This is a genomic window from Meiothermus rufus DSM 22234 (genome assembly GCF_000423425.1).
GTDB classification, from domain to species: Bacteria; Deinococcota; Deinococci; order Deinococcales; family Thermaceae; genus Meiothermus; species Meiothermus rufus.
Genome location: NZ_AUHY01000009.1, coordinates 1 through 55,471, shown reverse-complemented (window position 1 = coordinate 55,471; position 55,471 = coordinate 1). Strand labels below are relative to the sequence as shown.

Sequence of the window (55,471 nt, the reverse complement as noted above, 5' to 3'; positions counted from 1 at the left end):
GGCCTGGTGGTTTATCCGGGCCCGCTTCTGCGACCGCATGTTTGGCCGCGCTTTGGGGGTGGTGGCCCGCCCTGAGTCCAGCAGCCCGGCGGTGGGGGCCAAAAAGGTACATGACAAGGAGCAGCGGGCCTTGGTGGAAGAAGCCCTTGGCTTGTGATGCTACCCTACTGCGCTTTCGTTTCGATGGTGGTGAATTCGGCGTAAAAGGTAAGAGGGGTTCTGGCTAGATTGGGAACTTGAAGCAAAGCGCCCAAGTGGGGCAGCGGTGCTCGTAAGGCGAAGGAGAGCGAAGATGTTGGAACTCAAAATTCCCGCGGTTGGTGAGTCCATTACCGAGGTGGAGATCGGGCAGTGGCTCAAGAAAGAAGGCGACGTGGTGCGGCTGGATGAGCCTTTGGTGGAGCTGGTTACCGATAAGGCCACCCTCGAGCTACCCTCCCCGGTTTCGGGCCGCCTGAGCAAAATTCTCATTTCCACAGGAACGGCCAAGGTGGGTGAGGTGGTGGCCCTGCTCGAAGAGGGGGTAGCGGAAAGCGCCGCACCCCAAGCCGCCCCGGTGCCCCCGCCCGCAGTTAGCCAGGGGACTACACCCCCTCTGGAAAGCAAGGTCATGCCCGCGGCCCAGCGCCTGGCGGCCCAGGCCGGCCTCGAGCCCACCCAGCTGGTGGGTAGTGGCCCTGGTGGGCGGGTGCTTAAGGAGGACGTGCAACGGGCCATTGCGGCCCCTGCACCTGCCCCCCAGCCCCAATCCCAGCCTCCGGCAGCGCTGGCCCGGGGAGAACGGCGCGACGACGTGGTGCCCATGACCCCTTTGCGGCGGCGTATCGCCGAGCGCCTGCTTTCGGCCAAGCAGAATACCGCCATGCTCACCACCTTCAACGAGGTGGATATGGGTGCGGTGATGGAACTACGCAAGGAGTACGGCGAGGCCTTCCAGAAGAAATACGGGGTCAAACTGGGCTTTATGAGCTTTTTCGTTAAGGCGGTGACCCAGGCTTTGCAGGAGATTCCCCAGCTCAACGCGGAGATTCGCGGCACGGATATCGTTTACCACCGCTATTACGACATCGGTATCGCCGTAGGTGGGGGAGAGGGGCTGGTGGTGCCGGTGATCCGCAACACCGACCAGCTTTCTATGGCCCAGATCGAGGCCATCATCGCCGATTTTGGGGCCCGGGTGCGGGAAAAGAAGATCAAGCCCGAGGAGCTGATGGGGGGCACCTTCACCATCACCAACGGCGGCATCTATGGCTCCTTGAACTCCACGCCCATCCTCAACCCACCCCAGGTGGGCATCCTGGGGATGCACGCCATTCAGGAACGCCCCGTGGCTAAAAGCGGGCAGGTGGTCATCCGGCCCATGATGAACCTGGCCCTCTCCTACGACCACCGCATCGTGGACGGTCGGGAGGCGGTCACCTTCCTCAAGCGGGTGAAGGAGCTGGTGGAAAACCCGGTGCGCTTGGTGCTCGAGGTCTAAGCTATGAACAAACACCAACTGGTGGTTATCGGTGCGGGGCCAGGGGGGTATGTGGCGGCCATCCGGGCGGCCCAGCTAGGGCTGGACGTGGCCTGTATCGAGAAGGAACCGGCCTTGGGGGGCACCTGCTTGCGGGTGGGTTGCATTCCCTCCAAGGCCTTGCTCGAGGCCAGCGAGAAAATTCAGGCGGCCCGGGCAAACCATCTGATCGGCTTGAAGATCGGCCAGGCCGAGCTAGACCTGGCTGCCCTGATGGCCCACAAGGATAAGGTAGTCAAGGCCAACACCAGCGGCATCGAGTTTTTGTTCAAGAAGAACAAGGTCAAGCGCTACTTGGGGCATGGCCGCATCGTAGGGCCCACGCGGGTGGTGGTGGAGGGGCCCGAAGGCACCCAGGAGCTCGAGGCCGAGCGTATCCTGATTGCCACTGGCTCCAAAGTGGCCCCGCTCAAAGGGGTAGTGCTGGACTACGAGATCGTGGGTACTTCCGACCAGGCCATTGCCTATCCCAAGGTGCCGGAGTCGCTGGTGGTCATCGGCGGGGGGGTGATTGGCCTCGAGCTAGGCTCGGTTTGGAGCCGGCTGGGCTCTAAGGTGACGGTGCTGGAGTACCTACCTACCATTTTGGGCGGCATGGACGGGGAAATTGCCAAAGCCGCCGAGAAGGTCTTCCGCAAGCAGGGCCTGGATATTCGCACTGGGGTACGGGTGACCGCGGCCTACGCCAAGGAGGGCCGGGGCATTGTGGAGTACGAGGGCGGAGAGCCTTTGGTGGCCGAGCGGGTGCTGCTGGCGACGGGCCGGGTGCCCAACACCGACGGGCTGGGCCTGGAAAATGTGGGTCTACAAACCGACGAGCGGGGCCGGATTCCGGTGAACGCCCACTACCAGACCGCGGTGCCCAGCATCTACGCCATCGGGGATGTGATCGCCGGGCCCATGCTGGCCCATAAGGCCGAGGAGGAGGGCTACGCCGCGGTGGAGTACATGGTTAGCGGCTACGGCCACGTGGACTACAATGCTATTCCCAGCGTGGTCTATACCCACCCCGAGATCGCCTCGGTGGGTAAGACCGAAGAGGAGCTCAAAAGCCTGGGCATCCCCTACAAGAAAGGGAGTTTTCCCTTCTCGGCCAACGGACGGGCTCGAGCCATGAATGAGACCGAGGGCTTCGCCAAAATCCTGGCCCATGCCGAGACCGACCGTATTCTAGGGGTACACATCATCGGGCCCCGGGCGGGTGACCTGATCGCCGAGGCCGCGGTGGCCATAGCCTTCCACGCCTCGGCCGAGGACCTAGCCCGGGCCTCCCACGCCCACCCCACCCTGGCCGAGGTGCTCAAGGAGGCGGCCCTGGCCGCCTGGGACAGGCCCATCCACATTTAGCCCTACCGGGGGCCTCGAGCCAGTAGGTTGGCAAAACCTAAGGCCAGCACCGCCACCATGCCCAAGGCCCAGTAGGGCAGGGTGGCGGGAAGCCAGCCTTGTAGCTGGGCTAGATAGAGTAGGCCGCCGACCAACAGGGCAATAAGCCCCCACAGGGCAAAGCTTTTCAGGCCTTCCATGCGCTACTCCTTGTGGCGGTGGAGGTGGTAGTAGATTTCGTTGGGCACCCAGCCTAACGCGTTGGCAATGCGGTTGGTGAAGTTGAACATAGCGGCCACCTGGGCAGCTTCGAAGATGGCCTCGTCGGAAAGCCCGATGGCCCGCAGCATTTCAATGTCGGCAGCGCTCATCGAGGCGGAGTCGGTGGTGATCTGGTAGGCGAACTCCAGCAGGGCCTCTTCCCGGGGGCTTAGGTGGGCCCGGCGGAAGTTGGCCGCCAGCACATCGGGCAACACCGGATCGCCGGTAATCTCGCGTAGGTAGGCCGAGTGCGAGGCCAGGCAGTACTCGCAATGGTTGGCCGCCGAGACCACCACCGCAATCATCTCCCGCTCCTTGCGGCTCAAGAGGCCCGGTTCCTCGTTGCGCATCAGGTAGTCGTAGTAGCGGAACCAGCGCAGGAAGTGCTCGGGCATAAGGGCGAAGTTGCGGGCTACGTTGGGGACAAACCCGGTTTTCTCCCGGAATTTGTCGAACAGAGCCTTCACGTCCTCGCGCACTTCCGACTCCTCCGGCACCCGCACCCAGGCCGTGGGCGGGGTGGGAGATTTGACCTTAGAAAGGGGGCCTTTCTTGGGCATGGGGCCTCCTTAGCCCTGGGCAGCCCAGCGTGCGGGGGCCGCCTTGTGGAGAAAGTCCACGATGTCCTGGGTGCTGGTTCCCGGGCCGAAAACCTCGGCTACCCCCAGGGCCTTGAGGTGGGGTACGTCTTCGTCGGGGATGATACCCCCACCGAAGAGCAGGATGTCGCCCGCGCCCGCTTCGTCGAGCAGGCGCCGAACCTCGCTGAAGTAGTGCATGTGGGCTCCGGAGAGGATCGAGAGGCCGATGGCGTCTACGTCTTCTTGCAGGGCTGCTGAGACGATCATCTCGGGGGTCTGGCGCAGGCCGGTGTAGATGACCTCCATACCCGCATCGCGCAGGGCCCGGGCCACCACCTTGGCCCCCCGGTCGTGCCCGTCCAGCCCCGGCTTGGCAATGAGCACCCGTATTCTTCTGTCCATAGGCGTATCTTACGCCAGGCCCTAAAGGGCACACCAGGGGTGCGATACACTGGGAAGTCATGGATACGGTACACGTTATCGGGGCTGGGCTTGCCGGTTCGGAGGCAGCCTACACTGCGGCCCGGCTGGGTGTGCGGGTGCGCCTGTACGAGATGCGCCCCCAGCGCCTGACCCCGGCCCATCGCACCGGAGCGTTTGCTGAGTTGGTTTGCTCGAACAGCTTGGGCGGGGAAGGGGAGACCAACGCCAAAGGGCTATTGCAGGCCGAGCTACGCGCCGCGGGCTCGCTGGTGCTCAGGGCTGCCGACCGACACCGGGTGCCGGCGGGTGGGGCGTTGGCGGTAGAGCGGGAGGCTTTTTCCCAGGAAATTACCCAGGGGCTAAGCAGCCATCCGCAGGTGGAGGTGGTGCGGCAAGAGTTAACTGAACTGCCTTCGGAGGGGGTGGTGGTATTGGCCACAGGCCCCCTCACCTCCGAGGCCTTAGCCCAGCACCTGCAGGGCTTGCTGGGCCAGGAGTGGCTGGGCTTCTACGATGCGGCGGCCCCGGTGGTGCTGGGGGAGAGCATCAACCTCGAGGTGGCCTACCGGGCCGGGCGCTACGGCCAGAGCGCGGACTACCTGAACTGCCCTTTGAACGAGGAGGAGTACCGGCGCTTCTACGAGGTTTTGTCCCAGGCCCGCCGGCACACCCCACACGACTGGGAGAAGCTGGAGTTTTTCGAAGGCTGCATGCCCATCGAGGAGCTAGCCCGCCGCGGCTATGACACCCCCCGCTTTGGCCCGATGAAGCCGGTGGGCCTGCCCGATCCCCGCACCGGCCGGGAACCCTACGCGGTAGTACAGCTACGGGCCGAGGATCGGCGGGGCCAGATGTGGAGCCTGGTGGGCTTCCAGACCGGGCTTAAGTGGGGCGACCAGAAGCTGGTAGTGCAGAGCATCCCAGGCCTCGAGCGGGCCGAGATCGTGCGCTACGGGGTGATGCACCGCAACACCTATCTGTGCGCGCCGCGCCTTATTGCGCCTAGCCTGCGTTTCCGCGAACACCCCCGGCTTCTGGTCTGCGGGGTGCTCTGCGGGGTAGAGGGTTACCTTGAGTCGGCTGCGACCGGGTTGCTGGCGGGGCTCAACGCGGCCCGTTTGCTTCAGGGTAAGCCCCCGGTGGTGCCCCCCGAGGAGAGCATGCTGGGGGGGTTGGTGCGCTATTTGGCCAGCGCTAACCCGGAAAACTTCCAGCCTATGAACGCCAACTGGGGCTTGGTGCCTGCCGAGGCGGGTAGGGGCAGAAAGGCTGAGCGGCGCGCCCGCCTGTTCCAGCGTGGGCTATGGCGCTTTGCAGAATGGTGGGCTGAGACGCTGGGGCTGACCCCGGCCTGAAGGCTAGCGGGGAAAAAGGGGCAGCTCGAGGGCGGCCAGGCTGGCGTAGTCTACTTTCCACCCCTCCGGCCCAAAAACCAGCCGGGCGGTGCTGTTGCGCCTCAGGGTGGCCCCCTCGACCACGGCGGTAAGGCTGAAGCGAAGGGTGGCCTGGCTGCCCACCAGGGTGCTTTGCAACACCCGCAGCTCGAAGCCGCGCAGGCCACTCTGGCTTTGCCCAAAGCCAGGGGCAGGGTTCAGCAAGAAGCGCATACTCCAGGCGGGGTCGTTGCAGCGCAAGCCCTCGAAAACCTGCAACAGCGCGTTTTCCGCCAGCAGGAGGGAGGGCTGGGGGCGGGCTTGGGGGCCGGGTCGGGCAATGGCCTCTAAGGCGGGCCGGGCCCAGTGGCAGGGGGGCACGTCCACGAAGGGCGAGGTGCCCGGCTGGGCCAGGGCCAGGCCAAGGAAGAGGGGAAGGGATAGGGCGTATTTCATCCTTATCTACCCTGGCAAGGCGATGTTTTGGGCGCAAGCTGGCCCGACACATTGGGGTATCGGTATAAACTGTGCGAGATGGAGCGGAAATACTTCGGCACCGATGGCGTGCGGGGCGTGGCTGGCGAACCGCCCCTGACGCCAGAATTCGTTCTCAGGCTCGGTCAGGCTGCGGGGGCCTACTTTCGCAGCCAGGCCAGGCGCCCCGTTGTGCTTTTAGGCAAGGATACCCGCCAGTCCAGCGACCTGCTCGAGGCCGCTTTGGCTGCGGGCCTGATGTCGCAGGGGGTGCGGGTGGAGCACCTGGGGGTGCTGCCCACCCCAGGGGTGGCCTACCTGACCCGGACGTTGGGGGCTACCGCCGGGGTGATGATCTCGGCCAGCCACAACCCCTATCAGGACAACGGCATCAAGTTCTTTAGCGCCACGGGGGAAAAACTTCCCGACGAGGCCGAAGCCGAGATCGAAAGCCTGCTTTCCCGCGAGTTCAAGACCGATGGTATCGGTACGGTTTCCGACTTCCGCGAGGCCGAGCGCATGTACCTCGACTTCCTCGCTTCCAAAGGAAGCAACCTCGAGGGCCTTAAGATTGTGCTCGATACCGCCAACGGGGCCACCTACCGCCTGGCTCACCGGCTGTTCCAGCGCTTGGGGGCCGAGGTCTTCGTGATGTTCAACACCCCCGACGGGCGCAACATTAACCAAGGTTGCGGCTCCACCCACCCCGAGTTTTTGCGCCAACAGGTGGTGGAGATGGGTTTCGATCTGGGGGCTGCCTTTGACGGGGATGGCGACCGGGTCATCCTGGTCGATCGCTACGGACGGGAGTTTCACGGCGACCACATCCTTTACCTCAATGCCCTGGTGCGGCGGGAGCCCGGTGTGGTGGGTACCCTGATGAGCAACATGGGCCTCGAGGTCAAGCTGCGCGAGGCGGGAATCCACTTCTACCGTAGTGCGGTGGGCGACCGCTACGTCTACGAGAAGCTCAAGGCCAGTAGCCTGACCTTGGGCGGGGAGCAGAGCGGCCACGTGATCTTCCTCGAGCATGCGCCCACCGGGGATGGCCTGTTGACCGCCCTTCTGACCCTTGCGGCGATGCGCCAATCGGGGCGCGATTTGGCCGAGTGGTACGAGGCCTTGCCGATGTATCCCCAGCTTCTCAAGAATGTACGGGTACAGGATAAACACCGGCTGATGCAACACCCCGAGCTGCACCAAGCAGTTCAGGAGGCCGAGCGGGTTTTGCAAGGCCAGGGCCGGGTCAACGTGCGGCCTTCGGGCACCGAGCCCTTGGTACGGGTGATGGTGGAGGGGCCTGCCGAGCTGATCGAAGCGGTCTCCTCGACCCTGGTGGCCACGGTTGAGCGTCTGGATTCGCTGTCTTAGGTGGGGGCCGGTGATCGTTCGTCTGCCCATCACGGTGCGCTACGCCGAGACCGACGCCATGGGGGTGGTGCACCACAGCAGCTACGTGGTCTGGCTCGAGGCGGCCCGGGTGGAGTGGCTCAACCGGCTGGGCCTGCCCTACACCCAGATCGAGGCCCAGGGTCTGGCCTTCGCCGTAGTGGCCCTAGGTCTAACCTACCGGCAGCCGGCCCGCTTTGGCGATACCGTTGAGGTGGAGGTTTGCCTAACCGAGGCCACCTCCCGCACTTTGCGCTATGCGTATCGGGTCTGGCGGGGGGGTACGCTGCTGGCCGAAGGCTTTACCCGTCACCTCTGCCAAAGCCCCCAGGGCCGGGCCATGCGCATTCCCGAAGCCATACAGGCGCGCCTGGCAGCCCAGGTGCGCCCAGATGCGGGGGCGGGGCCGTGGTAAACTGGGGCCGACCATGACCCTTTTCGAGCTGTACGAGCGGCATATTAACCCTGGCTTGGCTGGTCTTTTGCGCTTTACCGGGCTGGACAAGGTAGAGTCCCACGCGGAAGGCGTATACGTCTGGGACACGGAAGGGAAGCGCTACCTAGACTTTTTGGGTCTATACGGTACCCTCTCGCTGGGCCATCGGCACCCCAGGGTGGTGGCTGCGGTTAAGGCCCAGCTCGAGCGGATGCCCATGTCGGTGCGGGTGCTGATCTCGGAGCCTACCACCCGGCTGGCTGCCCGGCTAGCGGAGCTGGCCCCCAGGGGGCTTTCCATGGTTTACTTTGGCAATTCCGGAGCCGAGGGAGTGGAGGCCGCGCTCAAGTTTGCCCGCTTCTACACCGGCAAGCCGGGCTTCATCACCACTGAAGGGGGCTACCATGGCAAGACCCTGGGGGCCCTCTCGGTTACCCCGCGCGAGCCCTACCAGCAACCCGCCCGCCCGTTGCTGCCAGGGGTAACGGTGGTGCCCTTTGGCGATGCCAAGGCCATTGAAGAGGCCATTGGCCCCGATACCGCTGCGGTGATCGTGGAGCCCATCCAGGGAGAGGGGGGCATCCGGGTGCCGCCCGAGGGGTATCTGCGCGAGGTGCGGCGGATCACCCAGGAAAAAGGGGTACTCCTGATTGCCGATGAGGTGCAGACCGGTCTGGGCCGCACCGGCCGGTTTTGGGCGGTGGATTGGGAAGGGGTGGAGCCCGACATTTTGGTCAGCGCCAAGGCCTTAGGGGGTGGAGTGATGCCTATCTCGGCTACCTTGTGCCGCCCGGAAATCCTCAGCATCTACAAAAGCGAGCCCCTCATCCACTCCAGCACTTTTGGCGGTAACCCCCTAGCGGCAGCCGCCGCGTTGGTCGCTTTGCAGGTGATCGAGGAGGAAAACCTGCCCCAGCGGGCCCTCGAGCAGGGCCAATACCTGCTGGCCGGGCTGGCCCAGGTTCAGCGGGCCTACCCTGAGTTCATCCAGGAGGTGCGGGGCCGGGGGCTGATGGTGGGCCTCGAGTTTAGCGACGCCGATATTGGGGCGGTGGTGGTGGCCGAGCTGGCCAGCCGGGGGGTACTGACCGCTTTTGGTCTCAACAACCCCAAGGTGGTGCGCCTGGAGCCTCCCCTAATCGTAGAAAAAAGCCACATCGACCAGGCTTTGGAGGCCCTAAGCGAGGCTCTTAAAGCCACCCAGTTGGCCTTCGAAGGCGTGTTGTAGCTAATAGGCCATGCTGTGGGTAAACCATGGAGATCCTTTTACGCCGAACCTTCAGGCGAGCAGGGGTCTCCTTGAGGATGCTGCCGGGGTGGGCATCCCAGCGGAGGGGCAGCGGGGTAGGCCAAGCCGGTTTCCCGTGGGCTATATATGATTGAGCAGCAGATTTACCAACACTTCAAGCAGCATCCCCAAAAGCCGTTTAGCCTGCGTGAGCTGGTGCGGATTTTGCGTTTAGACAAGGCGCAGGTTGAGGAGGCCCTAGACCTTTTGGTGGCCGAAGGAAAGGTTTCGCGGCTACGGCGTAAGCTCTATGGTCTGCCTGAGGCCCAGGCCCAAAAAGGGGTAGAGGGTCGTTTGCAAAGCCACCCTGCGGGCTTTGGTTTTGTGGTTCCAGCTAACCCGGATCTGCCCGATTTGTATATCCCCAAAGGGTATCTGGGCGGGGCCTGGCACGGTGACCGGGTGCGGGCCGAGCTTCGCCCGCCGGGCCGCGACGGCCGTCGGTGGGGGGTGGTGACCGAGGTGCTGGAGCGGGGCCATTCGCGGGTAGTGGGTCGGCTCTACTTCAAGCGAGGTTTTGCCTGGCTCAAGCCCGATGACGAGCGGCTGCCCCCGTTGAAGCTCAAGCCGGAGAGTCTCGAGGGCCTCGAGGGGGGAGCCCGGCTGGTGGTGCGCCCGGTTTTTCCCAGCGGTAAGGGGGCGGAACCCTATGGCGAGGTGGTGGCTTACCTGGGCCAGGGGGAAAGCCCAGAGGTGGAGACCGAGGCGGTCATCGCTAAGTACGAGCTACCCAGCGTATTTTCCCCCGAGGCACTGGCCCAAGCCGCCCAGGTGGCCCACTTAGACCCGGAGGAAATCCAGCGGCGGGAGGATTTTCGCGGGCTCAGGGTCTTTACCATTGACGGGCCCGACGCCAAGGACTTCGACGATGCTATTCACATCGAAACCCTGCCCAACGGCCACTACCGGGTGGGTATCCACATCGCCGATGTTTCGCACTATGTGCCTGAGTTCAGCCCCCTCGACCACGAGGCCTACGCTCGAGGAACCAGCGTCTATTTGCCAGGCCGGGTGTTGCCCATGCTGCCCGAGCAACTCTCCAACGGCATCTGCTCGCTCAAACCGGGAGAGGATCGGCTGGTGCTCTCGGTGCTGGTAGAGCTAACCCCTGCGGGCCGGGTTAAGGGCTACCGCTTTGCCGAAGGGGTTATCCGCAGCGTGGCCCGCCTGACCTACCCCGAGGTGGAGGTTTTTGCCCAGACCGGCCAGGCCCAGGAGGGCTGGAGCCCGGAGCTTCAGCGCGACCTAGCCTTACTGCTCGAGTTAACCCAGACCCTCAAAGAGCGGCGCTTGGCCCAGGGGGCGCTCGACTTCAACTTCACCGAGGTCAAGGTAGAGGTAGACGCAGGCGGCAACCTGCACCTTATTCCCCAGCGCGAGCCCCGCGCCCGTAGCCTGATCGAAGAGCTGATGCTGCTGGCCAACCGTACTGTGGCCAAGCACCTTTCCGAGCGCCAGATTCCCGCTTTGTTCCGCGTGCACGAAGACCCTAGCCAGGAGGCCTACAGCAAGCTAGTACGGGCTTTGGAGAAACTGGGCTACCGCCTGCCGGGAGGCGAACCAACCCCCAAAGCCCTCCAGAGCATTCTCAAGCAGGCCGAGAGCCGGCCCGAGGCCCCGGTGGTTTCCACCCTGCTTCTGCGCTCTTTGCGCCTGGCCCGCTATGCCGCAGAAAACCTGGGGCATTTTGGCTTGGCTGCCGAGCACTACCTGCACTTCACCAGCCCCATCCGCCGCTACCCCGACCTGGTGGTGCACCGGGTGCTGCGCCGGCTGCTTCGCCGCCGGGTTACCCAGGCCCTAAAGGAAGAGTGGGCCCGGCGTTTTCCTAAAATTGCTGAGCACACCTCGGAGCGGGAGCGGGCTGCCGAGAACGCCGAGCGGGAACTTTCCAAGTACTACCAGTGTCTATGGGCCCAGGCGCACAAGGGAGAGGTCTACCAGGGCACGGTCTCGGGTGTGACCGGATTTGGGGTGTTTGTGAGCCTGCCCAATGGGGTGGAGGGGATGATCCGCCTAGGGGCCCTAAGGGATGACCATTACCACTATCATGAAGACCTGCTGGCCCTCGAGGGCCTGCGCAGCAAACGACGGATTCGCATAGGAGACCCAATGGAAATCGAGATTGAAGGGGCCAATCCCTCGGCCCGCCAGATCGACTTTGCGCCCACAGAGCGCTTTTACAAGGAAAAACCCAACCAAGAAACCTCATCGCCAAAGCCGAAGGCTAAAAAAAATGCCGGGCAGCCCCAGCGCGCCCGCAAGGTGGTGGCCACCGAGCCCAAAGCACCTTCGGGCCACCCTCGAGCCCGCACGAAGCGGGTGGTGGGCCCCCCCGAGGAACGGAAGGGCTTTAGCAAGCCGGTCAAGGTGCGGCTGCAAAGGATTTACTTTGGCTCCTGGAGCCCGGAAAACGCTGAAAGCGAGGCTGCACCGAAGAAAAAGCGCCGTCGCAGACGCTAGTAGGGCTGGGCGACGACCAGCACCCAGTACGCCCCTCGCTGAACCATGCCCATATCCTGCAGGTGGGCGGCCATCAGGGTCTCGCAGTGGCCGCTGGTGCTTGCCAGCCAGGCCTGAACCGCGGCTTGAACAGTAGGGTAGCCCTGGGCCAGGTTTTCCCGGATTTCCCGGTAGCGATAGCCATTGTTCTGGGCCCGCACAGCGAAGGCGTTTGGGGTAGCGCCCTCGTCGTGGCTGAACTCGCCGGTTTGTTGGATGTGCTCGGCCCGCTGGCGGGCCACCTCGCCCAGTAGGCCGTTCCAGTGCAAGGGGCTGACCGGGTCGTGAGGGGTTCCGTTACAGGTTTGGCGCTGCCCTCGAGCGGTATTGACGGCAGCTACGGCCTCATTGCGCTCAGGGGGGTTGTACTCCACCCTGGTTGGGCTCGAGCAAGCTGCCAGCGGGGCCAGGCCGATCAGCAAAAACCGGGGCATACTTAGAGTCTACCCAGGGCTGCGCAGAAGGCACACCCCGGCGTTACATGAAGCGGGGTATGCTATGGCCGAATGCGACGGATTGGTCTTACGGGCAACATTGGCAGCGGCAAGAGCACGGTGGCGCAGTATCTGCGCCAATTGGGGGTTCGGGTGCTCGATGCCGACCAGTATGCCCGCGAAGGGGCCGAGGTGCTCAAGGCTCAGATCTGCCAGGCCTTCCCCGAGGCCTGTCGGGAGGGCCAGCTCGACCGCACGGCATTGGCCCGGCGGGTGTTTGCCGATAAGGAGGCCCGAAGGCGCCTCGAGGCCCTTTTGCACCCCTATGTGCGCCGCAGGATGCAGGAGGAAAGTGAGAAAGCCGAGCAGGAGGGCTGCCCTTTGCTGGTGTTGGAGATACCCCTCTTGTTCGAGACCGGGCGCGAGGCCACGTTGGACGGGGTGTTGGTGGTGGCGGCACCCCGTGCGCTACGCCAGCAGCGGGCGATGGCCCGCAGCGGGCTAAGCGAGGCCGAGTTTGCCGCACGCGATCAAAGCCAGCTCCCCCAGGAAGAGAAGATTCGCCGGGCTACCTGGGTCATCTGGAACGATGCCGACCTCGCCACCTTAAAGGCCCGGGTGGCGCACTGGTACCGGGAGGTGCAACGGTGAGGTTGGTGCACGACTGGTTGGGCCCCCTCGAGCTGCCCCTGGCCGCTAGGCGCATCGTCTCGCTGGCTCCCAACGCCACCGAGAGCCTCTTTGCCCTGGGTTTAGGCGAGCGGCTGGTGGGGCGTAGTGCGTTCTGCTACCGGCCCGCAGGAGCGCTGCGCTTGCCGGTGGTCTCGAGCTATACCCGGGTACGCTGGCCGCTTTTGGAAGCGCTTAGGCCCGATTTGGTTTTGGTAACCACAGGGGTACAGCGGGGCCTCTTGGAGGAGCTGCGCTGCCGGGGGCTGGCCTTTTTCCCCCTGCCCCTACCCCAAAGCCCCTATGGCATTTTGGAAAACCTGGTGCTTCTGGGGGCTTTGCTGGATGTGGCTGAGACGGCTACCCACCTAGCTGCCCGGCTGGCCCAGCGCTATGCTGCGTTGCACCAGGTCTTGCCACCCCGCAGGGTCTACCTCGAGTTCGACCTGGGCGGGCCTATCACCGTAGGCCGGGGCAGCTATGTGGGCGAGGCGTTGCGCCACCTGGGCCTACAAAACATCTTCGCTGACCAGCCACAGAGCTACTTTTCCCCCGACTTGGCCGAGGTGGTGCGCCGGAAGCCCCAGATTGTCATTTATGAGCCCAAGCCCCACCGCGCTAGAGCCAAAGAAAAGGCCCAGCGCCTGCTAGAGGAGCGGGGCTGGGCCTATCCGCTGGTGGTTACCGGAGGGGATGAGCTAGCCCATTACGGGCCACAGTTTTTCGCCTACCTCGAGGCCCTGGTAGCGCAGCTTTAGCGCGTCTAGGCCCCGGCCCCAGGCTGCTGCCTGCTCTCGCCCGGCTGTACGGTGGGGGGAATGGCCGGTTCGGGCAGCAGAAGGTAGCGCAATACATCGCCTACATTCTCCACTAGCTTGATCTCCAGGCCCTCCAGCACCTCCTTGGGCAGCTCCTCGAGCTGAGGCTCGTTGTCCTTGGGCAGCACCACTTTGTGGATGCCAGCCTGGTGGGCGGCCAGCAGCTTTTCCTTAACGCCACCAATGGGCATGACCTTACCCCGCAGGCTTAGCTCGCCGGTCATGGCGATATCCATCCGCACCGGGCGGCGGCTAAGGGCACTGGCGATGGCCGTAGCCATGGTGATTCCGGCGCTGGGGCCGTCTTTAGGCGTGGCCCCGTCGGGCACGTGAACGTGAAGGTCGTACTTGTTGTGGAAGTCCTCGGGCAAGCCCCATTCCGCAGCGTGGGCCCGCAGGTAGGTAAGGGCGGCCTGGGCCGACTCCTTCATCACCTCGCCGAGCTGGCCAGTGAGGGAGAGCTTGCCGCTGCCGGGTACCGCGGCGACTTCGATGGTGAGCAGGGTTCCCCCTACCGGTGTCCAGGCCAGGCCCTGGGCCGCGCCCACCTGGGGCTCGGTCTCAGCCTTATCCGGACGGAAGCGAGGAATGCCCAGGTACTGAGGCAGGTCGGCGGCGTCGACCAGGCGGGTGCCTTCCCAGGGTCCCTCCAGCCAGAGCTTGGCCCCTTTGCGTGCGATCTTGCCTAGCTCGCGCTCGAGGCCCCGCACCCCAGCCTCCCGGGTGTACTCGCTGATGACCCGTAGGATGGCGGCCTCGGTAACCTCCATCTTGCCCTCCATTCCGGCTTCCCGCACCTGCTTGGGCCAGAGGTATTGCCGGGCAATAGCCGACTTCTCAAAAGTGGTGTAGCCGGGAATTTCAATGACCTCCATCCGGTCTAAAAGGGGCCGGGGGATGGTCTGGAGGGTGTTAGCAGTGGTGATAAAGAAGACCTTAGAGAGGTCGTAGGGCACGTCCAGGTAGTGGTCGGTGAAGGTGTTGTTTTGCTCGGGGTCGAGCACCTCCAGCATGGCGCTGGCCGGGTCGCCGCGCCAGTCTGAGCTCATTTTGTCGATCTCGTCTAGCAGGATGACCGGGTTGATAACCCCCACCTGCTTCATGGCGTGGATGATCTTGCCCGGCATGGCCCCGATGTAGGTGCGGCGGTGGCCGCGAATCTCGGCCTCGTCGCGCACACCCCCTAGCGAGATGCGGTGAAACTTGCGGTTCATGCTGCGGGCGATGGAACGGCCCAGCGAGGTCTTGCCCACCCCCGGGGGCCCCACCAGCACCAGGATGGGGGCCTTACCCCGCACCTCGAGGTTCTGGGTCAACTGGCGTACCGCCAGGTACTCCAGAATGCGCTCCTTCACATCCTTCAGGCCGAAGTGGTCTTCGTCCAGGATTTTACGGGTATGGGCAATGTCCAGCACCTCGGGGTCGGCCTTGTTCCAGGGTACGTCGGTGAGCCACTCGAGGTAGGTGCGGGCCACGGTGGCCTCGGGGCTGCCCTGTTGCATGCGCTCCAGCCGGTCCAGCTCCTTGAGGGCCTTGGTGCGCACCACCTCGGGCATCCCGGCTTCTTCGATTTTCTTGCGCAGGGCCTCGAGGTCGTTGAACCCTTCCTCGCCCCCCAGCTCTTTCTGGATGGCCTTCATCTGCTCGCGCAGGTAGTACTCGCGCTGGTTGGTGTCCATCTGCTCTTTGACCCGCTGGGCCACCCGCTTGTCTAGCTCGAAGCGCTCGATGTCCCGGTTGAGCAGGGCTAGAACCCGTTTGAGCCGGGCTTCAATCTCGATGAGCTCGAGGATTTCCTGCTTTTCGGCCACCGTCCAGGTGGCGTGGTAGGCAATGCTATCGGCCAGTATGGCCGGGTCGGTGGTGCCCCGTAGGGCCTCGAGCTGGTAGCGATCCAGCCGCAACGACTTGTGGTTGGCCACGTACTTGTCGAAGGCATCCTTGATTTCCTCGACCAGCACTCGAGCCACGGCCTCGTCGGTGGGGGGGATTTCTGTGTAGACCTCGCCTCTGGCTCGCAGGAAAGACCCCACGATATAGTCCTTGACCTCTGCCCGGGCCCGGGCCTCCACCATTACCTGTAGGGTGCCATCGGGCAGGCGCATGGCCTGCTTGACCACAGCTTGAACCCCCCATGGGTAGAGGTCGGCAGGGCCGGGGTCGTCAACCTCCGGGTCGCGCTGGGCCACCAAGAAAATCAGCCGGTCGGCTCCCATAGCCTCCTCGACTGCACGCTTGCTTTTGACACGGCCTACGTCTACCGGTGTGGTGGTATGCGGCAGGATTACAGTGTTTCTGAGAGGAATGACCGGCAGTTCTAAACGCATATGGTCTGCATCTCCTATGTTCCGCCTAAGGCAGATCGCTCACGCGCCCGGCTGGGAGCGATAGGCAATTCTGATTCTATAGGTTATGGCTGCTGGGATAGGGTCAAATCTTACACTTAGGCTACTTGAGCCTAGCATGCTCAAGGGGCTTTGGCCATGCTCACTTCAAGGTGGCGGCAGGCTTGGGATTCGTTCGACCCGGTGGACGTTGCCCAGCACCAATGAGGCCCGCAGGTACTCGTCTACTCTAGGTTCGGGAAGTAATAAGGTACTGTGCTTGTACTCCTTCCAACTCTTTGCACATAGATATTGGGGCCTTTACGTGGGGAAATTTTAGGCTCCGGGAATCAGCAGGGTGAGGGCCACCAGCACAATGGCCGCCGCGGCACCGGTGACGACGTCCACTAGGAACTCTAGGATGGCTTTCTTGTAAGCTTTAGTTTTTTTGAGTGCCATGTAATACGTATATAGCATAAACCATTTTGAGTCAAGACGGAAAATGCCCCGCAATTTTCTTTTTTAGCAGAAAAACAAGTCTGCAACTTATTACAAAGCACTGTATAGCCCCAGGCCGCCTTAAGCGGCGATGTGCCCTTGACAAGGGGCAAACTAGCCCTGTATATTGCAAGCAGAAAGCCCGTTTTAGGGTTAAATCGGCTCCAGCGAGAGCGCGAACCCTCTTAGTGATTTCAACATCACCAAGAGGGTTCTTCGCTTTTATGCCCCCTGCCCGAAAGGAGGAAGCGTGCAGATTATCAAGCCAGAGGAAGTTCTTGCCGAGTACCTACCCCCTCTCACCGACCATGAGGCGTTGGTAGAGGCCCACCGCTGTCTGTACTGCTACGATGCCCCCTGTACCCACGCCTGTCCTACCCACATCGATATCCCCAAGTTCATCAAGAAGATCGCTAGCGGTAACCTGGTAGGTTCAGCCCGTACCATCCTCGAGGCTAACCTGATGGGCGCCACCTGTGCTCGGGTCTGCCCAGTGGAGGAGCTATGCGAGGGGGCCTGTGTGTTGGGTGCCGAACACCGGCCCATCGCCATCGGGCGCCTGCAGCGCTACGCCACGGATTACGTCTACGAACGGGGGATGGATGTTTTCAAGCCCGGCTCCCCCACGGGAAGGAAGGTTGCGGTCATTGGGGCGGGGCCAGCCGGCCTGACCTGTGCGGGTGAGCTGGCCAAGCTGGGCCACAGCGTGACCGTTTTTGAAAAGCGTGAACTGGCCGGGGGGCTTTCTACCTACGGCATCATCGGGCTGCGGGAGCCGGTGGGGGTGGCCTTGGCCGAGGTGGAGATGGTGCGGCGGCTGGGGGTGACGATCAAAACCCAGATGGAGCTGGGCCGCAACCTTTCCTGGGAGGAGGTGCGGGTACAGTTCGATGCGGTCTTTTTGAGCATCGGCCTGGGGGCAGTACCCGCGCTGGGGATTCCCGGGGAGGAGCAGGTAGTGGATGGCCTCGAGTTCATCGAAGCCGCCAAGCTGAACCCGTATCGGCTCTGGGTAGGGAGGCAAGTGGCGGTGATTGGCGCGGGCAATACTGCGATGGATTGCGCCACCATTGCCAAGCGGATGGGGGCCGAGCGGGTCACCGTGGTCTATCGGCGCAGCGAAAAGGAGATGACCGCCTACCCCCACGAGTACAGCTTTGTCAAGAACGAAGGGGTGGAGTTCCGCTTCCTGACCCAGCCGGTGGAGGTGCTCAGCGAGGGAGGGCAGGTGGTGGGCCTGCGCTGTGTGCGCATGGCGCTAGGCGAGCCCGACGCCTCGGGCCGCCCGGCCCCCAGGCCGGTGGCAGGGTCGGAGTTTGTGCTGCCCTGCGACCAGGTGGTCAAGGCCATCGGCCAGGAAAAGCCCACCCTAGCCCAGGTGCTGGGCTTGCAGACCGAGAAAGGCTACATCAAGGTCAACGACGATTTCGAGACCAGCCTGCCCAAGGTCTATGCCGGGGGCGACTGCGTGCGGGCCAAAGGTGCGGCCTCCACGGTGATGGCTGTGCAGGACGGCAAGATGGCGGCTTTCGCCATTCACCGCAGGCTCACCTCCAGTGTGGGTGCGGCGGCCGACTAGGCAGGTGATCCTCGGCCTAAGACCCAGGGCGAAAGGAGTGTCCATATGGCAGATCTTCGGATCAACTTCGCTGGCATTAAGTCCCCTAACCCCTTCTGGCTGGCCTCGGCCCCGCCCACCAACTCCGGGGCACAGGTGCACCGGGCTTTTGAGGCCGGCTGGGGAGGGGCGGTCTGGAAGACCATTGGGGCGCCGGTGCTCAACGTTTCCAACCGCTACGGGGCCTGGCACTACGGCGGCCAGAAGATGCTGGCCATCAACAATGTGGAGCTCATCTCCGACCGGCCCCTCGAGGTCAACCTGCGGGAAATCCGCGATGTGAAGCGGCACTGGCCCGACCGGGCGGTGATCGTCTCGGCCATGGTGGAGTCTACCCCCCAGGCCTGGCGGGACATCATCCTGAGAATCGAGGATACCGGGGCCGATGGCATTGAGCTCAACTACGGCTGCCCCCACGGGATGAGCGAGCGGGGGATGGGCAGCGCGGTGGGCCAGGTGCCCGAGTACTGCCAGCAGATCACCGGCTGGGTGATGGATGTGGCCAAAATCCCGGTCATCGTCAAGCTCACCCCCAACGTGGCCTCGGTGGTGCCGCCAGCGCGGGCAGCAATTGCTGCTGGGGCTAACGGCCTTAGCCTGATCAACACCATCAACTCCATCATTGGGGTCGACCTGGATACCTTTGAAATCGTGCCCAGCATCGGGGGTAAAGGAGGACACGGGGGGTATGCTGGGCCTGCCGTTAAGCCCATCGCCCTCAACCTGCTTTCCTCGCTAGGGGTGGACGAGGTGGTGCGGCGCTCGGGGGTGCCCATCTCCGGTATGGGCGGCATCTCCACCTGGAAGGATGCGGCTGAGTTTTTGCTTTTGGGCGCCTCGAGCCTCCAGGTTTGCACCGCGGTGATGCACTACGGTTTTCGCATCATCGAGGATCTGGTCGATGGCCTCAATGCCTGGATGGATGCCAAGGGCTTCAAGACCGTGGCCGAGGTGGTGGGCAAAAGCCTGCCACGCATCTCCGATTTCAAAGATTTCGACCTCTCCTTCCGCGCGGTGGCCCGCATCGACCCGGAGAAGTGCATCCAGTGCAACTTGTGCTACGTGGCCTGCAACGATACCGCCCACCAGTGCATCGACCTGGTGGACGCGGATGGTAACCGGGTACAGCCCTACGCCTACGACCTGCGCAGCAATGGCAAGCATCAAGCGGTGACCAACCGTCCGCAGCCTGTGGTGCGCGAGGAGGACTGCGTGGGCTGCCGGCTGTGCCACAACGTCTGCCCGGTGGAGGGCTGTATTCAGATGGTGGAGGTGCCCTCGGGCCGCGAAAGCATTACCTGGGATCAGCTCACCAAGGCCCGTCCCGAGGTGGGTACCGATTGGGAGGCCATGCAGCGCTACCGGGAGGAAGTGGGGATTGAGATTCACTAGACGGGCTTGCCCTACTAGGCGGTGTCTGTCTGGCCGGGAAGTCGCTTTGGGAGCGCTAGACTAGGTCTATGCTGAAGCCATTGCCCAGGTTCGTTACGGTTGCGGAGTACCTCCAAAGCGAGCGGTCTTCTCCGGTGCGCCGTGAGTATGTGTGTGGCCAGGTCTACGCTATGGCGGGCAGCAGCAGCCGGCACAACCGAATTGCCTTAAACATCGCTGCCCATTTTCTATCGTTGGCCTCGCCGGGTTGCCGGGTTTACCAGGCGAATATGAAGCTTTTCATAGGCCAGTCTAGGGCCAGCGATACGGAAAAGGCCATCTACTACCCTGACGTGATGGTGGTGTGTGGCAAGGAACTGCCTGACGAGTATTACGAGACCGAGCCTTGCCTATTGGTGGAGGTGCTTTCGCCTTCCACGGCTGTTGTGGATCTGAGGGAAAAGAAGCTCGAGTACATCCGCTTACCCTCGCTTAGGACCTACCTCATCGTGGATCAGGATACGCTGCTGGTTCGGCACTGCTGGCGCGATGAAGAAGGGCATTGGCAGGAGCAGGACCTGGCTGGGGATGGCCTTATAAGCCTAGCCTGCTTGGGTGGGAGCATCTCGTTGACCCAGATTTACCGCGGGGTGTTTACCTGAAGGAGGGCCAAGGCTTGGCTGTAGGGAAGCGACAAACGGAGGAGTGCATGGGACTGCTGATCAAAAACGGTGAAATCGTCACTGCAGATAGCCGCTATAAAGCCGATATCTACGCCGAGGGCGAGACCATTACCCGCATCGGCCAGAACCTGGAGGCCCCGCCGGGAACAGAGGTCATCGACGCTACGGGCAAGTATGTTTTTCCTGGCTTCATCGACCCCCACGTGCACATCTACCTGCCCTTCATGGCCACCTTTGCCAAAGATACCCACGAGACTGGCTCCAAGGCGGCTTTGATGGGGGGCACCACCACCTATATCGAGATGTGTTGCCCCAGCCGGGCCGACGATGCCCTCGAGGGCTACCACCTCTGGAAGGGTAAGGCCGAGGGCCACAGCTACTGCGACTACACCTTCCACATGTCGGTCACCAAGTACGACCCCAAGACCGAGGCCCAGCTTCGCGAGATTGTGGCCGACGGCATCAACAGCTTCAAGATTTTCCTGTCGTACAAGAACTTCTTCGGCGTGGAAGACGGCGAGATGTACCAGACCATGTGCTTGGCCAAGGAGCTGGGGGTAATCGTCACTGCCCACTGCGAGAACGCCGAGTTGGTCGGGCAGTTGCAGCAGAAGCTTTTGCGCGAGGGCAAGACCGGCCCCGAGTGGCACGAACCCAGCCGGCCCGAGTCGGTGGAGGCTGAGGGCACCAACCGCTTCGCCACCTTTCTGGAAAACACCGGGGCCACCGGCTATGTGGTACACCTTTCCTGCCAGCCGGCCCTGGAAGCGGCCCTGCGGGCCAAGGCTCGAGGGGTGCCCATCTACATCGAATCGGTGATCCCCCACTTCCTGCTGGACAAAACCTATGCCGAGCGGGGCGGGGTGGAGGCCATGAAGTACATCATGTCGCCGCCTTTGCGCGACAAGCGCAACCAGAAAGCGCTGTGGGATGCCCTGGCCCAGGGCTTCATCGATACCGTGGGCACTGACCACTGCCCCTTTGATACCGAGCAGAAACTGCTGGGCAGGGATGCCTTTACCGCTATTCCCAACGGTATTCCCGCCATCGAGGACCGGGTCAACCTGCTCTACACCTATGGGGTGAGCCGGGGTTCCTTGGACATCCACCGCTTTGTGGACGCGGCCAGCACCAAAGCGGCCAAGCTCTTTGGCCTGTTTCCCCGGAAGGGCACCATCGCGGTGGGCAGCGACGCCGACCTGGTGGTCTACGACCCCACCTACCGGGGCCGGATTTCGGTGGCCACCCAAAGTGTGAACAACGATTACAACGGCTTTGAAGGCTTTGAGATCGACGGCCGACCCGTCCACGTGACGGTGCGGGGCCGGTTGGCGGTCAGGGATGGCCAGTTTGTGGGCCAGAAAGGGTGGGGCCGCTTCCTGCGGCGGGAGCCAGTGTACTTCTGAAGCAGGGGTTGGGGAGTGGCTGCAGCGAGACCGACCGGGCCGGGTACAATGACGGGTGTTCCTACAGAGCTGCACACTTCGGTAAAGGGTAGCGGGAAGGGATTTGGATGCTGATACCGTCGGAGCAACTTCTACTGTTCGTCCTGGCCAGCCTGGCCCTGCTGGTAATTCCAGGGCCAGCAGTGGTTTACATCGTTACCCGGAGCCTCTCGCAAGGGCGGGCAGCGGGCTTGGCCAGCGTGGCGGGAATCCAGTGTGGGGGGATGGTACACGTTTTGATGGCTACCCTGGGTCTTTCAGCCCTCCTTTTTTCCAGCGCTTTGCTTTTCAACCTGGTCAAGTTTGCTGGGGCGGCCTATCTGGTGTACATAGGCCTACGCACCTGGTTGGCCCGCGAACCCCTCGAGCCCAGCCTCCTCAGGCGCCAGTCTCTGCCGCAAATCTTCTGGCAAGGCTTTGTGGTCAACGCCCTCAACCCCAAAACAGCGCTATTCTTTTTGGCCTTCTTGCCCCAGTTTGTAGACCCGGCGCGTGGGGCGGCGTGGCTTCAGTTTTTGTTTTTAGGGCTGGTGTTCATCTCCCTGGCCCTACTCAGCGATAGTACCTATGCCTTGTTGTCCAGTTCGCTGGGGCACTGGCTACGGCAGAAGGCCCATATCCCCCATCTGGCCGCCCGGGGGCGCTGGATTACCGGGGGTGTCTACATGGGCCTGGGGTTTACCACGGCCCTTACCGGCAGCAAGCACAGCTAGGCAGGAACGCATGATGAAGCAACCGCATACCCCTCATCCCCAAGTTCCAGCACCACCCGGCGCTACGCTGGTTTCGGTGCGTGACGTTTCGATGGTTTTCCCCAACGGTACGGTGGCCTTGAAGGAAGCCAACCTCGAGATTGCCCAGGGCGAGTTCATCAGCCTGATTGGGCCTTCGGGCTGCGGCAAAACCACCCTGTTGCGCCTGTTGGCCGATCTGATCCAGCCCAGTGCGGGCAGCATTCGAATCGGGGGAAAGACCCCGGAGGAGGCGCGCAAGAGCCGGGCCTACGGCTACGTCTTCCAGGCCCCTACCCTGATGGAGTGGCGCACCGTGCTGCAGAACGTGATGCTGCCGCTGGAGGTGATGGGCGTGCCCAAGGCCGAGCACAAACCCCGCGCCGAGCGCATGCTGGCGCTGGTGGGGCTGGGGAAGTTCGCCCGCCACTACCCCTGGCAGCTCTCGGGCGGGATGCAGCAGCGGGTGAGCATCGCCCGCGCGCTGGCCTTCGACCCGCAGCTCCTGTTCATGGACGAGCCCTTCGGCGCGCTCGACGAGATCACGCGGGAGAACCTCAACCTCGAGCTCTTGCGGCTGTGGCGCGAGACCGGCAAGACCATCATCTTCGTCACCCACTCCATCCCCGAGGCGGTGTTCCTCTCCACGCGCATCGTGGTCATGACCCCGCGCCCCGGCAAGATCGAGACCGTGATCCCGGTGGACCTGCCGCAGCCGCGCAACTTCGAGACCCGCGAGACCACCCGCTTCTTCGAGATCGCCACCCTGGTGCGCGAGGCCTTGCGCAAGGGGCACGGTTTCGAGGTAAGCGAGTAAGGGGATGTGATGTTGCGCCTATCGCCCAATCTGGTGCCCATGCTGGTGGTGGCCTTGGTGGTGTTGGTGTTGTACTGGCCCCTGATGTACCTGGCCAACATTCCGGCAGCCCAGCGGGCCTTGGACACCGGGGCAGTCCTCCCCTGCAAAACAGCCCTGGAGTGTGCTACCCAGCTGCGTAGCCCCGTGCTGCCCTCGCCACAGCAGCTCTGGCAGGGCTTTGGCAACCTGATGTTTCCTCTCAACTCTCAGAGCGCCATTCCCCTCAACGCGGCGGTGACGGCTCTCGAGACCCTGGTGGGCCTGCTTTTAGCAGCCATGCTGGGGTTCTTTTTTGCCATTGGGATGGTGGCTTCCCGGGCCTTCGAGCGCTCGCTTCTGCCCTGGATTGTAGCCTCGCAGACCGTGCCCATCATCGCCATTGCCCCCATGCTGGTGGTGGTGTTGGGCCAGTATGGGGTGCAAGGCTGGTTGCCCAAGGCCATCATTGCGGCTTACATTGCTTTTTTCCCCATCACCATAGGGGTGGCTAAGGGGCTCAAAAGCCCCGACCCCCTCAGCCTGGACCTGATGAAAACCTACAATGCCAGTAGCTGGCAGACCTACCTCAAGCTGCGCTTCCCGGCCTCGGTGCCCTATTTGTTTACCGCTTTCAAGGTGGCCATGACGGCGGCGCTGATAGGAGCGATAGTGGCCGAGATTTCCACCATCAGCTTCCAGGGTATTGGCAAGATGCTGGCGGAAAACTCGAGGGCCTCGGATGTGGTGGCCATGTGGGTCATCATGCTCTCCTCAGCCGCACTGGGCATCCTGTTGGTGGCCTTGGTGAACTGGGTCGAGCATCTGGCTACCCCATGGCGCCGGGTGCCGCAGCGGGAAGGAGGGGGGCGGTGATGCTTCCACCCCGTCTGGCGCGGCCCTCGGCTCTTTGGGGTTGGGCCTTGCTGCTGGTGGGGTTTGCCTTGCTGCTTTGGTTCATCGCGGCTTGGTGGCATCAGCTCGAGCCAGCCTCCCAGGGGCATAAACTGCTCCTCGTCTTGGGGGGGCTTCTGGCTTTGTTGGGCCTTGGCCGGGTGGCCCAGCAGTTTGCCCACACCCCCAATCCCCTTGTCGGCTTCACCCCGGCAGCCCTGACCCTTTTGCTGATCCTGATCCTGGCGGAGGCCTGGCTGCGGGCCTACCAGGTACCCCCAGGCCTCATTCCCACCCCCAGCCGGGTGCTTTCGACCCTGCTGGCGGTGCGGGATGTCTTGTTGCGCGATGCTTTCCAGACGGTGGTGCTCGAAGCGCTGATCGGGTATCTGATCGGCTGTAGTCTGGGGGTGATAACCGCTTTGCTGGTGAGCCGATATGTGTTTCTGGAGCGGGGGCTGTTGCCCTATGCCACCATTTTTAGCAGCATCCCCATCGTGGCCTTGGCCCCGGTGTTGGTCAAGATGATGGGTATCGACTGGCCTTCCAAGGCCGCCATTGTGGCCATCACAGTGTTCTTCCCGATGGTGGTCAACACCTTCCGCGGACTGACCGAGGTCAGCCCACTCTCCCTCGATCTGATGCGCTCCTATGCCGCAGGGGAACTGCAGCAGTATCGCTGGCTAAGGCTGCCCAACGCGCTCCCTTTTATCTTCAACGCCCTCAAGCTGGGCACCACCCTGGCCATGATTGGGGCTATCGTGGGCGAATTTTTTGGGGCCAATGGGCAGGGCCTGGGGTTTCGCATTCAGATCGAGGCAGGCCGCTTCGGCTTCGACATCGTGTGGTCGGCCATTATTGTGGCCTCGCTGGTGGGCATTGCCTGGTACAACCTGGTGGCATGGATAGAGCGGAGGCTAACTGGATGGCATGTTTCCTACCGTTAGGAATAGGTCTTGGCTTGCTAAAGGGGGTGGAAGCCTTGGCTTGACAGAAGGTGCGTGGGCTGGGTTAGGCTAGCTTTTGAAGCAGTCTGGCAAAAAGGAGGCAGAAATGAAGAAGTGGTCGGTCTTCGCGGCACTGGTGGTTTTTGCGCTGGTATCGCTGGCCAGTGCGCAGCAGAACCTAGTGAAGGTGAACCTGCAGCTCAAGTGGTTTCCCCAGGCGCAGTTCGCCGGGTTCTTCGTAGCCAAGGAGCGGGGCTTCTATCGCGCCCAGGGTTTGGATGTCACGCTGCTGCCTGCTGGCGACCAGTCGCCTATTCAGGTGGTGCAGTCCGGTGCTGCCGACTTTGGTACTACCTGGATTGCCGATCTGCTCACCGCCCGCGAGCGGGGCATTCCAGTGGTGCACATCGCCCAGATTTTCCAGCGCTCGGGCTTTACCCTAGTGGCCCTGAAGTCCACCGGTATCCGGGATTTGTGCCGCGACCTCAAGGGTAAAAGCGTGGGGGTCTGGCCCTCGGGCAACGAGTACCCGGCGGTGGCCCTGTTCCGCAAGTGTGGCCTGACCAGCTCGCTCGATCCCAGGGCCACTAACCCCGATGTGACCGCGGTCACCTATCCTTTCGACCCAGCTTTGGTTTTCCCAGACAAGGTACAGCTGGTCTCGGCCATGATTTACAACGAGGTCAACCAAATCGCCGGCCTGGGCTACGACGAGAGCAAAGTCGATGTGTTTAAGCTGCCCGATCAGGGCATTAACCTGCTCGAGGACCTCATCTTCACCACCGAGCGGGTGCTCAACGACCGCAACTTCAAAGGCTCGGGCCTCACCGGGCGCCAGGTAGCCGCACGGCTCATCCGGGCCACCCTTCAAGGTTGGAACTGGGCAGTGGCCAACCAGGCCGAGACGGTAGAGAAGTATGTGCTGCCCTTCTGTGGCAACACCTGCAAAGGTTCTGGTACCCGCGCGGATGCCAAGGGGCACCAGACCTGGCAGATGGCCGAGATTGCCAAGCTATACAACGCCGGGGCTACGGCCAAGGGCTGGGCTGGCTTCTTGGTGCCTGCCGACTACCAGGCTTCGGTGCGGCTGTTGCGGGAGCAGGGCATTCTGACCCGCGACCCGCCAGCTGCCACGGTGGACTATGGCCCCTGGGAGATGGCCACCGGGAAACGGGCCGGAGATTACCGCTAGGCGAGCGCTAGATGTCTGCGCCGTGGGAAGCCCCGATAAGCGCTCCCTAGGGATGGCTGTTGGCAGGAATTGCTCAGCTTGAAGCTTTGGGGGCGGCCTGGGTCGCCCCCATTTTTTCCAAAAGGAGAAGGGTATGCTCGAGCCCAGACGCACCATTGCCGAACTCAAGGAACTACGGGAACTCACCAGCGATGAAAACGGGGCCCAGCGGGTTGCCTGGACCGATACCTGGCTCAAAGCGCGCGAATGGTTCAACGCTAAGCTGAAGGGCTTACCTGTCGAGCAGCACTACGACGCGGCAGGCAACAACTGGGTGACCCTGCCGGGACAGCGCGAGAAGGCCCTTTTGATCGGCGGTCATCTGGACTCCGTGCCTAATGGGGGGTGGTTGGATGGCTGCTTGAATGTGCTGGCTGGCCTCGAGGTGCTGCGCCGCATCGCCCAGGAGTACCGGGGCAACCCCCCGGTTACCGTGCGCCTGGTGGACTGGGCCGACGAGGAGGGGGCCCGTTTTGGTCGCAGCCTACTGGGTTCCTCGGCCTTTGCCGGCACGCACACCATCGAGGCCGACCGGGGCCGCACCGACAAGGACGGCATCCGCCTGGAGGATGCCCTGAGGCGCTGCGGGGTGGAGATAGACCGCTTTCCCGAGGCCCAAGCCGAGCAGAAGAACGCTGCGGCCTACCTCGAGCTCCACATCGAGCAAGGCCCGGTGCTCTTAGATAAGGGCCTACCCCTGGGGGTAGTGCTGGGCACCAAGGGGGTTGAACGCCACCAGATCACCTTCTATGGCCAGGAGGCCCACTCCGGTTCGACCCCCATGAACCGCAGGCGGGATGCCCTGGCGGCAGCGGCCAAGCTGGCGCTGGAGATTCGCCCTATTGCCATGAAGCACCCCGATGCAGTTTGCACCATGGGTAGCGTAAAAACTTTTCCCGGCATCGTGACCGCGGTGGTGGGCCGCTGCGAGTGCACCTTGGATCAGCGCGACCTCGACCCCGGCATTCTGGCCCAGATGCTGGCCGAGGCCCGCGAGGCCAGCGAGCGCTTCGCCCGCGAGGAGGGCTGCACCGTGGAGTGGAGCCGTATCTGGAATATCGAGCCGATTCCCTTCCATCCCACCCTCATCGAGCTGTGCGACGAGGCCATCCGCGAGGTGGCGGGGGTTTCCTACCGCCTGCCCTCGGGGCCGCTGCACGACGCCGCCGAGGTGGCCCGGGCGGGCATCCCCACGGTGATGCTGTTTGTGCAGAGCCTACACGGCATCAGCCACAACAAAATCGAGGACACCAAGGAGGAGCACCTCGAGCTGGCGGTGCAGGCCCTGGATCGGCTGGCCGACAAGACCATGCGCTGGATACTGGAACAGGGCTAATGGTTGCGTTGCCGGGGCCTTGAGGCGAAGGGCTAAAGCGGTTGAGCCTGCGGATTGAAGGCAATGCCCTGGATAGGCCTACATCTTTTGCTCCAACTAAAAATGTGTTCCTTCGCGATAGCCTGGTGTCTTGTTCAGCCATGAGCCTGCCCACCCTACGGCAAATCCTGGAGCTACCCGCTTTTGCCGGAGCAGAGCTATTGTCGGGAGAAGCCCGGCTCGAGGCCCCCATCACCTGGGTGCACGTAGCTGAGGTGCTGGACGTGGCCCGGCTGCTCTCAGGGGGCGAGCTTTTGCTTTCCACCGGCCTCGAGCTTGCCCGGGCTACCCCCGAGGCCCAGGTGGCCTATGTGCGCTCGCTGGTCGAGGCCGGGGTGGGTGGGCTGGTTCTCGAGCTGGTGCAGTGGCTCAGGGAAGTGCCCCCTGAGATGCTGCAAACGGCCCGTATGCTGCAGTTTCCCCTTCTGGTCTTTCGCGCCGAGGTTCGCTTTGCCGAGCTTACCCGTGCGGCCCACGAGCGCATCCTGCGGCCTGGGCTGGGTGGGGAGGTGCCCCTATTGCATCCCTTGCTGGAGGCTTTGATCGAGACCGGGCGCGACCAAAGCTTTGTCCAGAGCCAGCTTGGCCCCCTGCTAACCCTGCCTAGCCGCCCACGCTCGACCCTGCTCTCGACCCTCGAGGCCCTTCTGGCCTCCCAGTTCAACATCGCCCAGACGGCCCGCCGCTTGGGGGTGCGCCGGCAAAGCGTCTACTATCGCTTAGAGCAACTCAAGGGTATGCTGGGCGACCTGGAGAGTACCGAGCGTCGTTTGGGGTTGTGGGTGGCCCTGGAGCTGCTCAAGCGCTAGCTTTGGGGTAGGGAAAGGTGCACTGGCCCTGTTTTTCGTGGCCTGCTTTTTGCGAGCCTAAAAGGGGAGGAGTTATGCCCTTGTTGATTTGCCCTAACTGTCAGACCGGGATGAATGAAGTTCAGCGTAGCGGCGTGCTCATAGACATCTGCCCCAAGTGCCGGGGGGTTTGGCTAGATGGGGGGGAGCTGGAAAAATTGCTGGGCCAGGTGCGGCAGTATGAGCAAGAGTACGAGGCCGAACTCGAGCGCTACCGCCGTGCACAGCCACCTCTTCCCCCGCGCAACCCCTACGATACCGACGACGATGAGCACTATAAGCGCTACGGCAAAAAGAAGAGCAAACTGAGCCGGCTTTTCGACCTTTTCGACTAAGTGGTTTGCACCTCCGAACCTGGGATATAGCGCTGGAGCGTATAATCGGGGCGGTAATGTTTTGAAAGGAGCCCCGGTATGGATCGAAGCCAACGCTTGCGTGAGGTGATTGCGGCTGCACAAAAGCACCCGGTGTATGCACAAAAACTCAGCGCGATTGATCCGCGTGAGATCAGCCTTGAGACCCTTTCCTGCCTACCCCTGACTACCCGCCAGGAGTGGCTGGCTTACCTTCAGGCCCACCCCCAGCCGCCCGCCGGGGCTGCCCTGATGCACCTGACCCCTAGCCCGGCCATTGGCTGGATGCCCGAGTACCTCTCGCCCGAGGACGTGGCCTACCAGGCTGAGGCCCTGGCGGGCCAGATGCGCCGTCTAGGCGTGGCGGGCAAGAGGGTATTGGTGGCCTTTGGCTACCACGTTTTTGCTGGTGGCTGGCTTTTCCACGAAGCCTTGCAGCGGGCGGGGGCCATGGTGCTGCCCCATGGCCCTGGCGAGGCGGAGCGCATCGCCCAACTGCAACAGCAGTATGGTTTTGAGGTGCTGGTTTGCAACCCCAGTTTTGCCCTCAAGATTGCCCAGGCAGGGGGGCGGTTCCAGCTCCTCTTGGCCGGGGGCGAGCCCTTTACCTCGGTGCCAGGCTACCGGGAGAGGCTCGAGCAGGCCCTCGGGGGGGTAGCCGTAGACGCCTATGGCACCTCCGAGCTGGGGGTGGTGGCGGGGGAAAGCTTAGAGAAAAACGGCCTGTGGGAGATACCGGAGATGGCCATCCTGGAAGTGCTTGATCCCGAGACCTTAGAACCGACGCCCGAGGGGGAAAAAGGTGAGCTGGTGGTAACCTCGCTTTCCCGTACCCTGATGCCCATGGTTCGCTTCCGCACCGGCGATCTGGCGGTGGTTTCCCGCCGGGAAGGGCGGGTCTGCTTGCCCCGGGGGGTGATTGGCCGTACCGATCTGATGGTCAAGGTCAAGGGGGTCAAGCTCTATCCTACCGAGCTGGCCCCGCTGCTGATGGCCTTTGGCCTCGACCCTCGCGGTGGAGCCCAGGTGGTGGTGGAGACCAAGGAAGGGGGAACCGACAAGCTCACCCTGCGTATCAAAGCCGAGGCGGTGCCCCCTCAGTTGGGCCCGGCTTTGCAGCAGAGCACCGGGCTTCGCTTCGACGCCATCGAGGCGGTGGCCACTCTGGAGGGGCCTCCTCTGCTGGATAAGCGTTACGGATAAGCCTTCACGGAAAGCTTATCCAAAGCTAACTAGAATGTCTACTCAGGGGCAGGTCGGAACAATCCTTGGCCTGCCCTACACCGTATGGGCTTTTACAATGTTGAAACCCATTCCAAACTAACATGAACACAGAACGGCAGTTGCGTGGGCCAGCGGGAAGTGTAAGATGTTGGCGGCAGAAGTGCGGGCAAGGTGCCGGGTCTGGGCGTTCTCGTGAAGACTGGCACAAGCTGGCTCGCCGAACAGGAGGCACATGTCACCCATAACGGAGTATCTGGCTCTCTTGGTTTACCTGGCGGTGGCGGTAGGCATTGCGGTGCTGGCCGTGGGGGTGGGGGCCTTGCTAGGCCCCAAGAAGGGAGGGCGCTTTAAGCTGATGCCCTATGAGTCGGGCAACGACCCGGCAGGGGAGGTCAAGCGCTTTCCGGTACATTTCTACGCGGTGGCCATGCTCTTCATCATCTTCGATGTAGAGGTGGCCTTTTTGTGGCCTTATGCGGTTAGTGCGGGGGCCTTGGGGGTGGTGGGCTTCGTAGGGCTTGTGGCTTTTACGCTGCTCCTTTTGGTGGGCTTTTTGTACGAGTGGTACAAAGGTGTTCTGAAGTGGCACTAGGGAAGGAGAGGTATGGCAAGTATTGCCGATCTGTTTACCAAAGACGTGCAGGAACTCGAGGCCGAGGGTGTGCTTTTCACCACCCTGGAGAAGCTCATCGCCTGGGGGCGTTCCAACTCCCTGTGGCCAGCCACCTTCGGCTTAGCCTGCTGCGCCATCGAGATGATGGCCTCCACCGATGCCCGAAACGACCTATCCCGTTTTGGCTCGGAGGTCTTCCGGGCCAGCCCCCGTCAGGCCGATGTGATGATTGTGGCCGGGCGGCTTTCTAAGAAGATGGCCCCGGTGATGCGGCGGGTCTACGACCAGATGCCCGATCCCAAGTGGGTTATCTCCATGGGGGCCTGCGCGAGCTCGGGGGGGATGTTCAACAACTACGCCATTGTGCAAAACGTAGACAGCGTGGTGCCGGTCGACGTGTTTGTGCCAGGCTGCCCGCCCCGCCCTGAGGCCCTGATCTACGCGGTGATGCAGCTGCAGAAGAAAATCCAGGGTAAGGCCCGCGACGATCAGGGCCGGAAGCTGCCCAAGGTTGAGGCCTGGAGGCGCTAAGCGAGGTGCCCATGCGAAGACTGGAGCAACTCAAAGAGCAAGCATTGGCCCAAGGCTGGGGCCTCGAGGAGGCCCACGGTAATACCTGGGTGGTGGTGCCCAAGGAGGCCTTCAAACCCCTGATGGCAGAACTCAAGGCCCAGGGCTGGAACTACCTGGCCGACGTGGTGGGCATCGACTACCTTACCTACCCCAGCCCCAAGCCGGAGCGCTTCTGCGTGGTCTATGAGCTGGTCTCGCTGCCGGGGTACCAGGAGGGCGATGGCAGCCGGGTGTTCATCCGGGTATATGTGCCGGAAGCCCAGCCGGTGCTGCCCAGCCTGACCGATCTGTGGCGCGGAGCCGACTACCTCGAGCGAGAGGTCTACGACATGTTTGGCATTCGCTTTGAGGGGCATCCCGACCTGCGTAAAATCCTTACCCCAGAAGACCTCGAGGGCTACCCTCTGCGCAAAGATTTTCCTCTGGGGGAGACCCCCACCCTGTTCAAGGAAGGCCGCTTCATTGACCCCGAGGCCTTTCGGGCTGGTCTGGCGGGGAATAAACCTGGGATGACCGGCTGGCGGGGCGGTACCCGCAAGGGCTACCAGGATATGGCCGCCGAGGTGCAGAAGGTGGTCAAAGGAGGCAGTTGATGGTACGCGACCCCCGCAGTCTGCACAGCCCTTCGGTCGAGGCCTACGAGATCGCCGAGGCCCCGGAGTTGAAGTCCGAGGTGATGACCCTCAACGTAGGGCCCCAGCACCCCTCCACCCACGGGGTGCTGCGGGTGGTGGTGGATCTTTCCGGTGAGCAGATTTTGCGCCTCACCCCCCACATTGGGTATCTCCATACCGGCTTTGAGAAAAACATGGAGTACCGCACCTACACCCAGTGCATCACCTACACCCCCCGCATGGATTATCTACACAGCTTCGCCCACGATCTGGCCTATGCCCTGAGCGTGGAGAAGCTGGTGGGAGCCGAGGTGCCGCCGCGGGCCCAGGCTATTCGGGTCATGCTCAACGAGCTTTCCCGCATCGCTTCCCACCTAGTCTTTTTGGGTACCGGGCTTTTGGATTTTGGCGCACTTACCCCTTTCTTCTACGCCTTCCGCGAGCGCGAGGCGGTGTTGGATCTGTTTGAGTGGGTCTCGGGCCAGCGCTTCCACCACAACTACATCCGCATCGGAGGGCTTAAGGAAGACCTGCCACCGGAGTTCTTGGGTGAGGTCAAAAAGTTCATCGCCCAGATGCCAGCCCGCATCGACGAGTACGAGGGGCTGTTCCGTGAGAGCCCCATCTTCTACGAGCGGGCCCGTGGCGTGGCGGTGATTCCTCCCGAGGTGGCCATCAACCTCTCCCTCACCGGGGGTAGCCTACGGGCCTCGGGGGTGGCCTATGATGTGCGCAAGGCCTATCCCTATGCCGGCTACGAGACCTACGACTTCGACGTGCCAGTTTTGCACGGGGGGGATGTCTTCGACCGCATGATTATCCGCATCCTAGAGATGCGCGAGTCGGTCAAGATCATCCGCCAGGCGGTGGAGCGCCTCGAGGCCTTGGGGCCCGGGCCCATCCGCGACCCCAACCCCCAGATTTCCCTGCCCCCGCGCCACCTGCTGGAAACCTCGATGGAGGCGGTTATCTACCACTTCAAACTGGTGACCGAGGGCTTCCACCCGGCCTTGGGCGAGGTGTACGTACCCACCGAGAGCGCTCGAGGGGAGCTGGGCTACTACATCGTCTCCGATGGAGGCTCCATGCCTTACCGGGTTAAGGTGCGGGCCCCCAGCTTTGTGAACTTGCAGAGCCTGCCCTATGCCTGTAAAGGTGTGCAGATGGCCGATATGGTGGTGGTCATCGCTTCGCTCGACCCGGTGATGGGGGATGTGGACCGATGAGCTTTGTGGAGGAGTATGGGATTTTTTGACGACAAACAGGAATGGCTGCAGGAGGTGTTCGCCCAGTACCCCGACACCCCCCAAGGCCGGCGGGCAGCCTTGATGCCTATGCTGCGCCGGGTGCAGCAGGAAGAGGGCTGGATCAGCCCCGAACGACAAGAGGAAATAGGCCGGATTCTGGGTCTTACCGCCACCGAAGTGGCCGGGGTGATGAGCTTTTACAGCTATTATCAGGCCCTGCCCACGGGGAAGTACCACCTGCAGGTCTGCGCCACCCTGAGCTGCGCCATTGGCGGGGCCGACGAGCTGTGGGACGAGCTGGTGGAAACCCTGGGCATTCTGCGGGGCGAGGTTACCCCGGACGGCCTTTTCAGCATCCAGAAGGTGGAGTGTCTGGGAAGCTGTCACACCGCTCCGGTCATCCAGGTTAACGACGAGCCTTACGTGGAGTGCGTGACCAAGGCCCGCTTGCATGCTTTGCTAAAGGGCTTGCGGGAGGGCAAGCGCCTGGAGGAGATCGAGCTGCCGGGCCGGGTGGGCCACGAGGTGCACGTCCGTGGGGAGGAGGTAGGGGCATGAACGGGCCTATTGTCAGCGGCAAGGACCCCCGCTTCGAGAAGACCCTGTACAAGCATGTGGGCCAGCCTGGCTCCTGGACCCTGGACTACTACCTGGCCCATGGAGGGTACCAAGCCATTCGTAAGACCATCGAGCAGGGCCAGGACTGGGTCATCGAGGAGGTCAAGAAGTCGGGGCTGCGGGGCCGGGGCGGGGCGGGCTTCCCCACCGGGCTCAAATGGAGCTTTATGCCCAAAAACACCGGCAAGCAGCACTACATTGTCTGCAACGCCGACGAGTCGGAGCCGGGCAGCTTCAAAGACCGCTATTTGATGGAGGACGACCCCCACCAGCTCATCGAGGGGATGATGATCGCGGGGGTAGGCATCCAGGCCAGCAAGGGCTACATTTACATCCGCGGGGAGTACCGCCGGGCCTACGACCGGTTGATGGGCGCCATCCGCGAGGCCTATGCCCGTGGGTATTTAGGGCAGAACATCCTGGGAACCGGTTTCAGCTTCGACCTATATGTACACCGGGGGGCTGGGGCCTACATCTGCGGGGAGGAGACCGCCCTGATGAACAGCCTCGAGGGCCTGCGGGCCAACCCTCGCATGAAACCCCCCTTCCCCGCCCAGGCTGGGCTGTGGGGTATGCCGACCACCATCAACAATGTGGAGACCTTGTGTTCAGTGGTACATATCGTGGCCAGAGGGGCCGATTGGTTTGCCAGTATGGGCACCGAGCGCTCTAAAGGGCACAAGCTCTATCAGGTTAGTGGGCCTTTCCGTCGCCCCGGGGTCTACGAGCTGCCCATGGGCACCACCTTCCGCGAGCTCTTGTACGACTGGGCCGGGGGGCCTACCGAGCCCATCCAGGCCATCATCCCAGGGGGCTCATCCTGCCCGCCGCTACCCTGGAACGACGAGACCTTAGACACCCCCATGGACTACGAGTCTTTGAGTGCCAAAGGCTCGCTTTTGGGTACGGGTGGGGTGATCGGTATCCCGGCCAGCATGAGCATGGTGGATGCTATGTGGAACATTACCCGCTTTTATGCCCACGAGTCTTGCGGTAAGTGCACCCCCTGCCGCGAGGGGGTCTCGGGCTGGATGGTGGGCTTGTTCCAGAAGATCGGCACCGGGCAGGGCCAGAAGGGGGATGTGGAGCTTTTGGAGAGCCTGCTCGACCAGATCGAGGGCCGTAGCTTCTGCGCCCTGGCCGATGCGGCCTGCTGGCCGGTGCGGGGTAGCCTCAAGCACTTCCGCCCGCAGTTCGTGGCGGCAGTAGAGAGCGGGCGGCCCGTTGAGCGGATGGGAAGCCGCTGGGGGTGATGCAAGGCATGGTAAAAGTCACGGTTAACGACAGAACCGTAGAGGTTCCGACGGGCACCTCGGTAATGGATGCCATCTTCCATGCTGGCTACGATGTGCCGCTTTTTTGTGCCGAGAAGCACCTATCGCCCATTGGGGCCTGTCGGATGTGCCTAGTGCGTACCGGTAGCCCACGCAAGGGGCCGGATGGCCAGTTCATTTTGGAGAACGGTCAACCCAAGATTTTCTGGATGCCCAAGCTGCAGGCAGCCTGCATTACCGCCGTCACGGATGGGATGGTTATCGACACCCTGAGCGACGAGGTGCGCCACGCCCAGTCGGGTATGGTGGAGCTGACCCTGGCCAACCACCCGCTGGACTGCCCGACCTGTGACAAAGGCGGGGCCTGTGAGCTGCAAGACCGCAGCTACGAGTACGGCCTGGTGGACAAGTTCTACCAGCCTGACCCCCTCGAGCTGCCCCTGTACACCCGCTTTGCGCTGACCCGACGCCACGTGGACAAGCACCACCCCCTCTCGCCCTTTATCGTGCTTGATCGGGAGCGCTGTATCCACTGCAAGCGTTGCGTGCGCTACTTCGAGGAGATTCCCGGCGACGAGGTGCTGGACTTTATCGAGCGGGGGGTGCACACCTTCATCAACAGCGAGGAGGAGGGTCTACCCTCCAACTTCAGCGGTAACATCGTGGACATCTGCCCAGTAGGGGCCCTGCTCGACCGCACCGCGCGTTTCCGGGCGCGCAACTGGGAGTACGATTCCACCGAGACCACCTCTATGGACGATGCCTGCGGGGCGGCCATCCATGTAGATACCCGCAGTGGCCGGCTCGAGCGCATCCGGGCTGCCGAGCGGCGAGAGGTAAACCAGGTCTGGATTTCCGATGCGGCCCGCTTCGGCCATGAATGGGTCAACCACAACCGGGTGCGCACCCCCTGGGTGCGCCGCGAGGGGCGGTTGGTGGAGGCCACCTGGGAGGAGGCCCTGGCGGCCATCCGCCAAGGGGTGGCAAGCCGCCAGAAGGCAGCGGTGGGTCTCTACCTGGCGGGCAGCAGCACCCTCGAGGAAGGGCTGGCCGCGGTGGAGCTGGCCAACGCCTTAGGTACGCCCCACCGCGACTTCCAGGGCCGCACCCTTTACCCCAGCCTGGCCTTTACCCCGGCCACCTTCGAGGAGTTGCTGGAGGCTGAATTTGCCTTGGTGCTGGGCGACCCTGCCGAGGAAGCACCCACTTTGCACCTGCGCCTTTCCGAGTTCAGCCGGGGCCTCAAGCCAGCAGCCCCCCTGCGCCACGGCACCCCTTTTGCCGACCTCAACATCAAGGAGCGGATGCCCCGCCTGACCCACAAGTTGGCCTTGTTTAGCCCCTATCCCTCCAACACTGCCAAATGGGCCAAGGTTAGTGCGGTACACGCTCCGGGACAGGAAGCCGCTTTGCTGCGGGCCTTGCTGGGTGAGGCCGAGGCCCCGGCTGGCCTTGGGACGGGGTTGGCCTGGGTGCGCCAGCGGTTGGAGGAAAGCCCGAAAACGGTGCTGGTGCTGGGGGCCGGGGTGCTCAACCAGCCGGAGGCAGCGCAGAAGGCCCGCCAGCTCGCCGAGCGTCTGGGGGCCAGGGTGATGTGCATGACCCCGGCGGCCAATGCCCGAGGCCTCGAGGCCTTGGGGCTTTACCCTGGCAAAGGTGGGGCGGCCTGGAGTGAGAGTGGTCCTGAGGTGGTCTACTACACCTTCTTGCCTAGCGAGGCTCAGCTCAAAGCGGCCTCCTTCCGCATCCTGCACCTGACCCACCACCACCCCTTAGCCGAACGTTACGCCGATGTGCTGCTGCCGGGCCAGACCCCTTACGAGAAGCGGGGCCACACCCTGAACCTGGAAGGCCGGGTGCTGCCCCTCGAGCCCGCCGCGATCCAAAACGACCAGGCCGATGGGGCGGTGGCGGCATTGGCCCTGCTGGCTGAGGCTTTCGGCCTGGAGCCCTCGGTGCGTCTGGTGCGCCAGGCTACCCGTCGGCTACAGGAAAAGCTCAAGCTCCCCCCTCCGCTGGAGCGCTGGCTGCCCAAGGGCAACCTTGGGCCAGCGGGTTCTGCGGGTACGGGGAACCTCTACCTGCGCCCAACCATGTGGCGCCGGGAGCAGCGGGTGGGTGCAGCGGCCCAGGCGGTACCGCTGTGGCTCGAGCTCAGCCCTCAGACCGCTAAGGCCCAGGGGCTGGCCGATGGCTACCAGGTGGAACTGGAGACCCCCGCTGGGGTGGAGCGCTTTACTGTCCGGGTAGTGCCCGGCCTGCCCGATGGGGTGCTCTACCTGCCGGCCTTGGGGGCCTGGGCGGGCCGGCGCATAGAGGCCCGGATTCTAGTGGGAGGTGAGGCATGAAGCGTTTGAACCTTACCGCCGCTGCTGCCGGAACCCTGGCCCTCTTCGGCCCGGCCCTGGCGGTCGAGACCCCTTCGGCTGCCGCCCAGCCTACCGACCCTTTGTGGATGGTGGGCCTCAAGGCTTTCCTGGTGATCTTTGGTCTGCTCACGGCTTTTGCCTACATGACCCTGATTGAGCGCCGCCTCCTGGCCCGTATCCAGATTCGCCAGGGCCCCAACCGGGTGGGGCCGGGTGGGCTCTTGCAGCCGCTAGCGGATGCCATCAAATCGGTCTTCAAGGAAGACCTGATCGTCAGCCGGGCCGACAAGGTGGTCTTTGTGCTGGCCCCCATGATCTCGGTGACCTTCGCGGTCATGAGCTTCGGTCTGATCCCCTTTGGGCCCAAAGGGGCCTTCTTCGGCTACGACCCCTGGGTCATCAACCTGGATGTGGGCATCCTCTACATCTTTGCTGTTTCGGAGCTGGCCATCTACGGTATCTTTTTGGCTGGCTGGGCTTCCAACTCCAAGTACTCCCTATTGGGCTCGCTGCGCTCTTCGGCCTCGATGATCTCCTACGAGCTGGCCCTGGGCATCAGCCTGCTGGCCCCGGTGCTTTTGGTAGGCTCGCTCAACCTACAGGACATCGTGGACTGGCAGCACCAAAACGGCTGGCTGGTGCTCTATATGTTGCCGGCCTTTGCCATCTTCCTCCTGACCAGCATGGCCGAGGCCGCCCGTACCCCCTTCGACTTGCCCGAGGCCGAGCAGGAGCTGGTAGGGGGGTACAACACCGAGTACAGCTCCATCAAGTGGGCCCTTTTCCAAATGGCGGAGTACATCCACTTGATCACCGCCTCAGCCTTGATTCCCACCCTTTTCCTAGGAGGCTGGCGCATGCCGGGTTTCTTAGAGCAGCTACCCCTTCTAGGCCCACTTTTTGCCCTGCCGTACTTGTGGATGTTCGTCAAAATTGCCTTCTTCCTCTTCTTCTTCATCTGGGTGCGGGGTACTTTGTTCCGCCTGCGCTACGACCAGCTCATGGTCTTTAGCTGGGGCCGGCTTTTCCCGCTGGCTTTGGCCTGGTTTTTGCTCTCGGCATGGGTGGTGGCCCTCAAGCTGCCAGTGGTCTGGTTGGGTTGGCTTTCCTTGTTGAGCCTAGTGGCTTTTCTGCTCTACGCCTTCCAGACGGCCCGTCCTAAACCGGTGGAAAGGAGTTATCCATGAGCATTGCAGCCCTAGCCCAAAGCATGGGTATCACCCTCAAGGCGCTGTTTTCCAAGCCCGTAACCATTCCCTACCCCGATGCGCCGGTTCCGCTTAAGCCGCGCTTCCACGGACGGCACGTGCTGACCCGGCACCCCAACGGTCTGGAAAAATGCATTGGCTGTTCGCTATGTGCAGCAGCCTGCCCGGCCTACGCCATCTACGTGGAAGCGGCTGAAAACGACCCCAGTAATCCGGTGAGCGCTGGGGAACGTTATGCCAAGGTCTACGAGATCAACATGCTGCGCTGTATCTTCTGTGGCCTGTGCGAGGAGGCCTGCCCCACTGGGGCGGTGGTGATGGGCTACGACTTTGAGATGGCCGATTACCGTTATGCCGATTTCGTCTACGGCAAGGAGGACATGCTGGTCGAGGTAGAGGGTACCAAGCCGCAGCGCCGCGAGGCCGCTTATACGGGAAAGCCAGTCAAGCGGGGCTACACCGTGCCCTATGTGCGCCCGGAACTCGAGGGTGTCCGACCCCCCAAGGCCAAGTAGAATCTCTGGGCGGTGGCTTTGCCCCTTGGAGGAACCGATGAGTGTTGGATTTTGGGAGATGGTGGTCCTCTTCTTGTTGGTGCTGAGCGGCCTGGCCGTGGTGCGCTTGCAAAACGCGGTGCACGCGGCGCTAGCCCTCATCGCCAACTTTTTGCTGGTGGCCGGGGTGTACGTGGCCCTCGAGGCTCGCTTCGTGGCCATGATTCAAATCATCGTCTACGCTGGGGCCATCGTGGTGCTGTTTTTGTTTGTCATTATGCTGCTCTCGGCGGCTAACGCCAATGTAGGCCTCGACCTGCTGCCCCGCCTGCCCTGGGCTGCTGCCCTAGGGGCGTTGGGGTTGGCCGGAGTGTTGGTGTATGGGTTGATACGCTACCAGCCTGCTGCCAACCCACCCGCGTTGGGCGGGGGGCTGCCCCAGGCCCTAGGGCCCTTGCTTTACGATCCAGAAAAGTGGCTGTTCGCCCTTTTGGCGGTGGGCTTTCTGCTACTGGTGGCCACAGTGGCTGCGGTAGTGTTGGTGGAGCCTGAACGCATCCTTGCGGCCACCACTCACCCTGCCCACCCCTCCCAGAAGGAGGAAAAAGTGGAGGTGGGGCCGTGATCTGGCTGCTTGCTTCGGCTCTGCTCTTCTCCCTTGGGGCTTATGGGGTGCTTACCCGGCGTACGGCCATCCTGGTCTTTCTTTCTATCGAACTTATGCTCAACGCGGCGGCTTTAGCCCTGGTGAGCCTGGCCCGCCTCACCGGCAGTCTGGATGCCCAGGTGGTGGTGCTCTTTATCATCGCTATGGCTGCCGCCGAGGTGGCGGTGGGCCTGGGGCTGATTGTGGCGATTTTCCGCCGCCGCGAGACCACCAACATCGACGAGCTGCGCCAACTGAGGTGGTAGATGCAAGAGACCGTACTGCTTCCCCTAATCGTGGCCCTGCCCTTGCTAGGTTTTGTCCTGCTGGGCCTTTGGGGCCGACGTATCGGCGAGCCTGCGGCAGGCTGGCTGGCCTCTTTCTTGGTGCTGGGCAGCTTCCTGCTGGGTTTTTGGCTCTTACTTCAGGGTGGGGCTAAGTGGACTTTAGCGGAGTGGCTGCCGGGGATTCCTTTCAGCCTGCGCCTGGACAACCTTTCCGGTGTGATGCTGATGGTGGTCAGCGGAGTGGGCTTTCTGATCCACCTCTGGGCCATTGGCTACATGCACGGCGACGCTGGCTATAGCCGCTTTTTCAGTTATTTCAACCTATTTATCGCGGCCATGCTGGTGCTGGTGCTGGGCGATAGCCTGCCGGTGGTCTTCATCGGCTGGGAGGGGGTGGGCTTGGCCTCCTACCTGCTGATTGGCTTCTGGTACACCGAGCGGGTCAACGCCGACTCGGCCCGCAAGGCTTTTATTGTCAACCGCATTGGCGATCTGGGCTTTTTGCTGGCCATGGGCTTGCTTTGGAGCATGTTCGGTACCCTCTCCATCTCCGAGCTGGTGGAGAAGGTCGAAGCTGGGGGGTATAGCTTTACTACCCTGAGCCTGGCTGGCTTCTTTTTGCTGATAGGTGCTATCGGTAAGAGTGCCCAGGTACCCCTGATGGTCTGGTTGCCGGATGCTATGGCCGGTCCCACCCCGGTCTCGGCCTTGATTCACGCGGCCACCATGGTGACGGCGGGGGTCTATTTGTTGGTACGGCATGCCTTTATCCTTCATGGCGATGCTTTTCTTGCCGGGTCGATCGTGGCTCTGGGCCTTCTGACGGCCTTTTATGGGGCTTTGTGCTCCCTGGGCCAGTGGGATATCAAGCGCATAGTGGCCTACACCACCCTTTCCCAACTAGGTTTTATGTTCGTGGCGGTGGGGGTGGGGGCCTACTGGGTAGCTATCTTTCACATCGTTACCCATGCCTTCTTCAAGGCCCTGATGTTCATGACCTCGGGCTCGGTCATCCATGCGCTGGGTGGGGAGCAGGACGTGCGGCAGATGGGTGGGATGCGCAAGCACCTGCCTATCACCCACCGGCATGGCCTGGTGGCGGCGCTGGCCTCGGGTGGACTGCCCCCTCTGGCTGGTTTTTGGTCCAAAGACGCCATTCTGGCCTACACCTTTGAGTATGGGCCTTGGCTGTGGGCCCTAATGTTGCTGGCCTCGGCGTTGGCAGCGCTGTACTCCATCCGCTGGTATGTCCTGGTCTTCCTGGGGGAGTATCGGGGTAAGGCCCACCCTCACGAAAGCCCTCCGGTCATGCTCTGGCCTAATCACATCCTGATGGGCGGTGCTTTAGGGGTAGGGTTTATCGGCTTGCCGTATGTGATCGACTACAAGAACTTCCTCGAGCCCTTCCTCAGCAAGGCCATTGGCGAGTTTCCCCACGAAAAGCTGCCGGTCTGGACCGAGTGGACCCTGATTATCGTCTCAGCGTTGGTGGCGATTGGGGTTTTGCTCTGGGGCTTCCGCTTCTTCCAGCAACCTTTGCCCCAGTGGTATGCCCGTTTCCAGCAAGCTGCGCTGAATGGTTTCTACGTGGATATGCTCTATAACACTCTGTTGGTGAACCCCCTCAAAGCCCTGGCCGAGCTGCTGTTTAGCGCTGACCGGGGCTTGCTAGGAGGGTTTGCCGGCTTGGGCAGTCTGATGGGTGGGCTAGGTGGGCTCTTGGCCCGGCTCGAGGCCGGGGCCCTGCGGCTCTACCTCCTGGGCTTTTTGCTGGCCTTGGTTCTCCTCTTGCTGTGGGGGGTGTTGCGATGATTCATCTAGGGTTGTGGTGGCCCCTCCTGGCAGGTCTATTGCTCCTGTTGTGGCCTAGCCTGGGCCGGGCCTTTGCCTTGGTGGCGGCGGGGCTAAGCCTGCTGGTTTCCTTGTTCTTGTTTGCTGGCTATGGCGGCCAAGGCCTGGCCTACACCAGCCAGACGCCCTTTTTGCCCGAGGTAGGGGTTTACTACGCGCTGGGATTGGATGGGGCTGGACTGCTGCTGTGGCTGGCGGTAAACCTGGTGGTGCTGCTGGGGGTGTGGGTAGCCGAGGTACCCGTCCGCTTTTTGGCGCTGGCCTTCTTGATGCAGACCGGGCTTTTGGGTATCTTCGCCGCCCAGGATCTGCTCCTTTTCTACGCCTTCTTCGAGGCTACCTTAATTCCTGCTTTGCTCATGCTGTGGTTTTACGGCGGGCCGGAGCGGCTGCGGGCCATCTACATTTTTGCCCTGTTCACCCTGGTAGGCTCGCTGCCCATGCTGGCGGCCATCTTTGCGGTGCGCTACCTGGGGGGAGCGCCAAGCTTCCTCTACGCTGACCTGGCGGCCCATCCGCTGGGGGGCAGTGCGGCTGCGCTGGCTTTTTTGGGCTTCCTGATCGCCTTTGCGGTCAAAACCCCCCTCTTCCCCCTACATGCTTGGCTGCCCAGCTTCCACCAGCAGAACCACCCCTCGGGCTTGGCCGATGCCATGGGCACCCTCTACAAGGTGGGGATTTTTGCCTTCTTTAAGTGGGCGCTGCCTTTGGTACCGGAGGGTTTTCGCGAGTTCCAAGGATTGTTGCTCTTCCTGGCGGCTTTTGGTGCCCTCTATGCGGCCTGGCTGGCCTTCAGTGCGCCGGATTGGAAAACCCTTCTGGCCTACGCTGGGGTTTCCCACATGGGGGTGGGGGCCCTGGGGCTTTTTAGCGGTACTGCCGAGGGAACAGTGGGGGCTTTGTACTTGCTGGGAGCTTCGATGGTCTACGGGTCGGCCATGTTTTTGCTGGTAGGCCGGGTCTACCAGCGCACGAGTAGCCTCGAGGTGGCTCCAGTACGGGGGCTGGCCCGGCATGCTCCGGCCCTGTATGTGCTGGGTATGTTCATCCTTATGGCCATGATTGGTCTGCCGGGCCTCTCTGGCTTCCCTGGTGAGCTCTTGGTGCTTTTGGGGGCCTATCAGGTGGCTCCCTGGCTTACCTTCTTGGCCTTCCTTTCGGTAATTGCTGCGGCGGCCTATGCGCTATCGGCCTTCCAAAAACTCTTTCAAGAGAAGCCCCAGGCCCAGGTGGTTCCCGACCTCGCGGGGCGGGAGTGGGGCTTTGCCGTGCTAACGGTGGGGGTGTTGCTATTGATGGGCCTTTATCCCAAGCTGTTCACCACCTACTTAGAGCCCCTGGGTAGGGCGCTGGCGGCCTTGGTAGGAGGTGCCTCGTGAGCCTGCTAACTCTATACACGCTGGCGGGGTTGGCCACCCTGCTTTCCCTGCTGGCCTTTGTCATCCCCCGCGAGACCAACCGCTGGCTGAGTGCTTTGGGCCTAGGGCTGGCGGGCTTGTTCTGTGTGGTGGGCTGGGGAGAGACCTACGAGGCCTTTGGCGGGCTTTACCGTTTCGACACCCTGGCTCGGGGCCTGAGTCTGGTGGCCATCCTGGGCGGGCTTTGGGCTTTGCTTTTAGGCCCGGCCAAGAAGTTTGAGTTTCCTCTATTGGTGCTCTATGCGGTCACCGGAATGCATCTGATGGCCAGCAGCCCCAACCTGGTGGTGCTGCTCATTGCCCTCGAGGTCTTCTCCCTGCCCTTGTACGTGATGGCCGCCTGGCAGCGCGACGAAAAGGGCTTCGAGGCTGGCCTAAAGTACTTTTTGCTGGGGGCCTTGGGGGCGGCTACCTTCTTGTACGGCATAGCCTTGTACTTTGGCGCTACCGGTAGTTTCAACGCCGGGGCGGTGGGTTCGGGGCCGCTGTATATTCTGGCTTTGCTCCTCATATTGGTGGCTTTTGCTTTCAAGACGGCTATGGTGCCGTTCCAGTGGTGGTCGCCGGATGTCTACCAGGGTAGCCCCACCGTAGTAACGCTGTTCATGGCCACCGCGGTCAAGGCCGCGGCCTTCGCCGCCATGCTGCGCATCTTTACTCCCGAAGGCCTCGAGGCCTGGGGTGTGGCGCTGGCGATGCTGGTAGCCCTGACCACCGTGTTTGGGAACCTGGGCGCTTTAGCCCAGACCGAGGCCAAGCGGCTTTTTGCTTACTCTTCCATCGCCAACGCGGGGTATATCGGCCTAGGGCTGCTGGGGCCTACGGGCCAGGCCACCATCCCCTTTTACCTACTGACCTATGCCCTAGCTACCGGTCTGATTTTTGCCGTGCTCTCTATGCTCTCTAACCAGGAGGTGCCCCTGGAACGGCTGCGCGGGTTGTGGTACCGCAAGCCTTTGCTGGGTGGCGCGATGGGCCTGGGTATTCTCTCGGTACTGGGCCTGCCGCCTTTGGCCGGCTTCTGGGCCAAGTATTTGGTTTTCCAGGAGGCGGCTCGAGGAGGGTTCTACGGGCTGGTGGTGCTGGCTTTGGTGACTTCGGCCATCGGGGCTTACTACTACCTCAAGACCTTTTTCCTGGTGTTTAGCCAGCCCACCCCCCAGCAGGAGGCCGAGGATCGCGAGGCTGAGGCAGCGGTGGCCCGCTTTGGGGCCTCGGAGGCTCCTGGGGTTCCCCTGGCCTCCGCTCCTCTGGGCCTCACCCAGGCCCTGATGGCTCCAGCCAGCCGTACCGCAGCACCCGCACAGGCTTTGTTGTGGGGGGCTATGCTCCTCTTGGCCTTGCTCTCGTTCTGGCCTGGGCTGGGCCTGCGGGCCTTTAGTACCGGCTTGACCCCCCTGGCTAGCCTGACCATCCGTGCCCCGGCGGACGGGGCCACGGTGGAGATAGGCCGCTACACCCTAGAGGGGACGGGCCGGCCTGGGGAGATTCTCGAGCTCCTCGATAACGATACGCCCCTGGGGGTGGTGACGGTGGGGCCGGAGGGCACCTGGCGCTTCGACCCGGCGGCGTCTAAGTTGGAGACCGCCTTGCAGGCCGGCCCCCACACCTACCAGGTCCGCCGGGCGGGGCAGGCTACCGGGGCCAGCATACGGATAAGCCTGGTCTGGCCTACGGAGCCGGTCTTTGTGGGTTTGCCAGAGGGGAGTACCGTGGCCGCTAGCGGCTTTGCTCTAGCAGGGGTGGCCCAGCCCAACCAGGTTTTGGAGGTGCTCGAGGACGGGGCTAGCCTGGGGCGGGTAGTGGCCGATGCCAATGGCCGCTGGAGTCTGAATGTGCCGCCCCCAGAGGCAGGAACCCGGGTCTACGAGGTGCGGGCCGAGGGGGCTTTGGCTGGGGCTCGCCTGAGTCTGGTGGTGCCCCAACCCGAGGCGGCGGGGGCTTGTACCCAGGCCTTTACCCTTACCAACCTGCAAGATGGAGGAACCGTCTCTCGACCCTTCCGCTTTGGTGGGCTGGGCTCAGCCCCCAGCTACACGGTGTTGGTCAAGCGTGGGGAAGGGGTGGTGGGTCGTAAGGAGGTAGCCCTCAACCCAGCTTGTGGTTGGAGCTACCTTTCCGACCCTGGCCCCGGCGAGATCACCTACGAAGTGCGGGAAACAGGCAGGCCCGAGGCCGAGCCGCCGCTGGTCGTCATCACCCTTCAGGTGCGCTAGAGTTAAAGGCTTTGGAGTAGGGGTGCGAAGGGGCCCCTACGTTTTTTCTGTCTTGGCTAGCTTTTCGGCCAGCGCCGGTCTATATAGTCCAGCGACCTTCCGCGGAACAACCAGGCAGCGATAAGGGTGGTGAGGGGTACGGCCAGCACCAAGGCCAGCGAGCCAACCAGCATGGTTACGATCTCGGCGGCGAAGGTTTCGTTGTTGATAAGCAGCACTAGGGACACATCGCTTTGGCTGATCAAAAGCAGCAAAGGCAAGGTACCGGCGGCATAGGCCAGGATCAGGGTATTGACCAGGCTGCCAATGTGGTCGAAACCCACCGCCATTCCTCGGTCGTAGAGCTCCCGCAAGCCGTAGCGGGGGTTGGCCTGTACCAGGGCTTGTACCACTGCTGCCTGGGTGACGGTTACGTCGTTGAGTGCACCTAGCGCGCCCACCACCACCCCGGCTAGGTACAGTGAGACTAGGTCAAGCTGCCCACCCAGTTGAAAACGGGCTAGAAAGGCCTCTTCCGAGGTCAGGCCAGTAAACTGCAGGCCCTCGGTGAGCAGTGCAGCCAGCACCAGGGCCACCAAAGCGGCGATGGTGGTGCCCATTAGGGCCGCGGTGGTCTTACGATTGATACCGTGTACAAAGTAAATCGACAAGGCCAGAATGCCGAACGCACCCAAAAAGGTGATGAGCAGGGGGTTGTTTCCTGCGGCAATCTGCGGCACCACAAAAAAAGCCAACACCGCCAGGCTGGCCGCAGTGCCCACCAGGCCGCGCAGGCCCTTGCCCCGCCCTAAGGCTACGGTGACCAGCACGAAAAGCCCTAGCAGCCCCCACAGGTAGGGGATGCGGTAGGGTTCAGCGATGTAGGTCTTGCCATCGGCCTGGTAGACCACCACCTGCTGGCCCACCCGGAAGGCGCGCGACTCTGTAGGTAGCTCAGCTTCAACCAGGTGGGGGCCCACCTGTACCTTGGCGCTTTGCTCACCTATGGCCACAATCCGGGCCACCGCGTAGCTACCGGGAGGGGCTTCCTGAGCCCAGGCCAACGCCAGCCCTACCAGTAGAGCCAATAGAGCGCGCATGGCTTCAATCTAACCCGCTAGATGAGAGGCAGATAGGGTAGGGGCCAAAAGCGGCTTTTTTACAACCCCTCGACCGGCTCGAGCTCAAAGGCTTGGATGGCCTGGCGTAGCCAGTCGGGGACTCGAGCGGGCCGGCCCTCTTCCAGCCAGACCACCACCACCTTGATGCGGGCGGAGAGCTGGCCATCGGCCCAGATTTCGCTGTGGGTGCGAAAGCTCGAGTGGCCCACCCGCTCTACCCGTAAGGCCACCTCGACGGCCTGCCCAAACAGGATAGGCCGGATGTAGTCCACCTCGGCCCGGGCCATTACGAAGTTGCCCCCGTCAATGGCTGCGCCTACCCGCCGGAGGTAGTGGCCTCGAGCCACCTCGTCATAGGTGAGATAAACCGCATTGTTAACGTGTTTTAGGGTATCCAGGTCGCTAAAGCGTACTTCAATGGGGACACGCAGGGGAAAACGCATACCCTCGGATTTTACGATGAGCCCTAGGGAGATACCGAGTGGTTGAAAAATAGAAATCAGTATTTGACAAAATGTAAAACCATATGTTACATTATTTGCAGGAGGTGGAAGATGTTCACGCTGTTCAACGCGCTGGAGATGGAAAGGCTGGCCCGGGAAAAGGTGGCCCTTTACCAACAGGAGGCCAGAGGGCAAGGCTTGTTGCCCAAACGCCCGCTTCGCCGGCAACTTGCGGGATTGCTGCGGGGCTGGGCCGAGGCCCTCGAGCCCACACCCCCTGCGCCTCGTCCGCTGCGCGATTTTTAGTCTGGGAGGTGTTATGTCTGAACAAGAGCGTATCCTGGCTCTTTTGCAAGCCGGCAAGATCACCCCGCAGGAAGCGGAATTGCTGCTCTCGGCCCTCGAGGAAAACGACAAAAACCCTGGCTCTCCTCCAGTGGAAGAGCCCCCGGGCCTGCATTGGGCACGGGTTAGGCTCACGGCGGGCCGCCTCGAGGCCCGGCTCGACCCTAGCCTTTCGCAACCCCAGGTGGAGGGTCAGGCCGAGGTACAGCCGGTGGGGGATGATGTGCAGGTGATTCCTCACGCCAACGGGGTTTTGGGCGGGTGGTTGGGCAAAGGGGTCTCCCTTGTGCTGCGCCTTCCCCCAGGCTGGGGGCTGGAGGTGGATAGCAAGGCTGCCGAACTCGAGGTAGAAGGCCTCCGCTTTTTCAAGGGGCGGGTGGCGGCCGGCTATGTGGCCCTGAAGGCAGTAGAGGGGCTGGATCTCGAGGTTAGCGCGGGCAACATCGAAGGCTCGTTGCTGTTGCGCGAGGGCCAGCACCGCCTCTGGGTTTCCATGGGCAACGCCGAGCTGGCTTTTCTTCCTGGCAGCAGTGTGACGCTCAGGCCCAGCGTAAGCCTGGGCAATCTGGAGTGCCCAAACCGCCAGATAGGGCAGGGCCAGGCCTCCCTCGAGGCCTCGGTTCGCTTAGGCAATTTGGAGCTAATAAACCGAGCATAAGGGGGGGCTATGGAAGACAAAAAACGCATCATGGACATGGTCAAAGAGGGCAAAATCTCGGTAGAGGAGGCCCTGCGCCTTTTGGAAGCTTTGGACTCGGGCCAGCCTGCTGCACCTAGCCGCCCGCTGCCGCCCAAGGGCATTGCCAAGATGATTCGTATTATGCTCGATGGTGAGGACGTTAAGGTAAAAGTCAACGTGCCCGCGGCCTTGGCTAAGTTTGCCGCCAGCTTCATCCCGCCGGAAGCCCAGCGCCAGCTAAGCACCCAGGGCATTGACCTGGCTGGCATTCTGGACATGCTCAAGGGGGAGTTGCCCGAAGGTCGCTTAGTGGACGTAGAAATCTCCGATTTGAACAAGGTCAGTGAAGGCGAAACCAAAATGTCCGGCCCTATGAGGGTGGTCATCGAGGTGGTCTGAGAGGGTTTATGATAACCCACGTGTCCCACGCCCCCCTAGGCTGGTTCTACCTGGTACGGCCGCGCTTCGTCTATCTATGGGTGCGGGTAGGCAGCTTCCCCCTGCCCATCTTTTTGTTTGCCCCGTTGGTCTTGCTCGAGGTCTTTCTCTGGGCCTTGGGTTGGCTCTGGCGGGACAACCCGGACAACGCGACTACCCTAAAGGCCCTGGGGGGCCTGCGTGGCCGGACCTGGGTCTTGCGCAAGATGCCACCTTTTGTCCTGCTGGAGCTGGAGATGAGCCCTAAAGCCGCCGCCTCCGGCCCGCTACACCTGCGTTTTGGCCTTTGGTAAACGAGATCTGGAGCCGTGTATGAGAACCTTACCTATGCCCACCCTATGCCCGGTGCAGGGCTGCGGCGGGCGGCTAAATGTGCATAGCTTGGTTTGTACGCACTGCCGCACTGAAATAAGGGGCGAGTTTCAGCCCAACGAGTTCGCCCTCTTGCCCCCTGAGCACCTAGAGTTTTTGCGTTTGTACATCAAAGTGCGGGGTAACCTCAAGGAAGTAGAGCGTGTGCTGGGCTTGTCGTACCCCACAGTGCGGGCTCGCTTCGAGGCCTTGCTCCGGGTGCTGGGATACGAGTACCAGGAAGAGCCTTCCCCTGAGGAAAAGGAAGCCATCCTGTCGGCTTTAGAGCAGGGCCAGATCAGCGCTGCCGAGGCTGCCGAGCGGCTGCGCAGCCTAAAAAAGCGCTAGTGCCGGAGTAATCATCGCAGCTACTGTTGCAGCCTAGAGCCCCTTGGTTGGGTTGGTTGCTCAGGAGACGAAAACTGAATCCAGAAGGCCTGCCTGGCGCTGGGTCATAGGGACACAAGACCCTGGGGTAGGAGATTAGGGTAAGCCTCGAGTGGTGAAGCCCGCAGGAGGTCTTATGTTCAAGAAAATTCTCGTTCCTACAGACGGAAGCGAGCTGGGTAGGGCGGCCCTCGAGCGTGGCTTGTACCTGGCGCGGAACCTCGGAGGGGAGGTCACCATCCTTTACGCCTTGGAGAATCCTTATGAGGCCTACCGAAGCTACGCCACCCAGCCGCCCGAGCATTACGAGAAGCAGATGCGCGATCTCAAGGCCAAAGCCCAAGCGTTGCTCCACCAACTTTCCGCGGAGGCCCGCGCCAAAGGGGTACAGGCCCGGGCGCTTTTGGTGGAGGCGCATCCGGTGCCGGCCATCCTCGAGGCGGCTAAAGCGCACGACCTGGTGGTGATGGCCACCCACGGGCGCAAAGGGGTTGAGCGGGTGATGATGGGCAGCGTCACCGACAAGGTGTTGCACAACTGCCCTACCCCGGTGCTGGTGGTGCGCAGCGGTACAGGGTAGTTCTTCGCCCTCGAGGCGGTCTACTTGCTATCGGGCTTTTCTAGCACAGCTCCCTCCCGCGCGCTGCTGACTAAGGCGGCATACCGGGCGAACAGGCCGCTTTTGTAGTGGGGTTTGGGAGCCTTCCAGGCTTTGGCCCGGCGGGCCAGCTCTTTTTCCGAAACCTCGAGGTCGAGCACCCCCCGGTCGCAGTCAATGGAGATGATGTCGCCTTCCTCGACCAGGGCAATGGGGCCCCCCACCTGGGCCTCGGGGGCGACGTGCCCAATCATCAGGCCCTTGGTACCCCCGCTAAAACGACCGTCGGTGACCAGGGCGACATAAGGCCCCAGTCCCTCGCCCACGATGGCCGAGGTAACCGAGAGCATCTCCGGCATGCCGGGAGCGCCCTTGGGGCCCTCATAGCGGATAACCACCACGTCGCCAGGCTTGATCTGCTTCTTGAGCACGGCCTTCATGGCGCTTTGTTCCCCATCGAAAACCCGGGCTGGCCCCCGGTGTACCTTGGTCTCGGTACCGGCCAGTTTGAGCACCGCTCCATCCGGGGCTAAGGAACCCTTGAGCACCCGCAGGCCCCCCTCCGGTTTGAAGGGTTTGTCCACCCGGGTCACTACCTTCTGGCCTTTGGTTTCCTTGGCCTGGCGGGTCTCCTCCCAGAGGGTTTTGCCGCTAATGGTCATCTGGTCGCCATCCAGGATGCCGCCCTCGATGAGCCGGCGGATGATCAGGGGGATGCCCCCGGCCTCGTAGAGTTCCCAGGCAGTGTACTTGCCCCAGGGGCGCATGTCGGCGATGACCGGGGTCTTGCGGCTGATTTTGTCGAACTCCTCGAGGCTGAGCTTGATACCGGCCTCTTTGGCGATGGCCAGCAGGTGTAGCACCGCGTTGGTAGAGCCACCTGTAGCGGCCACCGCGGCAATAGCGTTGGTAAAGGATTTCTTGGTAAGGAAGCTCTTGGGGGTGCGTCCGGCCTGGATGGCTTCAGCCAGGATTTGCATGGCCCGTCGCCCAGCGGCCTTCTTCTCTGGGGCAATGGCCGGAATAGCGTTGTAGCCTACGGGAGAGACTCCCAGCACTTCCAGCACCATGGCCATGGTGTTGGCGGTGTACTGCCCTCCGCAGGCCCCCGGCCCAGGAATGGCGGCCCGCTCGACGGCCTCGAGGTCCTTCTTGCTAATCTGCCCGGCAGCGTACTGGCCTACCGCTTCGAAGACCGAGACCACGGTCAGGGCCTTGCCGTTCAAATACCCAGGGGCGATGGAACCACCGTAGAGCACCACGCTAGGCACGTTAGCCCGGATGACCCCCATCACCCCCCCGGGGTTGGTCTTGTCGCAGGCCACCAGCGCCACCATACCGTCGTAGAGGTAGCCTTGGGCAATCAGCTCGATGCTGTCAGCAATGACCTCGCGAGAGATGAGCGAGGCCCGCATGCCCACGGTGCCCATGCTGATGCCGTCGGAGATGGCCGGTGCGCCGAACTCGAAGGCATGCAGACCTGCCTCTTTGGCCCCAATCTTCAGGTCGGCGGCCAGGTCGCGCAGGTGAAGGTTGCAGGGCATGGCCTCGGTCCAGGTGTTGACGATGCCTACCCAGGGTACCTTGAAATCCTCATCATTGATGCCCACCGCCCGGAGCATGGCCCGGGCAGGGGCTTGCTGGGGGCCTTTTTTGATGATGTCGCTGCGCATGAGAAAACCTCGTTGGGGGCGGGCCGCTGGTACCCGCTTTTGGCTTTTGGAAGCTATTGTACGGGCTTTTCCGGCAGTATGGCCATAGCTCAGCTAAAAGCCGATGTTGACCCCGATGGCTCCGCCCAGGCCGAAAGCGCTGGGGTTGGTGAAGAAGAGCATGGGGTGAACCTCGACAAAGATGCCGATGAGCGGCAGCCCCACGTTGAGGTAGGTGCCCAGCACCCCTCGAGCCCCTAAAGCACCGCTGCTCGAGCCCTGGCTCAGTAGGGACACCGTGGGGCCACTGGCGTAAAACAAGCCTGCCCCGGCGTATAGGTCGGTAAGAGGGATCGAAAGCAGCACCTCAGCCCCACCCCCAAACGAGGCCGGCCCCCCGGTGAGGAAATTGGCCCCGCCGTAAACCCGCCCATCCACCAGGAAGGGCACCAGGGTCAGGCGCACGCCAGCGTTTACCCCGAAGGGGCTGCCCGCGGTTACCTGCAGGCTTTGGGCTAGGGCTGGGGTGAAGAGCATGACCAACAGAATGAGCCATTTGCGCATAGCTATACCTCCACGCTGAGTATAGGCCATGGCCTACCGCCGAGCAGTTTCCCGAACCAACAACTCAGCGATTTGCACCGCGTTCAAAGCGGCGCCTTTGAGCAGCTGGTCGCCCGCCACGAAGAAGTCTAGGCCGTTGTCGAAAACCAGGCTTTGGCGGAGGCGCCCAACCTCCACGTTGAACTTACCGGTCGCGCTAAGGGGCATGGGATAACGCTTTTGCCCTGGGTCGTCGACCAACTCCACCCCAGGGGCAGTGGCCAGAACCTCCCGCGCGGCCTCTGGGCTTACCGGGTGCTCAAACTCCACCGTTACCGCCTCGGCGTGCACCCGCAGGGTGGGCACCCGAACGGCGGTGCAGGAGAGCTGGAGCTGGGGCTCTTCCATAATTTTCCGGCTTTCCCAAAGCACCTTCATCTCCTCTTTGGTGTAACCGTTGTCCTGAAAGGCGTCGATATGAGGGATGACGTTGAAAGCCAGGGGGTGAGCAAAGGTTTTGTGCTCGACCGGGTGACCGGCCAGAAACTGCCGGGTGCCCTGGAGTAGTTCCTCCATGCCGCTGGCCCCAGCCCCCGAGGCGCTTTGGTAGGTGCTGACGATAACCCGTCGGGCGCGGAAGGCTTTGTGTAGCGGGTACAGGGCCATTAACAGGATGGCGGTGGTGCAGTTGGGGTTGGCAATGAGGTTTTTGTGCCCCCGCAGGGCATGGGGATTAATCTCCGGTACGATCAAAGGGACATCCGGCTCATAGCGGAAGGCTGAGGAGTTATCGATCACTACCGATTGCTGTGCCCAGATAGGGGCGTATTGCTTGGATAGGCTGCCGCCCGCACTAGCCAGCACGATGTCGGCGGGCAGGGGGGTTTTGGGTAGGGCCTCCACCCGTAGCTCCTGCCCACGAAAGCGCACCCGCTTGTCTGCCGAGCGGGCTGAGGCATAAAGCCGTAGTTCGGTAAGAGGGAAGTTGCGCCTTTCCAGCACGCTCAAAAGCTCTTGTCCGACCGCTCCGGTAGCTCCTACGATGGCAACTTTCATCTGCGGCTCCTAAAGAAAAAACCCGCCTTGGGGGCAGGTGGGGGCGGCAGCTCTGGGGAGCCGCCGCCTAAGCAGTGGTAGTGGTATACCAAACCATCTGAGAAAACAATAAACGCCCCGGCCTGGAAAGTCAAATGGAGTAGGGGGCCTCGAGGCGCATGGGGAGGCCCTGGGCGGCTAGGTAGGCTTTGAGTTCGGGGATGCGAATCTCACCGAAGTGAAAGACGCTGGCGGCCAGGGCCGCGTCAGCGATGCCATCTTGCAATACGGCGGCGAAGTCTTCTACCCGGCCTGCTCCCCCGGAGGCGATGACCGGAACGCCTACCACTGCCGAGACCGCCCGGCACAGCTCTAGGTCAAAGCCGGCCTTGGTACCGTCGGTATCCATGCTGGTAAGCAGGATTTCCCCTGCTCCTAAGGCTGTGCCCTGCTCGGCCCAGCGCAGGGCGTCCAGGCCGGTGGGCACCCGCCCGCCGGCCACATACACCTCCCAGGAAGAACCCGCCTTGCGGGCGTCGATGGCCAGCACCACCGCCTGGCTGCCGAAGTGGTCGGCCAGCTCTTGGATGAGTTCGGGCCGCCGGACGGCAGCCGAGTTGATCGAAACCTTATCGGCGCCGGCCCGCAGCAGGGCTCGAGCGTCCTCGAGGCTGCGCACCCCCCCGCCCACGGTAAAGGGGATGAAGACCTGTTCGGCGACCTGGGTGGCCATCTCCAGCAGGATGCTGCGCTTTTCGTGGGTGGCACTGATGTCCAGGAAAACCAGCTCGTCGGCCCCAGCTTGGTTGTAGGCCTGGGCCGAGGCTACTGGGTCGCCGGCGTCGCGCAGGTTTACAAAGTTGACGCCCTTAACCACCCGCCCGTTGTGGACGTCGAGGCAGGGGATGATCCGCTTGGCCAACACAGAGCTGATTCTGTTGGATAAGAGGGCAATGCGCAAGAGTCCTTTGGCTTCACCGGACCAGCAGGCTCAGAATTTCCACGTGGTGGGTAAAGGGATAAAAGTCGTAGGGGCGCACCTGCTGCAAACGGTAGCCAGCCCGGCATAGCCGGCCCACGTCGCGGGCCCAGGTGGCCGGGTCGCAGGCGATGTAGAGGATGCGTTCAGGTTGGCTTTGTATCAGGCTGTGTAGCACCTCGGGGGCCAGGCCAGCCCGTGGGGGGTCTACTGCTACCAGGTCGGCGGGGAGGTGTTGGGAGAGAGCTCGAGCATCGCCCTGTTGGAAGACCAGGTGAGCGATGCCCAGGCGGTTTTGGTCGGCCCTTCCCCGCTGCACGGCCTCGCGGCTGATCTCGATGGCCACGATTTCCCGGAAGGAAGAGGCCAGGTGCAAGCTCAGGGTGCCACTACCGGCATAGAGCTCCACCGCTTTGTGCCCACGGCCTGCCCAGCGGGCGGCTTCCTGGTACAAAAGCCCGGCGGCCCGGGGGTTGACCTGGGCGAAGCTTTGAACGTTGATGGTAGAGAGCACCCCGGCGAAGTCCTCGAGCAGGCTTGGCTCACCGGCCAATTGCCGGATACCCGCGCGGAAGCGGCCTTTGGGGCTGGGCTCGGCCCAGACCACCCCAGCGATCCCCTCTTGTACCAGGGCCTGAGCGGTTTTTTTGAAATGGCGAGCTTCCCCTCCAATAAGCCCGACCTGAACCCTGCCTTCGTATAGCGATCCCCGCAGGACGACCTCTTCCAGACTGGCTAGAGGCCAGCTCGAGAGCAGCGCAAATGCGACCTGAAGGGGTTCGGCTATCAGCGGGTCTTGGGTTAGCCGAACCAAGGTGTGGGACTGAGGTTGGCGGTAGGCTAGGCCGCCCAGGGGGTGCAGGGCATACTGGGCTGCCGTGCGATAGCCCAGGGGCCTGGGCGAGGGCTGGATGGGAAGCAGAGGGGCATCCAACTTGGCGATGCGTTCGAGCGCTTCCTGCACGAAACCCTGTTTGAGGGGTAGCTGGGCCTCGTAGGCCAGGGGCAGGTCAGCCGAAGGGGGAAGGGGCCCAGGGTAACGGGCGGGGTGGGGTTTGAGCACCCGAACCACCTGGCCCTCGAGGTGGTTCTTCCGTGCCCGAAGCGCCGCCTCCACCACCTCTCCCGGTAGACCTCCCCGGACCAGGGCAGTGCCCGAGGGGGTGCGGGCCAGCCCTAGTCCACCAGTGACCAGCCGTTCAATCTGCAACCGCGTCACACCTTACCCTAGCAAAAAGCTTGACCAGAAGTCTATTGGTGTTCAAAGCGGCCTACCGCCAGGCCTAAAGCGCGGTCTCGTGGCTCTGGCCGAAAGGCTTCGGGACTTGCTAGGGCGTCTTTCCGCTAGACCCTCAGCTTGGTCTCATGCTTAGGAGTTACGCAGTTGCAGTTGACTGGACATTCTTCTGTGTGCTAGGAGGAGAGTGCTTAGCCAAGCTTCTCCAAAGGGGGTGATGCCCATGAACCCACCGAAGTGCGATGACCTGGACTACATCCACTTTCTCATCGCCGCTCAGCGGGTCTTCACCTGTACCGAGGCCGCTCGCTGTAGTCCAAAGGAGAAGAGCCCTCCCGCCCATGATGCCTTTACCCGCCTGCTGCAAAGACAGCCGCCCGACACGG

57 protein-coding genes and 1 pseudogene (1 of these 58 cut by a window edge) are annotated in these 55,471 nt (G+C 62.6%); 44 read left to right on the top strand and 14 right to left on the bottom strand.

From position 1 onward, the window contains the following. From G552_RS0102600 to lpdA, 3 genes are all read left to right on the top strand, one after another. On the top strand, window positions 1-157 hold the final stretch of the coding sequence (locus tag G552_RS0102600; protein WP_027881600.1) for a 2-oxoglutarate dehydrogenase E1 component. 2,552 nt of this gene lie to the left of the window's left edge; only the last 157 of its 2,709 coding nucleotides appear in the window; the start codon falls outside the window, past its left edge; it ends in the stop codon at window positions 155-157. A gap of 135 nt (window positions 158-292) precedes the next feature. Beyond that, entirely contained in the window at window positions 293-1,480 is a 1,188-nt protein-coding gene (odhB, locus tag G552_RS0102595; protein ID WP_027881599.1) for a 2-oxoglutarate dehydrogenase complex dihydrolipoyllysine-residue succinyltransferase, read from the top strand. 3 nt (window positions 1,481-1,483) lie between these two features. Beyond that, entirely contained in the window at window positions 1,484-2,866 is a 1,383-nt protein-coding gene (gene lpdA / locus G552_RS0102590) for a dihydrolipoyl dehydrogenase (protein WP_027881598.1), read from the top strand. A gap of 2 nt (window positions 2,867-2,868) precedes the next feature. Here lpdA and G552_RS16465 read toward each other — a convergent pair whose 3' ends face one another. Genes G552_RS16465 through G552_RS0102575 form a run of 3 tightly spaced genes read right to left on the bottom strand, consistent with a single transcriptional unit; the run spans window position 2,869 to window position 4,089 of the window. Further along, window positions 2,869-3,045, bottom strand: coding sequence for a hypothetical protein (locus G552_RS16465; RefSeq protein WP_169447866.1), 177 nt, complete (start codon window positions 3,043-3,045; stop codon window positions 2,869-2,871). A 3-nt stretch (window positions 3,046-3,048) separates the two neighbouring features. Continuing rightward, on the bottom strand, window positions 3,049-3,666 hold the full coding sequence (locus tag G552_RS14630; protein WP_051195650.1) for a peroxidase-related enzyme: 618 nt from the start codon (window positions 3,664-3,666) through the stop codon (window positions 3,049-3,051). A gap of 9 nt (window positions 3,667-3,675) precedes the next feature. Beyond that, a complete protein-coding gene (locus G552_RS0102575) occupies window positions 3,676-4,089 on the bottom strand; it encodes a cobalamin B12-binding domain-containing protein (protein ID WP_027881597.1) in 414 nt (137 codons plus the stop codon). Window positions 4,090-4,148: 59 nt separating this feature from the next. Here G552_RS0102575 and trmFO point away from each other — a divergent pair, with 59 nt between their 5' ends. Continuing rightward, window positions 4,149-5,465 (top strand): methylenetetrahydrofolate--tRNA-(uracil(54)-C(5))-methyltransferase (FADH(2)-oxidizing) TrmFO, encoded by a 1,317-nt coding sequence (trmFO, locus tag G552_RS0102570; protein WP_027881596.1) that lies wholly within the window; start codon window positions 4,149-4,151, stop codon window positions 5,463-5,465. 3 nt (window positions 5,466-5,468) lie between these two features. Here trmFO and G552_RS0102565 read toward each other — a convergent pair whose 3' ends face one another. Then, window positions 5,469-5,939: a hypothetical protein gene (locus G552_RS0102565; RefSeq protein WP_027881595.1), complete on the bottom strand. Its 471-nt coding sequence runs from the start codon at window positions 5,937-5,939 to the stop codon at window positions 5,469-5,471. A gap of 78 nt (window positions 5,940-6,017) precedes the next feature. Here G552_RS0102565 and glmM point away from each other — a divergent pair, with 78 nt between their 5' ends. The 4 genes from glmM (at window position 6,018) to rnr (ending at window position 11,533) form a co-directional block, all read left to right on the top strand. Next, on the top strand, window positions 6,018-7,328 hold the full coding sequence (gene glmM / locus G552_RS0102560) for a phosphoglucosamine mutase (protein WP_027881594.1): 1,311 nt from the start codon (window positions 6,018-6,020) through the stop codon (window positions 7,326-7,328). A gap of 10 nt (window positions 7,329-7,338) precedes the next feature. Continuing rightward, a complete protein-coding gene (locus tag G552_RS14625; RefSeq protein ID WP_084640358.1) occupies window positions 7,339-7,761 on the top strand; it encodes an acyl-CoA thioesterase in 423 nt (140 codons plus the stop codon). 13 nt (window positions 7,762-7,774) lie between these two features. Beyond that, window positions 7,775-9,010, top strand: a complete 1,236-nt coding sequence (locus tag G552_RS0102550; protein ID WP_027881593.1) for an aspartate aminotransferase family protein — start codon at window positions 7,775-7,777, stop codon at window positions 9,008-9,010. Window positions 9,011-9,157: 147 nt separating this feature from the next. Beyond that, the gene (rnr, locus tag G552_RS0102545; RefSeq protein ID WP_036270167.1) at window positions 9,158-11,533 is read left to right on the top strand and encodes a ribonuclease R; all 2,376 of its coding nucleotides are present in this window, start codon (window positions 9,158-9,160) and stop codon (window positions 11,531-11,533) included. Here rnr and G552_RS0102540 read toward each other — a convergent pair. Then, on the bottom strand, window positions 11,530-12,006 hold the full coding sequence (locus tag G552_RS0102540; RefSeq protein WP_027881591.1) for a CAP domain-containing protein: 477 nt from the start codon (window positions 12,004-12,006) through the stop codon (window positions 11,530-11,532). The two genes, rnr and G552_RS0102540, sit on opposite strands and share 4 nt — an antisense overlap. Window positions 12,007-12,078: 72 nt before the next feature. On the opposite strand from G552_RS0102540, the gene coaE reads away from it, so the two are divergent. Continuing rightward, a complete protein-coding gene (gene coaE, locus G552_RS0102535) occupies window positions 12,079-12,657 on the top strand; it encodes a dephospho-CoA kinase (RefSeq protein WP_027881590.1) in 579 nt (192 codons plus the stop codon). Further along, window positions 12,654-13,433, top strand: a complete 780-nt coding sequence (locus tag G552_RS0102530; protein ID WP_027881589.1) for a helical backbone metal receptor — start codon at window positions 12,654-12,656, stop codon at window positions 13,431-13,433. Before coaE ends, G552_RS0102530 begins: the two co-directional genes overlap by 4 nt. Window positions 13,434-13,438: 5 nt before the next feature. On the opposite strand, the gene lon is transcribed toward G552_RS0102530, so the two are convergent. Both lon and G552_RS16915 read right to left on the bottom strand, forming a co-directional pair. Next, window positions 13,439-15,820, bottom strand: a complete 2,382-nt coding sequence (gene lon / locus G552_RS0102525; protein WP_027881588.1) for an endopeptidase La — start codon at window positions 15,818-15,820, stop codon at window positions 13,439-13,441. A 333-nt stretch (window positions 15,821-16,153) separates the two neighbouring features. After that, window positions 16,154-16,276 (bottom strand): hypothetical protein, encoded by a 123-nt coding sequence (locus G552_RS16915; protein ID WP_281167330.1) that lies wholly within the window; start codon window positions 16,274-16,276, stop codon window positions 16,154-16,156. 289 nt (window positions 16,277-16,565) lie between these two features. Here G552_RS16915 and G552_RS0102515 point away from each other — a divergent pair, with 289 nt between their 5' ends. From G552_RS0102515 to G552_RS0102385, 27 genes are all read left to right on the top strand, one after another. After that, window positions 16,566-17,894 (top strand): NAD(P)-dependent oxidoreductase, encoded by a 1,329-nt coding sequence (locus G552_RS0102515; RefSeq protein WP_245575090.1) that lies wholly within the window; start codon window positions 16,566-16,568, stop codon window positions 17,892-17,894. A 45-nt stretch (window positions 17,895-17,939) separates the two neighbouring features. Further along, entirely contained in the window at window positions 17,940-19,325 is a 1,386-nt protein-coding gene (preA, locus tag G552_RS0102510) for an NAD-dependent dihydropyrimidine dehydrogenase subunit PreA (protein WP_027881586.1), read from the top strand. Between the two features lie 68 nt (window positions 19,326-19,393). Beyond that, window positions 19,394-19,966, top strand: a complete 573-nt coding sequence (locus G552_RS0102505) for a Uma2 family endonuclease (protein ID WP_027881585.1) — start codon at window positions 19,394-19,396, stop codon at window positions 19,964-19,966. A gap of 47 nt (window positions 19,967-20,013) precedes the next feature. Then, complete coding sequence (gene hydA / locus G552_RS0102500; protein ID WP_027881584.1) at window positions 20,014-21,393, top strand: dihydropyrimidinase; 1,380 nt, start codon at window positions 20,014-20,016, stop codon at window positions 21,391-21,393. A 107-nt stretch (window positions 21,394-21,500) separates the two neighbouring features. Continuing rightward, window positions 21,501-22,145, top strand: coding sequence for a LysE family translocator (locus G552_RS0102495; RefSeq protein ID WP_027881583.1), 645 nt, complete (start codon window positions 21,501-21,503; stop codon window positions 22,143-22,145). A 76-nt stretch (window positions 22,146-22,221) separates the two neighbouring features. Further along, window positions 22,222-22,980 (top strand): ABC transporter ATP-binding protein, encoded by a 759-nt coding sequence (locus G552_RS0102490; RefSeq protein ID WP_245575089.1) that lies wholly within the window; start codon window positions 22,222-22,224, stop codon window positions 22,978-22,980. 9 nt (window positions 22,981-22,989) lie between these two features. Further along, window positions 22,990-23,874 (top strand): ABC transporter permease, encoded by an 885-nt coding sequence (locus G552_RS0102485; RefSeq protein ID WP_036270162.1) that lies wholly within the window; start codon window positions 22,990-22,992, stop codon window positions 23,872-23,874. After that, window positions 23,874-24,839 (top strand): ABC transporter permease, encoded by a 966-nt coding sequence (locus G552_RS0102480; RefSeq protein WP_051195648.1) that lies wholly within the window; start codon window positions 23,874-23,876, stop codon window positions 24,837-24,839. The genes G552_RS0102485 and G552_RS0102480 overlap by 1 nt, the downstream gene beginning before the upstream one ends. Window positions 24,840-24,945: 106 nt before the next feature. Continuing rightward, a complete protein-coding gene (locus tag G552_RS0102475) occupies window positions 24,946-26,031 on the top strand; it encodes an ABC transporter substrate-binding protein (RefSeq protein ID WP_027881579.1) in 1,086 nt (361 codons plus the stop codon). Window positions 26,032-26,164: 133 nt separating this feature from the next. Then, window positions 26,165-27,406 carry a Zn-dependent hydrolase gene (locus tag G552_RS0102470; RefSeq protein ID WP_027881578.1) on the top strand — a complete coding sequence of 414 codons (1,242 nt, stop codon included), beginning with the start codon at window positions 26,165-26,167 and terminating at the stop codon, window positions 27,404-27,406. A gap of 104 nt (window positions 27,407-27,510) precedes the next feature. Then, window positions 27,511-28,254: a PucR family transcriptional regulator gene (locus tag G552_RS0102465; RefSeq protein WP_245575088.1), complete on the top strand. Its 744-nt coding sequence runs from the start codon at window positions 27,511-27,513 to the stop codon at window positions 28,252-28,254. Between the two features lie 74 nt (window positions 28,255-28,328). After that, on the top strand, window positions 28,329-28,628 hold the full coding sequence (locus tag G552_RS0102460; RefSeq protein WP_027881576.1) for a TFIIB-type zinc ribbon-containing protein: 300 nt from the start codon (window positions 28,329-28,331) through the stop codon (window positions 28,626-28,628). Window positions 28,629-28,706: 78 nt separating this feature from the next. Beyond that, complete coding sequence (locus G552_RS0102455) at window positions 28,707-29,849, top strand: phenylacetate--CoA ligase family protein (protein WP_027881575.1); 1,143 nt, start codon at window positions 28,707-28,709, stop codon at window positions 29,847-29,849. Between the two features lie 253 nt (window positions 29,850-30,102). Next, on the top strand, window positions 30,103-30,462 hold the full coding sequence (locus G552_RS0102450) for an NADH-quinone oxidoreductase subunit A (protein WP_027881574.1): 360 nt from the start codon (window positions 30,103-30,105) through the stop codon (window positions 30,460-30,462). Window positions 30,463-30,474: 12 nt separating this feature from the next. Continuing rightward, window positions 30,475-31,014: a NuoB/complex I 20 kDa subunit family protein gene (locus tag G552_RS0102445; protein ID WP_027881573.1), complete on the top strand. Its 540-nt coding sequence runs from the start codon at window positions 30,475-30,477 to the stop codon at window positions 31,012-31,014. Window positions 31,015-31,025: 11 nt separating this feature from the next. Further along, a complete protein-coding gene (locus G552_RS0102440; RefSeq protein WP_027881572.1) occupies window positions 31,026-31,649 on the top strand; it encodes an NADH-quinone oxidoreductase subunit C in 624 nt (207 codons plus the stop codon). Next, window positions 31,649-32,896: an NADH dehydrogenase (quinone) subunit D gene (gene nuoD / locus G552_RS0102435; RefSeq protein WP_084640357.1), complete on the top strand. Its 1,248-nt coding sequence runs from the start codon at window positions 31,649-31,651 to the stop codon at window positions 32,894-32,896. Before G552_RS0102440 ends, nuoD begins: the two co-directional genes overlap by 1 nt. 15 nt (window positions 32,897-32,911) lie before the next feature. Next, the gene (locus G552_RS0102430; protein ID WP_027881570.1) at window positions 32,912-33,475 is read left to right on the top strand and encodes an NADH-quinone oxidoreductase subunit NuoE family protein; all 564 of its coding nucleotides are present in this window, start codon (window positions 32,912-32,914) and stop codon (window positions 33,473-33,475) included. Beyond that, window positions 33,472-34,788, top strand: coding sequence for an NADH-quinone oxidoreductase subunit NuoF (gene nuoF / locus G552_RS0102425; protein WP_027881569.1), 1,317 nt, complete (start codon window positions 33,472-33,474; stop codon window positions 34,786-34,788). The genes G552_RS0102430 and nuoF overlap by 4 nt, the downstream gene beginning before the upstream one ends. An 8-nt stretch (window positions 34,789-34,796) precedes the next feature. After that, window positions 34,797-37,157, top strand: coding sequence for a molybdopterin-dependent oxidoreductase (locus tag G552_RS0102420; protein ID WP_027881568.1), 2,361 nt, complete (start codon window positions 34,797-34,799; stop codon window positions 37,155-37,157). Between the two features lie 107 nt (window positions 37,158-37,264). Then, complete coding sequence (nuoH, locus tag G552_RS0102415; protein WP_027881567.1) at window positions 37,265-38,365, top strand: NADH-quinone oxidoreductase subunit NuoH; 1,101 nt, start codon at window positions 37,265-37,267, stop codon at window positions 38,363-38,365. Then, complete coding sequence (nuoI, locus tag G552_RS0102410; RefSeq protein WP_027881566.1) at window positions 38,362-38,901, top strand: NADH-quinone oxidoreductase subunit NuoI; 540 nt, start codon at window positions 38,362-38,364, stop codon at window positions 38,899-38,901. The genes nuoH and nuoI overlap by 4 nt, the downstream gene beginning before the upstream one ends. Window positions 38,902-38,938: 37 nt before the next feature. Next, the gene (locus tag G552_RS0102405) at window positions 38,939-39,505 is read left to right on the top strand and encodes an NADH-quinone oxidoreductase subunit J family protein (RefSeq protein ID WP_027881565.1); all 567 of its coding nucleotides are present in this window, start codon (window positions 38,939-38,941) and stop codon (window positions 39,503-39,505) included. Beyond that, entirely contained in the window at window positions 39,502-39,792 is a 291-nt protein-coding gene (gene nuoK, locus G552_RS0102400) for an NADH-quinone oxidoreductase subunit NuoK (protein ID WP_027881564.1), read from the top strand. The genes G552_RS0102405 and nuoK overlap by 4 nt, the downstream gene beginning before the upstream one ends. Continuing rightward, window positions 39,793-41,625 (top strand): NADH-quinone oxidoreductase subunit L, encoded by a 1,833-nt coding sequence (gene nuoL / locus G552_RS0102395; protein WP_027881563.1) that lies wholly within the window; start codon window positions 39,793-39,795, stop codon window positions 41,623-41,625. Continuing rightward, window positions 41,622-43,043, top strand: a complete 1,422-nt coding sequence (locus G552_RS0102390) for a complex I subunit 4 family protein (protein WP_027881562.1) — start codon at window positions 41,622-41,624, stop codon at window positions 43,041-43,043. Before nuoL ends, G552_RS0102390 begins: the two co-directional genes overlap by 4 nt. Then, the gene (locus G552_RS0102385) at window positions 43,040-45,298 is read left to right on the top strand and encodes a proton-conducting transporter transmembrane domain-containing protein (RefSeq protein ID WP_245575087.1); all 2,259 of its coding nucleotides are present in this window, start codon (window positions 43,040-43,042) and stop codon (window positions 45,296-45,298) included. Before G552_RS0102390 ends, G552_RS0102385 begins: the two co-directional genes overlap by 4 nt. A gap of 56 nt (window positions 45,299-45,354) precedes the next feature. On the opposite strand, the gene G552_RS0102380 is transcribed toward G552_RS0102385, so the two are convergent. Beyond that, entirely contained in the window at window positions 45,355-46,377 is a 1,023-nt protein-coding gene (locus tag G552_RS0102380) for a YibE/F family protein (protein WP_027881560.1), read from the bottom strand. Window positions 46,378-46,436: 59 nt separating this feature from the next. Next, complete coding sequence (locus G552_RS0102375; RefSeq protein ID WP_027881559.1) at window positions 46,437-46,841, bottom strand: acyl-CoA thioesterase; 405 nt, start codon at window positions 46,839-46,841, stop codon at window positions 46,437-46,439. Between the two features lie 111 nt (window positions 46,842-46,952). On the opposite strand from G552_RS0102375, the gene G552_RS0102370 reads away from it, so the two are divergent. From G552_RS0102370 to G552_RS0102345, 6 genes are all read left to right on the top strand, one after another. Further along, on the top strand, window positions 46,953-47,147 hold the full coding sequence (locus tag G552_RS0102370; RefSeq protein WP_027881558.1) for a hypothetical protein: 195 nt from the start codon (window positions 46,953-46,955) through the stop codon (window positions 47,145-47,147). A 13-nt stretch (window positions 47,148-47,160) separates the two neighbouring features. Then, on the top strand, window positions 47,161-47,844 hold the full coding sequence (locus tag G552_RS0102365) for an SHOCT-like domain-containing protein (RefSeq protein ID WP_027881557.1): 684 nt from the start codon (window positions 47,161-47,163) through the stop codon (window positions 47,842-47,844). A 9-nt stretch (window positions 47,845-47,853) separates the two neighbouring features. Beyond that, entirely contained in the window at window positions 47,854-48,264 is a 411-nt protein-coding gene (locus G552_RS0102360) for an SHOCT-like domain-containing protein (protein WP_027881556.1), read from the top strand. An 8-nt stretch (window positions 48,265-48,272) separates the two neighbouring features. Further along, entirely contained in the window at window positions 48,273-48,596 is a 324-nt protein-coding gene (locus tag G552_RS0102355) for a hypothetical protein (protein WP_084640355.1), read from the top strand. Window positions 48,597-48,615: 19 nt separating this feature from the next. Continuing rightward, the gene (locus G552_RS0102350; protein ID WP_027881554.1) at window positions 48,616-49,002 is read left to right on the top strand and encodes a DUF2089 domain-containing protein; all 387 of its coding nucleotides are present in this window, start codon (window positions 48,616-48,618) and stop codon (window positions 49,000-49,002) included. Window positions 49,003-49,177: 175 nt separating this feature from the next. Then, window positions 49,178-49,621: a universal stress protein gene (locus tag G552_RS0102345; protein ID WP_027881553.1), complete on the top strand. Its 444-nt coding sequence runs from the start codon at window positions 49,178-49,180 to the stop codon at window positions 49,619-49,621. A 20-nt stretch (window positions 49,622-49,641) separates the two neighbouring features. Here G552_RS0102345 and ilvD read toward each other — a convergent pair whose 3' ends face one another. From ilvD to G552_RS0102320, 5 genes are all read right to left on the bottom strand, one after another. Beyond that, the gene (gene ilvD / locus G552_RS0102340; protein ID WP_027881552.1) at window positions 49,642-51,312 is read right to left on the bottom strand and encodes a dihydroxy-acid dehydratase; all 1,671 of its coding nucleotides are present in this window, start codon (window positions 51,310-51,312) and stop codon (window positions 49,642-49,644) included. A 93-nt stretch (window positions 51,313-51,405) separates the two neighbouring features. Further along, complete coding sequence (locus G552_RS0102335) at window positions 51,406-51,855, bottom strand: hypothetical protein (protein ID WP_027881551.1); 450 nt, start codon at window positions 51,853-51,855, stop codon at window positions 51,406-51,408. A gap of 33 nt (window positions 51,856-51,888) precedes the next feature. After that, window positions 51,889-52,890, bottom strand: a complete 1,002-nt coding sequence (locus tag G552_RS0102330) for an aspartate-semialdehyde dehydrogenase (RefSeq protein ID WP_027881550.1) — start codon at window positions 52,888-52,890, stop codon at window positions 51,889-51,891. A 130-nt stretch (window positions 52,891-53,020) separates the two neighbouring features. Continuing rightward, window positions 53,021-53,794 carry an imidazole glycerol phosphate synthase subunit HisF gene (hisF, locus tag G552_RS0102325; RefSeq protein ID WP_027881549.1) on the bottom strand — a complete coding sequence of 258 codons (774 nt, stop codon included), beginning with the start codon at window positions 53,792-53,794 and terminating at the stop codon, window positions 53,021-53,023. A 49-nt stretch (window positions 53,795-53,843) separates the two neighbouring features. Then, window positions 53,844-55,067, bottom strand: coding sequence for a class I SAM-dependent RNA methyltransferase (locus G552_RS0102320; protein WP_027881548.1), 1,224 nt, complete (start codon window positions 55,065-55,067; stop codon window positions 53,844-53,846). Between the two features lie 205 nt (window positions 55,068-55,272). Here G552_RS0102320 and G552_RS15950 point away from each other — a divergent pair. Next, window positions 55,273-55,471 (top strand): annotated as a pseudogene (locus tag G552_RS15950) (IS701 family transposase); the annotation flags it as partial.

Bases quoted from the DNA above. Each gene is read 5' to 3' on its own strand.
- G552_RS0102470 (WP_027881578.1), top strand. From the start codon at position 26,165: ATGCTCGAGCCCAGACGCACCATTGCCGAACTCAAGGAACTACGGGAA.
- G552_RS0102360 (WP_027881556.1), top strand. From the start codon at position 47,854: ATGGAAGACAAAAAACGCATCATGGACATGGTCAAAGAGGGCAAAATC.
- G552_RS0102345 (WP_027881553.1), top strand. From the start codon at position 49,178: ATGTTCAAGAAAATTCTCGTTCCTACAGACGGAAGCGAGCTGGGTAGG.
- glmM (WP_027881594.1), top strand. From the start codon at position 6,018: ATGGAGCGGAAATACTTCGGCACCGATGGCGTGCGGGGCGTGGCTGGC.
- G552_RS0102540 (WP_027881591.1), bottom strand. From the start codon at position 12,006: ATGCCCCGGTTTTTGCTGATCGGCCTGGCCCCGCTGGCAGCTTGCTCG.
- preA (WP_027881586.1), top strand. From the start codon at position 17,940: ATGGCAGATCTTCGGATCAACTTCGCTGGCATTAAGTCCCCTAACCCC.
- G552_RS0102445 (WP_027881573.1), top strand. From the start codon at position 30,475: ATGGCAAGTATTGCCGATCTGTTTACCAAAGACGTGCAGGAACTCGAG.
- G552_RS0102365 (WP_027881557.1), top strand. From the start codon at position 47,161: ATGTCTGAACAAGAGCGTATCCTGGCTCTTTTGCAAGCCGGCAAGATC.
- hydA (WP_027881584.1), top strand. From the start codon at position 20,014: ATGGGACTGCTGATCAAAAACGGTGAAATCGTCACTGCAGATAGCCGC.
- G552_RS0102480 (WP_051195648.1), top strand. From the start codon at position 23,874: ATGCTTCCACCCCGTCTGGCGCGGCCCTCGGCTCTTTGGGGTTGGGCC.
- G552_RS0102455 (WP_027881575.1), top strand. From the start codon at position 28,707: ATGGATCGAAGCCAACGCTTGCGTGAGGTGATTGCGGCTGCACAAAAG.
- G552_RS0102430 (WP_027881570.1), top strand. From the start codon at position 32,912: ATGGGATTTTTTGACGACAAACAGGAATGGCTGCAGGAGGTGTTCGCC.
- trmFO (WP_027881596.1), top strand. From the start codon at position 4,149: ATGGATACGGTACACGTTATCGGGGCTGGGCTTGCCGGTTCGGAGGCA.
- G552_RS0102485 (WP_036270162.1), top strand. From the start codon at position 22,990: ATGTTGCGCCTATCGCCCAATCTGGTGCCCATGCTGGTGGTGGCCTTG.
- G552_RS0102390 (WP_027881562.1), top strand. From the start codon at position 41,622: ATGATTCATCTAGGGTTGTGGTGGCCCCTCCTGGCAGGTCTATTGCTC.
- G552_RS16915 (WP_281167330.1), bottom strand. From the start codon at position 16,276: ATGGCACTCAAAAAAACTAAAGCTTACAAGAAAGCCATCCTAGAGTTC.
- G552_RS0102420 (WP_027881568.1), top strand. From the start codon at position 34,797: ATGGTAAAAGTCACGGTTAACGACAGAACCGTAGAGGTTCCGACGGGC.
- nuoL (WP_027881563.1), top strand. From the start codon at position 39,793: ATGCAAGAGACCGTACTGCTTCCCCTAATCGTGGCCCTGCCCTTGCTA.
- lpdA (WP_027881598.1), top strand. From the start codon at position 1,484: ATGAACAAACACCAACTGGTGGTTATCGGTGCGGGGCCAGGGGGGTAT.
- rnr (WP_036270167.1), top strand. From the start codon at position 9,158: ATGATTGAGCAGCAGATTTACCAACACTTCAAGCAGCATCCCCAAAAG.
- nuoF (WP_027881569.1), top strand. From the start codon at position 33,472: ATGAACGGGCCTATTGTCAGCGGCAAGGACCCCCGCTTCGAGAAGACC.
- G552_RS0102350 (WP_027881554.1), top strand. From the start codon at position 48,616: ATGAGAACCTTACCTATGCCCACCCTATGCCCGGTGCAGGGCTGCGGC.
- nuoI (WP_027881566.1), top strand. From the start codon at position 38,362: ATGAGCATTGCAGCCCTAGCCCAAAGCATGGGTATCACCCTCAAGGCG.
- G552_RS0102575 (WP_027881597.1), bottom strand. From the start codon at position 4,089: ATGGACAGAAGAATACGGGTGCTCATTGCCAAGCCGGGGCTGGACGGG.
- G552_RS0102440 (WP_027881572.1), top strand. From the start codon at position 31,026: ATGCGAAGACTGGAGCAACTCAAAGAGCAAGCATTGGCCCAAGGCTGG.
- G552_RS0102335 (WP_027881551.1), bottom strand. From the start codon at position 51,855: ATGCGCAAATGGCTCATTCTGTTGGTCATGCTCTTCACCCCAGCCCTA.
- G552_RS16465 (WP_169447866.1), bottom strand. From the start codon at position 3,045: ATGGAAGGCCTGAAAAGCTTTGCCCTGTGGGGGCTTATTGCCCTGTTG.
- G552_RS0102355 (WP_084640355.1), top strand. From the start codon at position 48,273: ATGATAACCCACGTGTCCCACGCCCCCCTAGGCTGGTTCTACCTGGTA.
- G552_RS0102495 (WP_027881583.1), top strand. From the start codon at position 21,501: ATGCTGATACCGTCGGAGCAACTTCTACTGTTCGTCCTGGCCAGCCTG.
- nuoD (WP_084640357.1), top strand. From the start codon at position 31,649: ATGGTACGCGACCCCCGCAGTCTGCACAGCCCTTCGGTCGAGGCCTAC.
- G552_RS0102450 (WP_027881574.1), top strand. From the start codon at position 30,103: ATGTCACCCATAACGGAGTATCTGGCTCTCTTGGTTTACCTGGCGGTG.
- G552_RS0102460 (WP_027881576.1), top strand. From the start codon at position 28,329: ATGCCCTTGTTGATTTGCCCTAACTGTCAGACCGGGATGAATGAAGTT.
- ilvD (WP_027881552.1), bottom strand. From the start codon at position 51,312: ATGCGCAGCGACATCATCAAAAAAGGCCCCCAGCAAGCCCCTGCCCGG.
- G552_RS0102375 (WP_027881559.1), bottom strand. From the start codon at position 46,841: ATGCGTTTTCCCCTGCGTGTCCCCATTGAAGTACGCTTTAGCGACCTG.
- G552_RS0102370 (WP_027881558.1), top strand. From the start codon at position 46,953: ATGTTCACGCTGTTCAACGCGCTGGAGATGGAAAGGCTGGCCCGGGAA.
- G552_RS0102565 (WP_027881595.1), bottom strand. From the start codon at position 5,939: ATGAAATACGCCCTATCCCTTCCCCTCTTCCTTGGCCTGGCCCTGGCC.
- coaE (WP_027881590.1), top strand. From the start codon at position 12,079: ATGCGACGGATTGGTCTTACGGGCAACATTGGCAGCGGCAAGAGCACG.
- G552_RS0102405 (WP_027881565.1), top strand. From the start codon at position 38,939: ATGAGTGTTGGATTTTGGGAGATGGTGGTCCTCTTCTTGTTGGTGCTG.
- nuoH (WP_027881567.1), top strand. From the start codon at position 37,265: ATGGTGGGCCTCAAGGCTTTCCTGGTGATCTTTGGTCTGCTCACGGCT.
- lon (WP_027881588.1), bottom strand. From the start codon at position 15,820: ATGCGTTTAGAACTGCCGGTCATTCCTCTCAGAAACACTGTAATCCTG.
- G552_RS0102475 (WP_027881579.1), top strand. From the start codon at position 24,946: ATGAAGAAGTGGTCGGTCTTCGCGGCACTGGTGGTTTTTGCGCTGGTA.
- G552_RS0102380 (WP_027881560.1), bottom strand. From the start codon at position 46,377: ATGCGCGCTCTATTGGCTCTACTGGTAGGGCTGGCGTTGGCCTGGGCT.
- G552_RS14630 (WP_051195650.1), bottom strand. From the start codon at position 3,666: ATGCCCAAGAAAGGCCCCCTTTCTAAGGTCAAATCTCCCACCCCGCCC.
- G552_RS0102505 (WP_027881585.1), top strand. From the start codon at position 19,394: ATGCTGAAGCCATTGCCCAGGTTCGTTACGGTTGCGGAGTACCTCCAA.
- G552_RS0102330 (WP_027881550.1), bottom strand. From the start codon at position 52,890: ATGAAAGTTGCCATCGTAGGAGCTACCGGAGCGGTCGGACAAGAGCTT.
- G552_RS0102550 (WP_027881593.1), top strand. From the start codon at position 7,775: ATGACCCTTTTCGAGCTGTACGAGCGGCATATTAACCCTGGCTTGGCT.
- odhB (WP_027881599.1), top strand. From the start codon at position 293: ATGTTGGAACTCAAAATTCCCGCGGTTGGTGAGTCCATTACCGAGGTG.